The organism is Streptosporangium sp. NPDC002607, assembly GCF_053592655.1.
On sequence record NZ_JBSFWD010000019.1, the window covers coordinates 1 to 56644 of the forward strand.

The 56644-nt window shown below is 69.7% G+C and carries 53 protein-coding genes (1 of these 53 cut by a window edge); 7 read left to right on the top strand and 46 right to left on the bottom strand.

What is annotated here, in order from left to right:
- Nucleotides 1-695: 695 nt before the first annotated feature.
- The 10 genes from tyrS to argC form a co-directional block, all read right to left on the bottom strand.
- Nucleotides 696-1964, bottom strand: a complete 1269-nt coding sequence (tyrS, locus tag ACWD3H_RS21860) for a tyrosine--tRNA ligase (protein WP_355553715.1) — start codon at nt 1962-1964, stop codon at nt 696-698.
- Nucleotides 1965-2102: 138 nt separating this feature from the next.
- Nucleotides 2103-2753: a DNA-3-methyladenine glycosylase gene (locus ACWD3H_RS21865; protein WP_355553712.1), complete on the bottom strand. Its 651-nt coding sequence runs from the start codon at nt 2751-2753 to the stop codon at nt 2103-2105.
- The gene (gene argH, locus ACWD3H_RS21870) at nt 2753-4171 is read right to left on the bottom strand and encodes an argininosuccinate lyase (RefSeq protein ID WP_350927345.1); all 1419 of its coding nucleotides are present in this window, start codon (nt 4169-4171) and stop codon (nt 2753-2755) included. Before argH ends, ACWD3H_RS21865 begins: the two co-directional genes overlap by 1 nt.
- Before the next feature lie 41 nt (nt 4172-4212).
- The gene (locus ACWD3H_RS21875; protein WP_350956937.1) at nt 4213-5412 is read right to left on the bottom strand and encodes an argininosuccinate synthase; all 1200 of its coding nucleotides are present in this window, start codon (nt 5410-5412) and stop codon (nt 4213-4215) included.
- Nucleotides 5413-5448: 36 nt separating this feature from the next.
- Nucleotides 5449-5976 (bottom strand): arginine repressor, encoded by a 528-nt coding sequence (locus ACWD3H_RS21880; protein WP_355624911.1) that lies wholly within the window; start codon nt 5974-5976, stop codon nt 5449-5451.
- 8 nt (nt 5977-5984) lie between these two features.
- Entirely contained in the window at nt 5985-6965 is a 981-nt protein-coding gene (gene argF, locus ACWD3H_RS21885; protein ID WP_451956282.1) for an ornithine carbamoyltransferase, read from the bottom strand.
- Nucleotides 6955-8106 carry an acetylornithine transaminase gene (locus ACWD3H_RS21890; RefSeq protein ID WP_451956370.1) on the bottom strand — a complete coding sequence of 384 codons (1152 nt, stop codon included), beginning with the start codon at nt 8104-8106 and terminating at the stop codon, nt 6955-6957. Before ACWD3H_RS21890 ends, argF begins: the two co-directional genes overlap by 11 nt.
- Nucleotides 8107-8162: 56 nt before the next feature.
- Nucleotides 8163-9092: an acetylglutamate kinase gene (gene argB, locus ACWD3H_RS21895; protein ID WP_355553702.1), complete on the bottom strand. Its 930-nt coding sequence runs from the start codon at nt 9090-9092 to the stop codon at nt 8163-8165.
- The gene (gene argJ, locus ACWD3H_RS21900; protein ID WP_451956283.1) at nt 9089-10243 is read right to left on the bottom strand and encodes a bifunctional glutamate N-acetyltransferase/amino-acid acetyltransferase ArgJ; all 1155 of its coding nucleotides are present in this window, start codon (nt 10241-10243) and stop codon (nt 9089-9091) included. Before argJ ends, argB begins: the two co-directional genes overlap by 4 nt.
- Entirely contained in the window at nt 10240-11262 is a 1023-nt protein-coding gene (argC, locus tag ACWD3H_RS21905) for an N-acetyl-gamma-glutamyl-phosphate reductase (protein ID WP_451956284.1), read from the bottom strand. The genes argJ and argC overlap by 4 nt, the downstream gene beginning before the upstream one ends.
- Nucleotides 11263-11533: 271 nt before the next feature.
- Here argC and ACWD3H_RS21910 point away from each other — a divergent pair, with 271 nt between their 5' ends.
- From ACWD3H_RS21910 to ACWD3H_RS21920, 3 genes are all read left to right on the top strand, one after another.
- Entirely contained in the window at nt 11534-13195 is a 1662-nt protein-coding gene (locus tag ACWD3H_RS21910; RefSeq protein ID WP_451956285.1) for a class I adenylate-forming enzyme family protein, read from the top strand.
- Nucleotides 13196-13276: 81 nt separating this feature from the next.
- Nucleotides 13277-14587, top strand: coding sequence for an MFS transporter (locus ACWD3H_RS21915; RefSeq protein ID WP_355553694.1), 1311 nt, complete (start codon nt 13277-13279; stop codon nt 14585-14587).
- Between the two features lie 78 nt (nt 14588-14665).
- Complete coding sequence (locus ACWD3H_RS21920; RefSeq protein ID WP_451956371.1) at nt 14666-15244, top strand: Uma2 family endonuclease; 579 nt, start codon at nt 14666-14668, stop codon at nt 15242-15244.
- 50 nt (nt 15245-15294) lie between these two features.
- Here ACWD3H_RS21920 and ACWD3H_RS21925 read toward each other — a convergent pair whose 3' ends face one another.
- From ACWD3H_RS21925 to ACWD3H_RS22000, 16 genes are all read right to left on the bottom strand, one after another.
- Complete coding sequence (locus tag ACWD3H_RS21925; RefSeq protein WP_355553688.1) at nt 15295-15540, bottom strand: hypothetical protein; 246 nt, start codon at nt 15538-15540, stop codon at nt 15295-15297.
- Between the two features lie 203 nt (nt 15541-15743).
- Nucleotides 15744-18269, bottom strand: coding sequence for a phenylalanine--tRNA ligase subunit beta (pheT, locus tag ACWD3H_RS21930; protein ID WP_451956286.1), 2526 nt, complete (start codon nt 18267-18269; stop codon nt 15744-15746).
- Nucleotides 18269-19318: a phenylalanine--tRNA ligase subunit alpha gene (pheS, locus tag ACWD3H_RS21935; RefSeq protein ID WP_350956993.1), complete on the bottom strand. Its 1050-nt coding sequence runs from the start codon at nt 19316-19318 to the stop codon at nt 18269-18271. The genes pheT and pheS overlap by 1 nt, the downstream gene beginning before the upstream one ends.
- Before the next feature lie 121 nt (nt 19319-19439).
- The gene (locus ACWD3H_RS21940; protein WP_343966367.1) at nt 19440-20522 is read right to left on the bottom strand and encodes a sensor histidine kinase; all 1083 of its coding nucleotides are present in this window, start codon (nt 20520-20522) and stop codon (nt 19440-19442) included.
- Nucleotides 20523-20599: 77 nt separating this feature from the next.
- On the bottom strand, nt 20600-21415 hold the full coding sequence (locus ACWD3H_RS21945) for a TrmH family RNA methyltransferase (protein WP_433378266.1): 816 nt from the start codon (nt 21413-21415) through the stop codon (nt 20600-20602).
- 72 nt (nt 21416-21487) lie between these two features.
- On the bottom strand, nt 21488-21871 hold the full coding sequence (rplT, locus tag ACWD3H_RS21950; RefSeq protein ID WP_012892552.1) for a 50S ribosomal protein L20: 384 nt from the start codon (nt 21869-21871) through the stop codon (nt 21488-21490).
- Between the two features lie 24 nt (nt 21872-21895).
- Nucleotides 21896-22090 (bottom strand): 50S ribosomal protein L35, encoded by a 195-nt coding sequence (gene rpmI, locus ACWD3H_RS21955; protein ID WP_030920046.1) that lies wholly within the window; start codon nt 22088-22090, stop codon nt 21896-21898.
- Between the two features lie 130 nt (nt 22091-22220).
- Nucleotides 22221-22925 (bottom strand): translation initiation factor IF-3, encoded by a 705-nt coding sequence (gene infC, locus ACWD3H_RS21960; RefSeq protein WP_355553676.1) that lies wholly within the window; start codon nt 22923-22925, stop codon nt 22221-22223.
- 260 nt (nt 22926-23185) lie between these two features.
- Entirely contained in the window at nt 23186-24010 is an 825-nt protein-coding gene (locus tag ACWD3H_RS21965) for a shikimate dehydrogenase (protein ID WP_451956372.1), read from the bottom strand.
- Nucleotides 24007-25182: an endolytic transglycosylase MltG gene (mltG, locus tag ACWD3H_RS21970; RefSeq protein WP_451956287.1), complete on the bottom strand. Its 1176-nt coding sequence runs from the start codon at nt 25180-25182 to the stop codon at nt 24007-24009. Before mltG (ACWD3H_RS21970) ends, ACWD3H_RS21965 begins: the two co-directional genes overlap by 4 nt.
- A gap of 163 nt (nt 25183-25345) precedes the next feature.
- On the bottom strand, nt 25346-26386 hold the full coding sequence (mltG, locus tag ACWD3H_RS21975) for an endolytic transglycosylase MltG (protein WP_451956288.1): 1041 nt from the start codon (nt 26384-26386) through the stop codon (nt 25346-25348).
- A complete protein-coding gene (gene ruvX, locus ACWD3H_RS21980) occupies nt 26383-26856 on the bottom strand; it encodes a Holliday junction resolvase RuvX (protein WP_355553719.1) in 474 nt (157 codons plus the stop codon). The genes mltG (ACWD3H_RS21975) and ruvX overlap by 4 nt, the downstream gene beginning before the upstream one ends.
- Nucleotides 26857-26908: 52 nt before the next feature.
- Entirely contained in the window at nt 26909-29581 is a 2673-nt protein-coding gene (gene alaS / locus ACWD3H_RS21985; protein ID WP_451956289.1) for an alanine--tRNA ligase, read from the bottom strand.
- Between the two features lies 1 nt (nt 29582).
- Nucleotides 29583-29837 carry a hypothetical protein gene (locus tag ACWD3H_RS21990; protein ID WP_451956290.1) on the bottom strand — a complete coding sequence of 85 codons (255 nt, stop codon included), beginning with the start codon at nt 29835-29837 and terminating at the stop codon, nt 29583-29585.
- A complete protein-coding gene (locus ACWD3H_RS21995; RefSeq protein ID WP_030920026.1) occupies nt 29834-30226 on the bottom strand; it encodes a DUF948 domain-containing protein in 393 nt (130 codons plus the stop codon). Before ACWD3H_RS21995 ends, ACWD3H_RS21990 begins: the two co-directional genes overlap by 4 nt.
- 185 nt (nt 30227-30411) lie before the next feature.
- Complete coding sequence (locus ACWD3H_RS22000) at nt 30412-30720, bottom strand: hypothetical protein (protein WP_451956291.1); 309 nt, start codon at nt 30718-30720, stop codon at nt 30412-30414.
- 74 nt (nt 30721-30794) lie between these two features.
- Here ACWD3H_RS22000 and ACWD3H_RS22005 point away from each other — a divergent pair, with 74 nt between their 5' ends.
- Nucleotides 30795-31856 (top strand): RNA-guided endonuclease InsQ/TnpB family protein, encoded by a 1062-nt coding sequence (locus ACWD3H_RS22005; protein ID WP_451956292.1) that lies wholly within the window; start codon nt 30795-30797, stop codon nt 31854-31856.
- Nucleotides 31857-32150: 294 nt separating this feature from the next.
- Here the strand turns inward: ACWD3H_RS22005 and ACWD3H_RS22010 are convergent, their stop codons facing one another.
- The gene (locus ACWD3H_RS22010; protein WP_451956293.1) at nt 32151-33464 is read right to left on the bottom strand and encodes a replication-associated recombination protein A; all 1314 of its coding nucleotides are present in this window, start codon (nt 33462-33464) and stop codon (nt 32151-32153) included.
- A gap of 31 nt (nt 33465-33495) precedes the next feature.
- Nucleotides 33496-33957, bottom strand: coding sequence for a hypothetical protein (locus tag ACWD3H_RS22015; protein WP_350927296.1), 462 nt, complete (start codon nt 33955-33957; stop codon nt 33496-33498).
- A 201-nt stretch (nt 33958-34158) separates the two neighbouring features.
- Between ACWD3H_RS22015 and ACWD3H_RS22020 the strand changes: the two genes are divergently transcribed.
- Nucleotides 34159-35046: a peptidylprolyl isomerase gene (locus tag ACWD3H_RS22020; RefSeq protein ID WP_451956294.1), complete on the top strand. Its 888-nt coding sequence runs from the start codon at nt 34159-34161 to the stop codon at nt 35044-35046.
- 317 nt (nt 35047-35363) lie between these two features.
- Here the strand turns inward: ACWD3H_RS22020 and aspS are convergent, their stop codons facing one another.
- The 3 genes from aspS to ACWD3H_RS22035 are packed head-to-tail and all read right to left on the bottom strand — an operon-like array spanning nt 35364 to nt 39094.
- Nucleotides 35364-37100 (bottom strand): aspartate--tRNA ligase, encoded by a 1737-nt coding sequence (aspS, locus tag ACWD3H_RS22025; RefSeq protein WP_451956295.1) that lies wholly within the window; start codon nt 37098-37100, stop codon nt 35364-35366.
- Nucleotides 37097-38362 carry a histidine--tRNA ligase gene (gene hisS, locus ACWD3H_RS22030; protein ID WP_355553646.1) on the bottom strand — a complete coding sequence of 422 codons (1266 nt, stop codon included), beginning with the start codon at nt 38360-38362 and terminating at the stop codon, nt 37097-37099. Before hisS ends, aspS begins: the two co-directional genes overlap by 4 nt.
- 3 nt (nt 38363-38365) lie before the next feature.
- Nucleotides 38366-39094 carry an MBL fold metallo-hydrolase gene (locus tag ACWD3H_RS22035; protein ID WP_350927288.1) on the bottom strand — a complete coding sequence of 243 codons (729 nt, stop codon included), beginning with the start codon at nt 39092-39094 and terminating at the stop codon, nt 38366-38368.
- Nucleotides 39095-39241: 147 nt separating this feature from the next.
- Here ACWD3H_RS22035 and ACWD3H_RS22040 point away from each other — a divergent pair, with 147 nt between their 5' ends.
- Together ACWD3H_RS22040 and ACWD3H_RS22045 are read left to right on the top strand one after the other, a co-directional pair.
- The gene (locus ACWD3H_RS22040; RefSeq protein ID WP_451956296.1) at nt 39242-40108 is read left to right on the top strand and encodes a peptidylprolyl isomerase; all 867 of its coding nucleotides are present in this window, start codon (nt 39242-39244) and stop codon (nt 40106-40108) included.
- Between the two features lie 38 nt (nt 40109-40146).
- A complete protein-coding gene (locus ACWD3H_RS22045; RefSeq protein ID WP_355553637.1) occupies nt 40147-41397 on the top strand; it encodes a DUF349 domain-containing protein in 1251 nt (416 codons plus the stop codon).
- Between the two features lie 145 nt (nt 41398-41542).
- Here the strand turns inward: ACWD3H_RS22045 and ACWD3H_RS22050 are convergent, their stop codons facing one another.
- The 15 genes from ACWD3H_RS22050 to ACWD3H_RS22120 form a co-directional block, all read right to left on the bottom strand.
- A complete protein-coding gene (locus tag ACWD3H_RS22050; RefSeq protein ID WP_350927282.1) occupies nt 41543-43738 on the bottom strand; it encodes a RelA/SpoT family protein in 2196 nt (731 codons plus the stop codon).
- 236 nt (nt 43739-43974) lie between these two features.
- On the bottom strand, nt 43975-44493 hold the full coding sequence (locus ACWD3H_RS22055; RefSeq protein ID WP_355553633.1) for an adenine phosphoribosyltransferase: 519 nt from the start codon (nt 44491-44493) through the stop codon (nt 43975-43977).
- 78 nt (nt 44494-44571) lie between these two features.
- Complete coding sequence (gene secF, locus ACWD3H_RS22060; protein WP_451956297.1) at nt 44572-45645, bottom strand: protein translocase subunit SecF; 1074 nt, start codon at nt 45643-45645, stop codon at nt 44572-44574.
- Nucleotides 45645-47393: a protein translocase subunit SecD gene (gene secD / locus ACWD3H_RS22065; RefSeq protein ID WP_451956298.1), complete on the bottom strand. Its 1749-nt coding sequence runs from the start codon at nt 47391-47393 to the stop codon at nt 45645-45647. The genes secF and secD overlap by 1 nt, the downstream gene beginning before the upstream one ends.
- Before the next feature lie 79 nt (nt 47394-47472).
- Entirely contained in the window at nt 47473-47835 is a 363-nt protein-coding gene (gene yajC / locus ACWD3H_RS22070; RefSeq protein ID WP_355623283.1) for a preprotein translocase subunit YajC, read from the bottom strand.
- 226 nt (nt 47836-48061) lie between these two features.
- A complete protein-coding gene (gene ruvB / locus ACWD3H_RS22075; RefSeq protein WP_355553621.1) occupies nt 48062-49120 on the bottom strand; it encodes a Holliday junction branch migration DNA helicase RuvB in 1059 nt (352 codons plus the stop codon).
- Between the two features lie 73 nt (nt 49121-49193).
- Nucleotides 49194-49814 carry a Holliday junction branch migration protein RuvA gene (gene ruvA, locus ACWD3H_RS22080; protein ID WP_355553618.1) on the bottom strand — a complete coding sequence of 207 codons (621 nt, stop codon included), beginning with the start codon at nt 49812-49814 and terminating at the stop codon, nt 49194-49196.
- Complete coding sequence (gene ruvC / locus ACWD3H_RS22085; RefSeq protein ID WP_350927351.1) at nt 49811-50398, bottom strand: crossover junction endodeoxyribonuclease RuvC; 588 nt, start codon at nt 50396-50398, stop codon at nt 49811-49813. Before ruvC ends, ruvA begins: the two co-directional genes overlap by 4 nt.
- Nucleotides 50399-50587: 189 nt before the next feature.
- Nucleotides 50588-51340, bottom strand: a complete 753-nt coding sequence (locus ACWD3H_RS22090) for a YebC/PmpR family DNA-binding transcriptional regulator (protein WP_326638806.1) — start codon at nt 51338-51340, stop codon at nt 50588-50590.
- 3 nt (nt 51341-51343) lie between these two features.
- Nucleotides 51344-51934, bottom strand: a complete 591-nt coding sequence (gene pdxT / locus ACWD3H_RS22095) for a pyridoxal 5'-phosphate synthase glutaminase subunit PdxT (RefSeq protein ID WP_350927268.1) — start codon at nt 51932-51934, stop codon at nt 51344-51346.
- 169 nt (nt 51935-52103) lie between these two features.
- On the bottom strand, nt 52104-53018 hold the full coding sequence (pdxS, locus tag ACWD3H_RS22100; RefSeq protein ID WP_355553613.1) for a pyridoxal 5'-phosphate synthase lyase subunit PdxS: 915 nt from the start codon (nt 53016-53018) through the stop codon (nt 52104-52106).
- Nucleotides 53019-53166: 148 nt separating this feature from the next.
- The gene (locus tag ACWD3H_RS22105; RefSeq protein WP_451956299.1) at nt 53167-54177 is read right to left on the bottom strand and encodes a DUF3048 domain-containing protein; all 1011 of its coding nucleotides are present in this window, start codon (nt 54175-54177) and stop codon (nt 53167-53169) included.
- A 97-nt stretch (nt 54178-54274) separates the two neighbouring features.
- Entirely contained in the window at nt 54275-54814 is a 540-nt protein-coding gene (locus tag ACWD3H_RS22110; RefSeq protein WP_355553607.1) for a LemA family protein, read from the bottom strand.
- Nucleotides 54811-55998, bottom strand: coding sequence for a glycosyltransferase family 4 protein (locus ACWD3H_RS22115; RefSeq protein ID WP_451956300.1), 1188 nt, complete (start codon nt 55996-55998; stop codon nt 54811-54813). Before ACWD3H_RS22115 ends, ACWD3H_RS22110 begins: the two co-directional genes overlap by 4 nt.
- Nucleotides 55995-56644, bottom strand: the 3' portion of a protein-coding gene (locus tag ACWD3H_RS22120; RefSeq protein ID WP_451956301.1) for a phosphatidylinositol mannoside acyltransferase. The gene runs 265 nt beyond the window's last position; the window shows 650 of its 915 coding nt (coding positions 266-915); its start codon lies beyond the right edge, outside the window; the stop codon is at nt 55995-55997. The genes ACWD3H_RS22115 and ACWD3H_RS22120 overlap by 4 nt, the downstream gene beginning before the upstream one ends.

Sequence of the window (56644 nt, forward strand, 5' to 3'; positions counted from 1 at the left end):
CTCTCCAAACAATGTCTGAACAGTTGCTCCCGGCTGAAAGCACCCATCTCACTGATGGATGTTCAACCAAAGGAATCCGTCCCCCACCCCGATGAGATGAAAGGGCAGGTTGGACAGGGTTGTGCTTCATGCACTGGCTTTTAACACACTGTTGAGTTCTCAAGAAACGGACGCGTACACCGTCGCCCCGACCACTACTTGATCGGAGAGCCAGGGGCGCTCTACTTCCTACTTAAATCCTACCGCTTGTCAAGACTGTGTCAAATTGCTAGCTCTCAGCCATTTGTCACAAACCCTGCAGACTTACTAGGATTTTCTTTGCTCCGCTTCCGGAGCAACCCGCTGAACCTACCGTGTCATCCAGGCCACAGCGAAGCAACCGGTTTTCCGGTGATCTACGCGGAGTCCGAACTCTCAAGTTCGTTCAGTGGAGTGTCCCTGAGGCCCGTCCGCCAGCTCAGGCGTCCGGCTCGCTCCCGGGGCATTGAAAAGATTATGCCCCTCCCGGAACATCGTCAAATCAGCCACGCTTGGTAAAACCGCAGGTCAGAGGGGTTCCTTAAGGAAACCGGGCGCGTTCGCTACCGGAATGTTACGCGGTGAGACGGCGAACGCCCCAGCCGAAGCCGGGGCGTCCATCCCTCGTAATCATCGCCTTTACCTGGCAGAAGAGCAGGCCGGCAGCGCGGGCGGGGTCAGGCCTCGACGATCTCGACGCCACCGACCGAACGCTTGCCACGACGGAGCACCAGGAAGCGTCCGTGGAGCAGGTCATCGGCCGACGGCACGTACGCCTCGTCGGTGACCTTGGTGTTGTTGAGGTAGGCGCCGCCCTCCTTGACGGTGCGACGCGCCTCGGACTTCGACTTGACCAGGCCACTCTCGGCGAGCAGGTCGACAAAGGACGCTCCCAGCGCGGGAACCTCGGCACGCGGCACCTCGGCGAGAGCCTCCCCGAGCGTGCGCGCGGGCAACTCCTCCAGGGACCCCTGACCGAACAGGGCCGCCGAGGCGGCGATCACCGCGGCGCACTCGTCGGCACCGTGCAGCAGCGTGGTGAACTCCTCCGCGAGTGCTCGCTGGGCCTCGCGCGCGGCGGGCCGCGCGGCGGCGGCCTTCTCCAGCTCCTCGATCTCCTCACGGGATCTGAAGCTGTAGATCTTGAGGAACTTCACCACGTCCCGGTCATCCGAGTTCAGCCAGAACTGGTAGAAGGCGTACGGCGAGGTCATCTCAGGGTTGAGCCAGACCGCGCCGCCGGCGGTCTTGCCGAACTTGGTCCCGTCCGCCTTGGTGATCAACGGCACGGTGAGGGCGTGCACATGGCCACCCGTCACCCGGCGGATGAGGTCGGTTCCCGCGGTGATGTTGCCCCACTGGTCGCTGCCGCCGATCTGGAGCGTGCAGCCGTAGCGCCGGTTCAGCTCCAGGTAGTCGTTGGCCTGCAGGATCTGGTAGCTGAACTCGGTGTAGCTGAGCCCCTCTCCCCCCAGCCGGGCGGAGACCGACTCGCGGGCGAGCATCCGGTTGACCGGGAAGTGCTTGCCGACGTCACGCAGGAAGTCGATCGCCGACATGCCCTCGGTCCAGTCGAGGTTGCTGACCAGGATCCCGCCCGTCTCCTCCGAGAAGTCGAGGAACTTCTCCAGCTGGACACGGATCCGCGCCACCCATTCGGCCACGACCTCGGACGAGTTCAGCGAGCGCTCGGTGCTCCGACCGCTGGGGTCGCCGATCAGGCCGGTCGCGCCGCCCACCAGGCCGACGACCCGGTGACCCGCCCGCTGCAGGCGGGTGAGGGTCAGCAACGGGACCAGGTTGCCGACGTGCAGCGAGGGCGCGGTCGGGTCGAAGCCGCAATAGACCGTGATCGGACCCTCGGCCATCGCCCCGCGCAGGGTGTCGATGTCGGTGGACTGCGCGATCAGGCCGCGCCAGGCGAGGTCATCCAGAATGTCGGTCACGATCCTTGCTTTCCAATGCTCGAAGGGACATTTAGCGCTCTCGTACACCCTGCCCGATCGCGGCACCGTCGCGCCACTCGAAACCCTCCTCGAGCGCGAGCCGACCAGCGGGGAAGCGAGGAGGAGCGCACGGGTGGCCTACCGGCGGCGCGGCACGTGCGGACGATGGGGCGAGACGGTGGGGTCGCCGTCGATCCAGAAACGCCAGGGCGTCTCCTTTCCCGACGAGACCCCGGTGCGCGGCCCCGACCGGACGGATGCGGCCACGGCGGGTTCGCCATCGATCACGGAGAGCGATCCCGGGACGCAGACATCGAGTCCGTTGTGCTCCAGGGTGAAACCGAGCGCCACGGCCAGACGCGCCGGTCCTCTGGCCAGATCGACTTCCCGGACGGCACGGGCGCTTCCCGCTCTCCGGCGGGCCATGGCGGTCCCGATACCGGAGATCACCTCTCCGGCCCTGAGCAGTATCCCGGACCCCGTCCCCTCGGGAAGGCAGGTGAGGTTGGCGCAGAAATGCATGCCGTATGTGAAGTAGACGTACAGGTGGCCCGGTGGGCCGAACATCACCGCGTTGCGCGGCGTCCGGCCCCGGTAGGTGTGCGACGCGGGATCCTCACCCGGCAGGCCGTACGCCTCGACCTCGGTGAGACGCAGCGCGACCGGCCCGTGCACGAGTACTCGTCCCAGCAGATCCGGAGCGATCTCGTGGGCGGGCCGGTCGAAGAAGTCGCGCGCCAGCGGCGCGGGCGCGGCGAGCGAGTGCCCGCCGTGCTCTTCAGCGGACATCAGTTCCCGATCGCCCAGGCCGCCTGGGCGTCGACGATCTCGCGGAGCGCGACGAGCTGGTCGCGGACCCGGTCCGGCGCCGTACCGCCGTGCGCCTTGCGGGCGGCCAGCGCGCCCGGCACCGAGAGGACCTCGCGGGAGTCAGGCGTGAAGTGCGGCGAGACCTTGGCCAGTTCGTCGTCGGTGAGCTCGCCGAAGTCCTTGTCGTTGACCTGGCACCAGACGACCAGGTGCCCGACCGCCTCATGGGCCTCGCGGAAGGCGACGCCCCGGCGGACCAGCAGCTCGGCCAGGTCGGTGGCCAGCGCGAACCCGTCCGGGGCCGAGGCCTCCAGCTTGGCGGTGTTGACGCGCATGGTCGCGACGAGCCCGGCCATGGCGGGAAGGACGAGCAGCAGGCTGTCGACGGAGTCGAACACCGGCTCCTTGTCCTCCTGCAGGTCCCGGTTGTAGGTCAGCGGCAGGCCCTTGAGCGTCGTCAGCAGCGACATCAGGTTGCCGATGAGGCGGCCGCTCTTGCCCCGGGCGAGCTCGGCCACGTCGGGGTTCTTCTTCTGCGGCATGATCGACGAGCCGGTGGAGTAGGCGTCGTCCATCTCGATCCAGCGGAACTCCTGCGAGGCCCACAGGACGATCTCCTCGCCCAGCCGGGACAGGTGCACGCCGATCATCGCCGCGTCGAACAGGAACTCGGCGGCGAAGTCGCGGTCGGCGACCGCGTCCATCGAGTTGGGCGCGGCGGAGTCGAAGCCCAGTTCCCTGGCCACGGCCTGCGGGTCGAGCGGCAGGGAGGACCCGGCCAGCGCCCCGGAGCCGAGCGGGGAGACGGCCGCGCGCCGGTCCCAGTCGCGCAGCCGCTCGATGTCGCGGGCGAAGGCGTGCACGTGCGCCAGGAGCTGGTGGCCGAACGAGACCGGCTGGGCGTGCTGCAGGTGGGTCATGCCGGGGGCCGCCGTCTCGGCGTGCTCCTCGGCCTGGCTCATCAGCGCGGTCTCCAGCTCCACCAGCCGGGACACGATGTGCCTGACGTGATCGCGGAGGTAGAGCCGCAGATCGGTGGCAACCTGGTCGTTGCGGCTGCGGCCGGCTCTGAGCTTGCCACCGAGCGTGCCGAGGCGTTCCAGCAGGCCGCGCTCCAGCGCGGTGTGGACGTCCTCGTCGGCGACGGTCGGCCGGAACTCGCCCTCCTTGCAGGCTCGCTCCAGGTCGTCCAGGGCACCGAGCATGCGTGCCAGTTCGTCGTCGGTCAGCAGGTTCGCACGGTGCAGCACCCGGGCGTGCGCGCGCGAGGCCAGCAGATCGTACGGCACCAGCCGCCAGTCGAAGTGCACGCTCACAGAGAGCCTGGTCAGCGCGTCGGCCGGACCTCCTTCGAACCGGCCGCCCCACAGCCGCATCGGCTTGCCACCATCAGTCACCGTTGTTCTCCCTCCCCATTCAATCCGCGACCTTAGCCCACTCAGCCCAGCCGGGCGTCCCGGGCGGAGGCAATCTTGGAGGGAAGGCTCCACAGCTCGACGAAGCCCTTGGCGAGAGACTGGTCGAAGGTGTCGCCGGTGTCGTAGGTGGCGAGGTTGAAGTCGTACAGCGACGCCTCCGATCGCCGGCCCGTGACCGTGGCCCGGCCGCCGTGCAGGGTCATCCGGATCTCGCCGGTGACGTGCTCCTGGGCCTCGGCGATGAAGACGTCCAGGGCCTTCTTGAGGGGGGAGAACCAGAGGCCGTCGTAGACGAGCTCGCCCCAGCGCTGGTCCACCGACCGCTTGAACCTGGCCAGGTCGCGCTCGACCGTGACGTTCTCCAGCTCCATGTGCGCGGTGATCAGAGCGATGGCGCCCGGCGCCTCGTAGACCTCGCGGGACTTGATACCGACGAGCCGGTCCTCGACCATGTCGAGGCGGCCGACGCCCTGGGCGCCCGCGCGCTGGTTCAGCTCGGCGATGACCTGGAACGGGGTCAGGTGCCGCCCGTCCAGCGCCACCGGGACGCCCTTGACGAAGCTGATGATGACCTCGTCGGCCTCGCGCGGCTGGGCGGGGTCGGCGGTGTAGGAGTAGACGTCCTCGATGGGGCCGTTCCAGATGTCCTCAAGGAAGCCCGTCTCGACGGCCCGGCCCCAGATGTTCTGGTCGATCGAGTAGGGGTTCTTCTTGGTGGTCTCGATCGGCAGGTTCTTCTCCTCGGCGTAGGCGATCGCCTTGTCCCGGGTCCACGCGTAGTCGCGGGCCGGGGCGATGACCTTGAGCTCGGGGAAGAGCGCGGCCAGGCCGGCCTCGAACCGGACCTGGTCGTTGCCCTTGCCGGTGCAGCCGTGCGAGACGTGGGTGCCGCCGAACTCCTTGGCCGCGGCGGCCAGGTGCTTGACGATCAGCGGCCGCGACAGGGCGGAGACCAGCGGGTAGCGGTCCATGTAGAGGGCGTTGGCCTGCAGGGCGGGCACGCAGAAGTCGGCGGCGAACTCCTCGCGGGCGTCCACGACGACGGACTCCACGGCGCCGCAGTCGATGGCCCGCTTGCGGATGATCTCCATGTCCTCGCCGCCCTGGCCGACGTCGACGGCGACCGCGATCACCTCGGCGCCGGTCTTCTCGGCGAGGAAGGGGATGGCCACGGAGGTGTCGAGGCCGCCGGAGAAGGCGAGTACGACCCGGTCAGTCATAATTGATCTCTCCAAGTTATTCGTTCGTCACAAGTCTCAGATGGTGCCGGGATCGCCCGCCTGAGCGGGCTGAATACGTCGGTCGGCGTGCCTGAGCAGCCCCTCGGCGACCGCTGCCCCGCCCGCCGGGTCACGGCTGATGACGAGGATCGTGTCGTCTCCGGCGACCGTGCCGAGGATGGACTCCCAGTCGGCGTGGTCGATGGCGGAGGCGAGGAACTGGGCGGCGCCCGGTGGCGTGCGGACGATGATCAGGTTGGCGGAGGCCTCGGCCGAGACGAGGAGTTCCTCGGCGAGCCGGCTGAGCCGGGCGGCCGGGGACTCGCCGGTGCCGAGCCTGGCCAGCCTTATCCGGCCGCCGCCCTCACCGGGCAGGGCGTAGACCAGGGAGCCGTCCTCGGCGCGCAGCTTGAGCGCGCCGAGCTCGTCCAGGTCCCGGGAGAGGGTGGCCTGGGTGACCTCGACCCCGCTCTCCAGCAGGAGCTTGGCCAGCTCCGGCTGGGATCTGACGGGCTGCCGCTGCAGCAGGTCGGCGATCCTGGCCTGACGGGCGACCTTGGTCATCGGGATCGTCACGCGACCACCCCGCCCCCGGGCGCGTCCGGACCGCTCACCGAGATCAGCCAGTGCAGCAGGGCCTTCTGGGCGTGCAGCCGGTTCTCGGCCTGGTCCCATACCAGGCTCCGCGGGCCGTCGAGGACCTCGGCGGAGATCTCCAGCTCGCGGTAGGCGGGCAGGCAGTGCAGGACGATGGCGCCGGGCGCCGCCCGGTCCACCAGCGCGGCGTTGACCTGGTAGGGCATGAGGTCGGCGACCCGCTGCTCCTTGCCGTCCTGCCCCATGGAGACCCAGGTGTCGGTGGCGAGGACATCCGCGCCCGCGGCGGCCTGGGCCGGGTCGGTGAGCACGGTGACCGATCCTCCGGTCTCCTCGGCGACCTTGGCGGCCCGCCGGAGGATCTTCGGATCCGGCAGGTACCCGGCGGGGGCGGCGACCCGCACGTGCATGCCGGCGACGGCGCCGCCGAGCAGGTAGGAGTGGGCCATGTTGTTGGCGCCGTCCCCGAAGTAGGCCAGGGTGAGTCCGGCGGTCCTGCCGAAGTGCTCCCTGACGGTCTGCAGGTCCGCGAGGATCTGGCAGGGGTGGAACTCGTCGGTGAGGGCGTTGACCACCGGCACCGAGGAGGCCGAGGCCATGGCCTCGACCCTGTCCTGGCCCGAGGTACGCCACACGATGGCGCTCACCTGACGCTCCAGGACCCGGGCGGTGTCCTCGATCGACTCACCCCGGCCCATCTGGGAGGAGCCTGCGTCGACGATCAGGGGAAGGCCGCCGAGCTCGCCGATGCCGACGGCGAAGGAGACCCGGGTGCGGGTGGACGGCTTGTCGAAGAGGACGGCGACGGTCTGCGGGCCCTCGAAGGGGCGGTAGCCGTAACGGTCCTTCTTCATGGCCTCGGCCAGGTCGAGCACCTGGGCCTGCTCGGCGGACGAGAGGTCGTCGTCCTTCAGGAAGTGCCTGACGGGCGCCTGCGCGGAGAGGTTACTGGGCATCGGCGGCCTCGTCGAGGATCGCTGGGAGCGCGGCCACGAAGGCGGCGACCTGAGCGGAGGTGATCACCAGCGGGGGTGCGAGCCGCACCGCGTGGGGCTGGAGGGCGTTGACCAGGAAACCGGCTCGCCGCGCGGCGGTCTGGAAGTGGGCGGAGCGGTCGTCGGTCAGCAGAACGGCCAGCCACAGGCCCCTGCCCCGGACACCGGCGAGCAGCGGGTGGTCGATCGCGGCGATGCCGTCGGCGAGTTCGGCCCCGACGGTACGCACGTGCTCCAGCAGGCCGTCGGTGTCGATCGTGTCGAGCACGGCGAGCGCCGCGGCGGTCGAGACGGGGTTGCCGCCGAAGGTGGACCCGTGGTCGCCCTGGGCGAAAACCGCGGCCGCCGCGCCGAAGCCGACGCAGGCGCCGATCGGCATGCCTCCGCCGAGGCCCTTGGCCAGGGTGAGCACGTCGGGCAGGATGCCTTCGTGCTGGTGGGCGAACCAGTGCCCGGTGCGGCCGATCGCCGACTGGATCTCGTCCGCGACCAGCAGCGCGCCTGTGGCGTCGCAGATCTCCCTGGCCGCCGTGAAGTAGCCCTCGGGCGGGGGCACGACCCCCGCCTCCCCCTGGGTGGGTTCGAGGAAGACCGCGGCGCACTCGCCGGTCACCGCGCTCTTGAGCGCGTCGGCGTCACCGTACGGCACGAAACGAACATCAATCGGGAAGGGCCCGAACTGGTCACGGATGGAGGGTTTGCCGGTCAGGGCGAGCGCGCCGAGGGTCCGGCCGTGGAAGGCGTTCTCGGCGGCCACGAAGTAGGTGCGGCCGTTCGACTTGCCGTACTTGATGGCGAGCTTCAGCGCGGCCTCGTTGGCCTCGGTGCCGGAGTTGGTGAAGAACACCTTGGCGGGGGCACCGAGCAGGCTGAGCAGGCGCTCGGCGAGCAGTACCTCGGGCTCGTGCAGGAAGAGGTTGCTGGTGTGGGCGAGGGTGGCGACCTGCCTGGAGACGGCCTCCACCAGCGCCGGGTGGGCGTGGCCGAGCGAGCTGACCGCGATGCCGCCGATCAGGTCGAGGTACTCGCGGCCGTCGACGTCCCAGACCCTCGTGCCCTCGCCTCGGGCCAGTGCCACCGGGGGCACCCCGTAGTTGGCCATGAAGGCGGCCTCGAAGCGCGTGCTGAGCGCCTCTGTGGCGGGACTTTCCTGCGGGCTCACGTGTCGTTCCCCTTCAGCTGGGCGGTGGCCGTCGCCGCGGGGGCGTCCGGCAGCACCATGGTTCCTATGCCCTTGTCCGTGAAGATCTCCAGCAGCACCGAGTGGGGCACCCTGCCGTCGAGTACGTGGGCCTGCGGCACGCCCCCCTGGACGGCGGTCAGGCACGCCTCCATCTTGGGGATCATGCCGCTGGACAGGGTCGGCAGGAGCTTCTCCAGCTCGGTGGCGGACAGCTCGTCGATGACCTCGTTGTCAACGGCATCGGGGCTCCAGTCACGGTACAGGCCCTCGACATCGGTCAGGACGATCAGCTTGGACGCCTGGAGCGCCACGGCGAGCGCGGCGGCGGCGGTGTCGGCGTTGACGTTGTAGACGGTGCCGTCCTCACTGCGCGCGACCGATGAGATCACCGGGATCCGCCCGTCCTCCAGCAGCGCCCGCACGGCTCCGGCCTCGACGTTGACGATGTCGCCGACCTGGCCGATGTCGACGCTGGCGCCGTCGACGACGGCGTGCTTGCGCACGGCGGTGAACAGGTGGGCGTCCTCGCCGGACATGCCGATGGCGAACGGCCCGTGCCTGTTGATCAGACCGACCACGTCGCGGTTGACCTGGCCGACGAGGACCATCCTGACGACCCGCATGGCCTCGGGGGTGGTGACCCTGAGCCCGGCGGTGAAGGTGGACTCGATGCCGAGCAGGTCGAGGTGGGCGTTGATCTGCGGGCCTCCCCCGTGCACGATCACCGGTCTGAGCCCGGCGTAGCGCAGGAAGACGACATCGGCGGCGAACTTCTCGCGCAGGTGCTCCTCGGTCATCGCGTTGCCGCCGTACTTGATGACGACGGTCGCACCGTGGAAGCTGGCGAGCCAGGGCAGCGCCTCGATCAGCGTGGTGGCCTTCGCCAGGGCCTCGGCCCGCCTCATGAGGAGTACGCCGAGTTCTCGTGGACGTAATCGGCGGTGAGGTCGGTGGTGTGGATCGTCGCCGAGTGCGGGCCCGCCGACAGGTCGATGGTGATCGTCACATCGCGCGGGGTGAGGTCGACCTTGGAGCGGTCGTCGCCCGCGGCACCGCCCCGGCAGATCCAGATGCCGTTGATGGCCACGTTGAGCCGGTCGGCCTCGAAGACGGCGTCGGTGGTGCCGACGGCCGACAGCACCCGGCCCCAGTTGGGGTCCTCTCCGTGGATGGCGCACTTGAGGAGATTCGACCGGGAGACGGTACGACCGACGGTGACCGCGTCCTCCTCTGAGACGGCGCCGACGACCTCGATGGCGATCGCCTTGGAGGCGCCCTCTGCGTCCAGCAGCAGCTGGCGGGCGAGGTCGGCGCAGACCGCGAGGAGGACCTGCTCGAACTCGGCGAGGTCGGGAGTGATACCGGAGGCGCCGCTGGCCAGCAGCAGCACCGTGTCGTTGGTGGACATGCAACCGTCGGCGTCGAGCCGGTCGAAGGTGACCCGCGTCACCTTGCGGAGCACCTCGTCGAGCTGCTCGGCGGGCAGGTCGGCGTCGGTGGTGATCACCGAGAGCATGGTGGCGAGGCCCGGGGCGAGCATGCCCGCGCCCTTGGCCATGCCGCCGACCATGTAGCCGCCGGCGCCCTTCCTGAAGGAGATCTTCGAGACGGTGTCGGTGGTGCGGATGGCGTCGGCGGCGGCCAGCCCGCCGTCCCTGGCGAGCTGTGAGACCGCGAGATCGACCCCCGCCAGCAGCGGTTCCATCGGCAGGCGCTCACCGATCAGGCCGGTGGAGCAGACCGCGATCTCGCCGGCCGAGTCTCCCAGTGCCTCGGCGACCTTCTCCGCGGTGGCATGGGTGTCCTGGAAACCCAGCGGCCCGGTGCAGGCGTTGGCGCCGCCGGAGTTGAGGACCACCGCGTGGACCCGGCCCCCGGACAACACCTGCGCGGACCACAGGACGGGCGCGGCCTTCACCCGGTTGGCCGTGAAGACTCCCGCCGCGGCGCGAGAGGGGCCGTCGTTGACGATCAGTGCCAGGTCGCGGGCGGCACCGGACTTGATTCCGGCGGCGACACCCGCCGCCCGGAAGCCGAGGGGGGCGGTCACGCTCATGGGGCGACTCCATTGAGAGGAAGGCCTAGCTCTTCCGGCAGGCCGAGGGCGAGGTTGGCACTCTGGATGGCCCCGCCCGCCGTTCCCTTGGTCAGGTTGTCGATGGCGACGACGGCGACGACGCGGCCCGCACGCTCGTCCAGGACGACCTGGAGGGCGGCGGTGTTGGCTCCGAGAGTCATCGAGGTCGCGGGCCACTGGCCCTCGGGGAGCAGCCGCAGGAACGGCTCGTCCTTGGTGGCGACCTCGTACGCCTCGCGCAGGACCGCCGGGGTGAGGCCCGCTCTGGCGGGCGCGCTGCAGGTGGCGAGGATGCCGCGGCTCATCGGCGCCAGCACGGGGGTGAAGGAGACGGTGACCGGCTCACCCGCCAACGGGGAGAGGTTCTGCTCCATCTCCGGGGTGTGCCGGTGGACGCCGCCGACGCCGTACGCGCTGGCCGAGCCCATCACCTCGCTGCCCAGGAGGTTCGGCTTGGGCGCCCGGCCCGCTCCGCTGGTGCCGCTGGCGGCTACCACCACCACGTCGGGCCCGACGAGGCCGGCGGCGAAGGCGGGGAACATCGCCAGGGTGACCGCCGTCGGGTAGCACCCGGGCACGGCGATCCTGGAGGCCGCGCGCAGCTCCTCGCGCCGGCCCGGCAGCTCGGGCAGCCCGTACGGCCAGGTGCCGGCGTGGGTTCCGCCGTAGAAGTGCTCCCAGGCGGCGGGGTCGGTGAGCCGGAAGTCGGCGCCGCAGTCGACGACGAGGGTGCCGTCTCCGAGTTGCTCGGCGACGGCGGCCGACTGGCCGTGCGGCAGGGCGAGGAAGACGAGGTCGTGGCCGCCGAGGGTCTCGGGGGTGCTCTCCAGCAGGATCCGGCCGGCCAGCGGGGCCAGGTGCGGCTGGTGGGCGCCGAGCGCCGTACCGGCGCTTGAGGCCGCGGTCAGCGCGCCGATCTCGATGCCGGGGTGGGACAGCAGCAGGCGCAGGAGCTCACCCCCGGCGTAGCCGCTGGCACCCGCGATCGCCGCTCTCATCGGCCCCCCTGATCTCTGCATGTTCATACACACTCACTCATGCTCTTGCTAGAGAGATTATGCATCTCCGGGGATTGTCATGCAAGCCGGTTATGCGGGGGTTACCGGCTTACGGAATGCCCCAGAGCAGCGGAAAAGTCGCAAAAATCATGCTTTTCGGCTCTCGATTGCGGGGACGAGGCAATCAGTTGCGTGTCGGCATTGTTGCGCATACCTACCGGTCAGTATCGTGGCGACCTCCGGTCCTTCCACCCTTCGGGAGTGCGAACGCATGACTGTCACCCATGACCAGGTCCAGGCCCAGCTCACCGGTCCCGGACAGCTTTTCGAGATGGACGAGGTCCCCGGCCACGGCGGGACCGTCAAAACCTGGAAGCACGCCCCCCGCGACTTCCGGGCGCTCCTCGAGACGAGCCGGTTTCACGGCGACAAGATCTTCCTGACGTACGAAGACGAGCACATCACCTACGAGGAGCACTTCAGGCGGGCGGCCACGCTCGCACGGCGTCTGGTGGACGAGTACGGCGTGGCCAAGGGCGACCGGGTCGCCATCGCCATGCGCAACTACCCCGAATGGGTGATCGCCTTCTCGGCCGCGCTGGCCATCGGGGCGATAGCCGTTCCACTCAACGCCTGGTGGACCCCGCAGGAACTGGAGTACGGCCTGTCGGACTCCGGCGCCAAGGTGCTGATCGCCGACGGCGAACGGGCGGCCGGGCTCACCGGCCTGCCCCCGGCACTGATCGTGACCCGCGGCGAGGTGCCCGAGGGCGCCCGCGCGTTCGAGGAGGTGATGGGCGAGGTGGCGGCGGACGTGACGCTGCCGCCGGTCGACCTCTCCCCCGAGGATCCGGCAACGATCTTCTACACCTCCGGCACCACGGGCCGCCCCAAGGGCGCGCTCGGCAGCCATCGCAACGTCGGGCAGTCGCCCATGACCGTCGCCTACGGCATGTACCGCAGCATGGTCAGGGCTGGCGGGGACCCGGGCGAGACGGCGGGGCAGCGCCGTGTCACCCTGCTCACCGTTCCGCTCTTCCACGTCACCGGCTGCTTCGCGGTGATGACCACCACCATGTTCAGCGGGAGCGGCCTGGTGCTGATGTACAAGTGGGACGCGGGCCGCGCGCTGAAACTGATCGAGCGCGAGAAGATCACAGGGCTCACCGGCGTGCCCACCAACGTATGGCAGCTCCTGTCCCACCCCGACCTGGACAAGCACGACATCTCCAGCCTCAACGCCCTCGGGTACGGCGGTGCCCCCGCCCCGCCGAAACTGCTGGAGCGCATCACCGAGCAACTGCCCAGCCGCGCCCCCTCCAACGGGTACGGCATGACCGAGACCACCGCGCTCGCCATCAGCAACGCCGGCACCGACTATCTGGCCAAACCCGACAGCATCGGCCTGCCGATGGCGGTGGTCGAGGTGAAGATCGCCGATCCGCTCGGCGACGAGCTGCCGGTCGGCGCGGTCGGCGAGCTCTGCCTGCGCGGACCGAACGTCATCCTGGGCTACTGGAACCGTCCCGAGGCCACCGCCGAGACCTTCGTCGGCGGCTGGCTGCACACCGGTGACCTGGCCAGGGTGGACTCCGAGGGGTTCGTGTTCATCGTGGACCGGGCCAAGGACATGGTCATCCGCGGCGGCGAGAACGTCTACTGCGCCGAGGTCGAGGCCGCCCTGTTCGAGCACCCGGCGGTCGACGACGCCGCGGTGATCGGCATCCCCCATGAGGAACTGGGCGAGGAGGTCGGCGCGGTGGTGCGGCTGTCGTCCCCGGCGACCGCCGAGGAGTTGCAGGCCTTCCTGCGCGAGCGGATCGCCCCCTTCAAGGTCCCGGTCAGGTTCTGGGTGCGTGACACGGAACTTCCCCGCAACCCCGGTGGCAAGATCCTCAAAACCCACCTGCGCAGGGAGGTCCTGGGCTCCTGACGCCCGCCGCGCTCGACCCGGCGGTGACCTGCCGGAAAATGAGTTGCCCTCCGCGCAGGTCACCGCCGAAACTACCTGTTCGTGCCAGAAAACGCTGACCGGTCCATCAGAACCCTGCTCCGCCGCCTGACGATGGACCTCAGCCCGCTCCGCGACTCCCGTGACTTCCGGTTGCTCTTCGGCTCCGGCGTCGTCACGATGTTCGGCACCTTCCTGACCCTGGTCGCGGTCCCGCTGCAGATGAAGGAGCTGACCGGCTCCTACCTGGCGGTCGGCCTGGTCAGCGTGGCCGAGTTCGTCCCGATGGTGGTGTGCGGGCTCTGGGGCGGGGCGATCGCCGACGCGCTGGACCGGCGCAAGATCATCCTTTACACCGAGGTGGGGCTCTGCCTCACGGTCCTGATCCTGACCGTCAACGCGCTGCTGCCCAAGCCGCAGGTCTGGGTGCTGTACGTGGTCGGCGCACTCTCGGCCGGGCTGGGCAGCCTGCAACGGCCCAGCCTGGAGTCGCTGCTGCCCCGCGTGGTCAGGCACGACCAGCTGACCGCGGCCGCCGCGCTCAGCGCTTTCCGGTGGAACCTGGGCGCCATCGTCGCCCCGGGCCTCAGCGGCCTGATCGCGGCCTGGTTCGGCGTCGCCGTCGCGTACGGCGTCAACGTGGTGACCTTCCTGCTCTCCCTGGTCCTGCTGCAGATGGTGCGGGCCCAGCCGCAGCGGGAGAACGCCCCCGCGGCCTCGATCAGGTCACTGGTCGACGGGGTCCGCTACGCCGTGGGCCGCCCCGACCTGATGGGCACCTACCTGGTCGACGTCGCCGCGATGATCTTCGCCTTCTCCACCGCGCTGTACCCGTTCCTGGCCGACGAGCTGGGCGTCCCCGAGGCCCTGGGGCTCTTCTTCTCCGCCTCGGCCGTCGGCTCGCTGATCGCCTCGGTCACCTCCGGCTGGACCAGGCACGTGCACCGCCACGGCCTCGGCGTGATCGTCGCGGCGGCCGTGTGGGGCGTGGCGGTGGCGCTGGCGGCGCTCATGCCCAGCGTCTGGGGCATCTTCGCCTTCCTCGCCGTGGCCGGGGCCGCCGACATGATCAGCGGCGTCTTCCGCTCGACCATCTGGAACCAGACCATCCCCGACGAGTTCCGCGGCCGCCTGGCGGGCATCGAGCTGCTCTCCTACACCAGCGGCCCGATGCTGGGCAACGCCAGGGCCGGCCTGATGGCCCAGCTCGGCGGGACCCGCTTCTCCCTGGGCGCGGGCGGTCTGCTGTGCGTCGGCGCGGTGGCCGCGATGGCCGCACTGCTGCCGAGGTTCCGCGACTACGACGCCCGCACCGACGAGCACGCTCTCAGGGAGCGCGCCCGCCGCGAGGAGGTCACTCCCGTCCAGGGCTAAGCCACCCGCAACCACCCTCACAGAATGGAATCCTGTTGCTACTGTGAGGTCATGACGGTCGACGTACGGAGCCCCGAGATGACGGAGTCCTCGCTGCCCGACTGGGTGTTCCCCCCGCCGGGGGGATTCACCGCCGAGGATCTCGATCGCATTCCGCAATTGCCTGCACACACAGAGTTAATCGATGGAAGCCTGGTCTTCGTGAGTCCTCAGGCTTCTTTTCACATGCGAGCGGTGGATCTGCTGGTCGACGCCCTCCGTCACGCCGCGCCCGCCGATCTTCGCGCGCGCCGGGAGATGAGCGTCGTGCTGGGCAGGCAGCAGCGGCCCGAACCGAACGTGAGCGTCATCCACGCCTCCGCCGAGCACAGCCCGGAACAGACCTTCTACCGGGCGGAGGACGTCGTGCTGGCCGTGGAGGTCATCTCGCCGGACTCCGAGCGGCGCGACCGCGACCGCAAACCGACGCTGTACGCCGAGGCGGGCATCGCACACTTCTGGCTGGTCGAGAACCAGTCGGGAAGGCCGGCGGTCTACGTCTACGAACTCGACCCAGTCGCCCGGTCCTACGTTCTCACCGGCATCCACCACGACCGGCTCAAGATCTCGGCCCCCTTCGACATCGACATCGACCTGACCGAGATCGACAAACTCTGAGTCCTCCGGTCGGAGCCCACGCCCCTCGTGACGCGGCACCCGGCCGACCATCACCCGGTCTCGCGCCAGCCGTCGCAATCCTCGAGCAGGGTGTCCAGGCGGGCCAGGCCCTCCGGCGTGAGGGTCTCGGCGGGGTCCTCGACCACCACGAGCCACTGGGCGTCCTCGGCGTCGTCCTCACCCGCGAGGGTCTCCCTGACCACGGCAGGCACGCCGATCATCGGAAACTCCTCGGCCACGATCTCGGCGACCTCCTCGGCGGCGTCGCGCTCGGCGAACACCAGCAGATGCCTCATCGTCCCCTCCCGGGGGAAGCCTCTCCGCCACGCCGAACGAGCAGGCCACCCGGATCGACCGGCGGGTACCTCATCGTCCCTCCCGAGGGAAGATCCGCCCGTGGCCGGGCCACGGGGCGGAATGAAGGTTCCGGACCGGCGGGAATCCCGGTCCGGAGCGATGAAAGGGGCTCGGGATGTGTCCCGAGCCCCTCAGCCGCCGGTCAGACGCCGCGCAACCGTGCCCCGGTGCGCTCGGCGGCCAGGGCCACGGCCGCGTCACGGGCCGCGGTGGTCTCCTCCACCGTGAGCGTCCTGTCGGCCGCCCGGAAGCGCAGGGAGTAGGCGAGAGACTTCCTGCCCTCGCCCACCTGGGCACCGGCGTAGACGTCGAACAGCCGGATCGACTCCAGCAGCTCGCCCGCGCCCTCGCGCAGCGCCGCCTCCACCGGGGCCACCGGGATCGCCGCGTCGACGATGAGCGCGACGTCCTGGCTCGCGACCGGGTAGCCGGAGATCGCCGGCGCCTGCGGCCGGCCGACCGGCGACTGCTCCAGCCGGGTCAGCTCCAGCTCCATCGCGCAGGTGCGCGGGGGCAGGCCGTACGCCTCGACCACGCGCGGATGCAGCTCGCCGGCGTGACCGACGAGCACGTCACCGGCGTACAGCGCGGCGCAGCGGCCCGGGTGCCAGGGCTCGTGCCGGTCCGCGCGGACGTCGAGGGTGACGCCGGCCTCGGCGGCCACCACCCGGGCCGCCTCGACGGCGTCCGCCCAGTCGGCTCCCCTGCCCTTGCCCCACCAGCCGGACGGCTCGAACTCCCCGGCCAGCACGACCCCGACCCGCAGCGGCTGGGCCGGCAGCGCGGACTCGATCGAGGCCAGCTCCTCCGGGCTCGGCCTGCGGTCGACGCCCAGCACGGGGGCGACGGCGGGCGCGTCCGGCGAGGGCCGGTAGACCAGGCCCGTCTCGAACAGCGCCACATCGCCGAAACCCCGGCCCACGTTGCGGACCAGCGTCTTGAGCAGGCCGGGCAGCAGGGTGGTCCGCATCAGCGGCTCGTCCTCGCTGAGCGGATTGGCCAGCCGTACGGCCAGGCGACGCGCGTCGGCGGCGGGCAGTTGCAGGTTGTCGAAGTCGCGCTCCCCGCTGAACGGGTAGGAGAGGATCTCGACGTAGCCGGCGGCGGCCAGTGAGCGGCCGACCCGGCGGCGCAGGCGCTGGCTCTCGGTGAGACCGGCACCCGCGGGGGCGGCGGGCAGGATCGAGGGCAGGTTCTCGTAGCCCTCCAGCCGGATGACCTCCTCGGCGAGGTCGTTCGGGTCGGTCAGGTCAGGCCGCCACGAGGGTGGGGTGACCACCAGCATGTCGTCGCCGGTGACCGCGAGCTTCGCGGCGATCCCGTCGGCGGCGGTGCCGGTCTCGGTGGCGGAGCTCTCGACCGCGCAGCCGACCTGTTCCAGGCGGCGGATCACCGTCTCCCGGTCGTAGACGGTGCCCGCGACCCTGCCGGGGTAGCCGCTCGGGATGGCGACACGGGCCGGCTCGACCTCCACCTCGGCGTGGGTGACGCCCGGCTGGATCGTGCCGCCGCCCAGCTCGGCCAGAAGCTGAGCGGCACGCCAGGAGGCGTACAGCGGAAGCTCCCGGTCGACGCCCCGCTCGAAGCGCTTGGATGCCTCGCTGACCAGGTTGTGCCGGCGCGACATGCGCGCGATGCCACTGGCGGAGAAGTGGGCGGCCTCGATCACGATGTCGGTGGAGGCGTCGGAGATCTCGGTGTGCAGGCCGCCCATGGTGCCGGCCATCGAGATCACGCCCGACCCGTCGGTGATCAGGATGTCGTCCGGGTGGAGCTTGCGGACCACGTGGTCGAGTGTCTCCAGCGTCTCGCCGGGCTCGGCCCTGCGCACCACGATCTCACCGGTCAGCCTGGCGGCGTCGAAGGCGTGCAGCGGCTGGCCGAGCTCCAGCATGACGTAGTTGGTGACGTCGACGGCCAGCGAGACCGGGCGCATACCGGCGCGGGTGAGCCGTGCGCGCATCCACAGCGGGCTGCTCGCCGACGGGTCGAACCCGTGGATCTCGCGGAGCACGAAGCGGTCACAGGCCGACGGGTCGGCGATCGAGGCCGGGTAGGCGGGACCTGACGCGACGGGCGGGGAGACGTCCGCCGGGTCGATGAACGCCGAGTCGAAGGCTGCGGCGGCCTCGCGGGCCACACCCCGGATGGAGAGCGCGTAGCCGATGTCCGGGGTGATCTCAAGCTCGATCACGTCGTCGCGCAGGCCGAGCAGCTCGACCACGTCGGCGCCGATCGGAGTGTCCCCGGGCAGCACGAGGATGCCCGGGGAGGACTCGGCCACCCCGAGCTCCGCCTCCGAGCAGATCATGCCGTCCGACAGGCGTCCGTAGGTCTTACGGGAGGCGATCTCGAACCCGCCGGGCAGCACGGCGCCGGGCAGCGCGACCGGGACACGGTCGCCGGCCTCGAAGTTGGTCGCACCGCAGACGATCTCGCGAGGCGCGGCCTCCCCCACCTCGACCTGGCAGTGGCGGATGGGCTTCTTGAAACCCTCCAGGGTCTCGATGGAGAGCACCTCGCCCACCACGACGTTCTTGATGTCGTGGCCGTAGGAGATGACGGACTCCAGTTTGAGCCCGGCCGCGGTGAGCTTCTCGGCGATCTCGTGCGCCGTGACGGCGGGGAGATCGACGTACTCCCGCAGCCATGAAAGCGAGACCTTCATCAGACCTCCATTCCGAAGGGGAGCGTGAAGCGGACGTCTCCCTCGACCATGTCGCGCATGTCCTCGGCGTTGTGGCGGAACATCAGGGTGCGTTCGACGCCCATGCCGAAGGCGAAGCCGCTGTAGCGGGCGGGGTCGACGCCGCAGGCGATGAGCACCCGCGGGTTGACCATGCCGCAGCCGCCCCACTCGATCCAGCCCTCCGACTTACAGGTGCGGCAGGACGGGTTTCCCGGCACCGCGGAGGCACCGCGGCAGACGAAGCACTTCAGGTCCATCTCGGCCGAGGGCTCGGTGAACGGGAAGTAGTTGGGCCGGAACCGGGTGGTGATGCCCTCACCGAACATGACCTCAGCGAACCGGTCGAGGGTGCCCTTGAGATGGGCCATGGTCAGGCCCTCGTCGATCGCCAGCCCCTCGACCTGGTGGAAGACCGGGGTGTGGGTGGCGTCAAGCTCGTCGGTGCGGAACACCTTGCCCGGCGAGATCACGTAGATCGGAAGCTCCCTGCTGAGCAGCGCCCGGATCTGGACGGGAGAGGTCTGGGTGCGCAGCACCTTGCCCGAGTCGACGGACTCCACGAAGAAGGTGTCGTGCTCCGAGCGCGCCGGGTGGTCGGCGGAGATGTTCAACGCGTCGAAGTTGAACCACTCCCCCTCCAGCTCGGGGCCCTCCGCCACCTCGTAGCCCATCGCGACGAAGGCGTCGGCTATGCGCTCCTGGAGGGTGGTCAGCGGATGCCTGGCGCCCCGGGAGGCGCGGCCAGAGGGCAGCGTGACGTCGACGGTCTCCTCGACGAGGACCCGCTCGTCGCGCTCGGCCTCCAACTGCGCCTGCCGTTCGGCGAGAGCGTCGGCGACGGCTTTGCGGGCGCCGCCGATACGCTTGCCCGCCTCGGCGCGGGCCGCCGGGGGCAGGGCGCCGATCTCGCGGTTGGCCAGGGCGATCGGTGAGCGGTCACCGGCGTGCGCGAGGCGCACCTGCTTGAGTTCTTCGAGGTCGCGCGCCGCCTTGACGGCGTCGATCGCGTCGGCCTGCATGCGCGCCATCTCATCGGCGTGCAGCGGGGTCACCTCGACCGGGTCGTAGTTTGACAAGAGAGAGCTCCGAATCCAGGGCTTGAGCGGCCACGAGTCTAGTCGGGTAAGCCCACCGGGCTGGCATTCACGCTCAGGCGAAGTCAGGGGTGCCGGTGGGCACCATAAATCGAAACTCGGCGCCGCCCTCGGGTCCGCGCTGTACGGAGATGGTGCCACCGTGAGCCTCGATCAGCCCCTTGACGATGAACAGGCCGAGCCCGGTGCCGCCGCGGCGGCGGGCGTTGCCCCGCCAGAACTGCCGGAAGACGCGCGTGACCAGCTCGGGCGGGATGCCCTCTCCCTGGTCACGGACGGACACGGTCACTCCCCATTCGCTCGGTTCGACGACTATTGTCACCGTACCGCGCCCGTGCCGCACCGCGTTTTCCACCAGGTTGGCAAGCACCTGATCGATCTTGTCCTGGTCGAGCCAGGTCTCGGGCAGCTCACCGCGCACCTGGAGCAGGAAGCGGTCGTCCGGCTCACCCGCCGCCACCCGCCCCGCGATGACCTTGGAGATCCTGGCCGGGATGTCGACCACCTGGCGATGGATCTCCAGCCGCCCCGACTCGATACGCGAGACGTCGAGCAGCTCGGTGATCAGCCTGGTCACCCGGTCGGCGTCGGCGTTGACCGTCTCCAGCATGACCAGCTTCTGGTCGTCGGTGAAACGGGTCCACTTGGCCAGCAGGGTCGCGGTGAACCCCTTGACACTGGTCAGCGGGGAGCGCAGCTCGTGGGCGACCGTGGAGACCAGGTCGGCGCGGCTGCGCTCCAGGCGGGCACGGGCTCCGGTGTCACGCAGCGTGATGACCACCCGGACCACCTCGCCGCCCCGCCGGGGCTCTCGCACCAGCCGGGCGGCCACCAGCATCTCCTGGCCACCGAGGGTGCGCAGCGGCAGCTCGGGCTGGCGGGTGCGGGTGCGCAACCCGCCGTAGGTGTCGAGCCACTTCCACCAGTCGCGCCCGTCGTGGTCGTGGAAGGAGAACACGTCGCGCAGGTGCCGCCCCGCGGCCTGCTCGCGGGTGACCCCGGTCAACCGGGCCGCGGCCCGGTTGACGGTCAGCACGTGGCCGTCTCCATCGGTCACCACGAGGCCGTCGGGAAGCTCGTCGACGTCGATCACAGAAGCGGGATCGGTGCTCCGCTCGCCGGTGTGTTCGCCGTGCACGACCCCGCCTCCTCGACGCTACATGGCCGACAATAGCGGGTTTCCCGCGTCGTACGGCAGCCTCGAGGCGGGGGGCGTCACCTGGCGCCGGGACCGGTGCGCTGAGACCGGGCAGATGCGTACAGACAGACCGCGGCGGCGGTCGCGAGGTTCAGGCTCTCGGCCCGCCCGTAAATCGGAACCCGGACGACGTCGTCGGCCAATCCCAAAATCTCCTCGGGAAGCCCCCAGGCCTCGTTGCCGAAGATCCAGGCCGTCGGGCCGGACAGGTCCATGTCGTCCAGGGTCTGCTTGCCCGCGCCGTCGGCGGCGAGCACCCGCAGCCCGGAACCCTTCAGGTGCTCCACGACCCGGGTCACATGGACACCCGTGGTGACCGGGAGATGGAACAGGCTGCCCGCGCTGGCCCGCACGCACTTGCCGTTGTAGGGATCGACCGAGGCGTCGGTGAAGACCACCGAGTCGGCACCCGCGGCGTCGGCGGTGCGCAGCACCGTGCCCGCGTTGCCCGGGTCGCGAACGTGGGCGAGCACGGCCACCAGCCTGGCGTCGGAGGTGACGGAGTCGTTCAGGGGCACGTGCACGAAGCGGCACACGGCCAGCAGTCCCTGGGGGGTGACGGTCTGGGCCAGCTCGGCCATGACCTCGCCACTGGCCCGGAAGAGGGGCACCCCCGCGGCGGTGGCGGCGGCGATGACGTCGGCGTGGCGCAGCTCGGCCTCGGCGGTGGCGAACAGCTCCACCACGACGCCGTCCAGCGCCAGCGCCTCACGGACCGCCTGTGGCCCCTCTGCCAGGAAGGAGCGGTCGCGGTCCCTGAAGGCCCGCTTGGTCAGCCTCCGCGCGGCCTTGACCCGCGGTGACTTGATATTGGTCAGCTCAGACCCGGCCATGCCCGTCCCCCAAGAATGCGAATGCGGCCCGCAGCGTCATCGCTGCGGACCGCATGGTCGTCAGTGTCTCGCTCAGCCGGCGACCGGCGCGTTCACGTCGGCCGGGAGCGCCTTCTTGGCGGCCTCGACCAGCGTCGCGAACGTGGCGGCGTCGTTGACCGCGAGGTCAGCGAGGATCTTGCGGTCGACCTCGATGGAGGCGAGCCGCAGGCCCTGGATGAGCCTGTTGTAGGTGATGCCGTTCTGGCGGGCAGCGGCGTTGATGCGCTGGATCCAGAGACGGCGGAAGGTGCCCTTGCGGTCCTTGCGGTCGCGGTAGGCGTACGTCATCGAGTGGAGCATCTGCTCCTTGGCCTTGCGGTACAGCCTGGAACGCTGACCCCGATAGCCCTTCGCCCGCTCGAGAACGACCTTGCGCTTCTTCTTGGCGTTGATCGCCCGCTTCACGCGTGCCATGTGTATCTATCTCCCCGGGGGCGGTTACTTAGCGAGCAGCTTCTTGATCTTCTTGGAGTCGGCGTCGGAGAGCACGACCTCGGGCTTGAGACGACGCGTCAAGGTGGACGGCTTGTGCTCGTTGTAGTGCGCACGGTTGGCGCGGCGGCGCACAAGCTTGCCGGAACCCGTGAGCCTGAACCGCTTCTTCGCACCGCTGTGCGTCTTCATCTTCGGCATCTCAGCCGTCTCTCCCTCGATCGTGCCGATGTCCCGGGCCGGTAACCCAAGTCAAGGGCATGCCTGACTACGAGACCGGACCCGGTCTCGACGTGATATCGCGACTACCTGACGATCCAGGCTATGCGAGTTACTCCTGCGGGGCCGCCACCGCTCCGTTGACGGACACCTCGTCGTTGACGTGCGTCTCGTCGCCGGCCGGCGACCTGTCCCCCGAGGGGTTCTCGTCATGCCGCGCCTTGGCCGCCGCCTTCTCGGCCTTGGCCTCAGCCTTCTTCTTGTGCGGGCCGATCACCATGATCATGTTTCGGCCGTCCTGCTTGGGCTGGGACTCGACGAAGCCGAGCTCCGTCACGTCCTCCGCCAGTCGCTGCAGGAGCCGGAAGCCCAGCTCGGGCCGGGACTGCTCCCGACCACGGAACATGATGGTGACCTTGACCTTGTCGCCGGCCTTGAGGAACCGCACCACGTGACCCTTCTTGGTCTCGTAGTCGTGCGGGTCGATCTTCGGCCGGAGCTTGATCTCCTTGATGATGGTGTACGCCTGGTTACGGCGCGCCTCGCGTGCCTTCATCGCGGACTCGTACTTGAATTTGCCGTAGTCCATGAGCTTGCACACTGGCGGGCGAGCCGTTGCCGCGACCTCGACCAGGTCGAGGTCGGCTTCTTGAGCCAGCTTCAAAGCATCGCCGATGGAGACGATGCCCACCTGTTCGCCGTTCGGGCCCACGAGGCGGACCTCGGGCACGCGAATGCGGTCATTGATGCGGGGCTCGGCGCTGATGGGGCCTCCTAGGTTGCGATCCGCGACCTTTCTTACGAAAGGTCGCAACATGCTCGATCGTGCCGGGAAGTCGCAGAACACGCACCCGGTAAAGGCGCGTCGAACGCAAGATGCCCCGCACGTCACGCATGCGGGGCCACATGAACTCGAAGGCTTTATGCCGTTAAGCTCGCCGGAAACCTACCCGGTGTGATCCTGACCTGTCAGCCTTGCGGCCGACGAGGTGGGAGGATGACCTCCGCTTGCGCGTCCAGCAGGAACGCCGGACCGATCGATTAGTCACTCTATCACAACGACACACTCACCCAGAATCATTCCGTTGGAGCGGCACGCCTGACGATCTCGCTCTTCCCCGCCTCGCGCATCGCCTCCACCGGCACGTCCGCGCGGCCGGTCATCATCTCGACCTGCCGGACCGCCTGGTGCAGGAGCATCGGGAAACCCCCGACGACAGTCCCGCCCCGCTCGGCCACCGCCGCCGCCGTCCGGGTGGGCCAGGGTGCGTAGACCACGTCGAAGAGCGCCGGCACGTCCGCCAGCGACTCGGTGAAGCCGTCGGCCGCGCCGGAGGGCAGGGTCGAGACGACCAGGTCGACCCCCAGCGCGGTGTCGAGCTTGTCGAAGGTCTGCACCGTCAGGCTCATGTCCAGCCGCTCGGCCGTCTCGACGGTCTCCGCCGCCCTGGACAGGTCACGGACCACGAGGGTCACCTCGCCCAGACCCAGCTCGCGCAGGGCGGCCAGCGCGGAGGAGGCCGTCGCGCCCCCACCGAGGACGGTCGCGGAGGCGGGCGGGGCCACGCCCGCCTCCGCGAGCGCCCGGACGATGCCGTACACGTCGGTGTTGTGCCCGTGCCGGGCGCCGTCGCGCAGGATCACCGTGTTGGCCCCGCCCACCTGGAGTGCGAGCTCCGAGACGGTGTCGAGCAGCGGCAGCACGGCCCGCTTGAGCGGCATGGTGAGCGAGAGCCCCGCCCAGTCGGCGTCCAGCCCGTCGAGGAGGCCGGGGAGCCCGGCCTCCTCGCACTCGATCGCCTCGTACCGCCAGTCGTGCAGGCCCATGCCCTCGTAGGCGGCGCGGTGCAGGTACGGGGAGAGCGAGTGGGCGATCGGTGACCCCAGGACCGCCGCTCTCAGCATCCGTTCCCCTTGTTTCTCTCGTACTCGGCCTTGAGCGCGAGGAAGTCCGTCTCCGTCGAGGCGAACTTGGTGATCTGCCGCGCCGGGCAGGTGGTCACGAACCAGACCCAGTCCCCCTTGGTGGGGTTGAGCGCCGCCTGGATGGCGTCGTCTCCCGGGTTGGCGATCGGTCCGGGAGGCAGGCCCTCGAACCTGTAGGTGTTGTAGGGCGAGGAACTCTCAAGATCCTTGTGGGAGGACTCGATGCCGTACTTGTTCAGCCCGTACATCACCGTGCTGTCCATCTCCAGCTTGCGGCGGGGATTGCCGTCGAGCCGGTTGTAGATGACCCGGGCCACCTTGCCCATGTCCTCTTTGGTACCGGACTCGGCCTGGACGATGCTGGCGATCGTCATGATCTCGTGCGGAGTGTGCCCGAGTTCCTTGGCCTTACCCTGCAGGTCGTCCTTCTCCGCCGTCTGGGTGAAGCGGTCGACCAGCGCGACCAGGATGTCGGAGGGCGTCATCTTGGGCCTGATGTCGTAGGTGGCCGGGAAGGCGTAGCCCTCCAGTCTGCCCCTGGCGTAGGACGGCAGGCCGAGCTTCCGGCTGTTCTTGGCCGCCTGCTGGAACTCCCTGAGCGGCTTGCCGGTCTTCTCGGCGAGTTGCTTGAGGGTGTCGCTCAGGCGCAGCCCCTCCTTGAGGGTGACCCTCTCCAGCAGCCGCTTTTCCGGATCGAGAAGCTTGACGGCCTCCGCGGCCGCCATCTGCTTGCGCATGCTGTATTCGCCAGGCTGCAGGGAGGAGCTCTTGCCCGCCTGGGCGACGGCGTTGACGAAGGCTTTGACGCTCTTCACCACGCCCTGCTCCTCCAGGGTCTGGGCGACGTCGGAGGCGTTCTGGCCGTCCTTGATCTCCACGACGACCTCGCCGGACCCAGGTCCGGTGTAGTCGTCCGGGGTCATCACGTCGCGGACCCAGGTGTAGCCGTAGAAGCCGGCGGCACCGATGCCGCCGAACAGCACGATGACCGCGAGCATGGGGGCGAGGAAGCCGCCCCGGTTACGGCGGCGCTTCCTACGCCGGCCGCGTCGGCCACCGGAGTCGCGTCCTGAGGACGCGCGAGATCTTCGGCCCGGCCGACCTTCGTCGTCGGAGCCGACCAGGAAGTCCATATCGAGATCGTTCATAGAGACGCTGGCCAATCTCCCGCTAGGGACGGCCTGGCGTCAAGCGGGTGTGCCAAACCGAAGGAAAGCACCCGGCCAGACCTCCCGGTGTCCCGGGAGTGGTCGTCTGGTTCGCGGGTACGGGGCGCCGCATGCGGCGGAACGGGGGGTGTTCCGCCGGGCATCAACGCTTCCCGAGGTATCTGTTCAGCTCTTCCCGGTATCTCACAAACTCACTCTCTTTGTCAGTGAATTTCGTGATTCTATGCTCCGGATCTGTGGTTACGAACCAGAACCAATCACCTTGATCTGGCCGAAGTGCCGCGATCAACGCCTTCTCCCCGGGGTTCGCGATGGGTCCGGGGGGCAGGCCAGGTCTGCGATAGGTGTTGTACGGAGACCTCACCTCGGTGTCCTTCTCGGACACCTCCAGGGTCCTGCGCCTCTGCGCGTACAGCACCGTGGTGTCCAGTTGAAGTGGCGTTCCTGCCCTGATCCGGTTGTAGATCACTCTAGCGATCTTCGGATAGTCCGGGTCCCGCCCACCCTCCGCCTGGACGATGCTCGCCATCGTGACAGCCTCCAGGGGGGTCAACCGCTTCCTGGCGGCCCGCTCCTTGAGGTCGAGTTGCTCGGCGACCTGTTTGTAACGTTCCACCATCGCGACCAGCACGTCCTGAGCGGTCGTGCCGGGCTCGATCTCGTAGGTGGCGGGGAACAGGAAGCCCTCGGCGTTCCTGGCGTACCGTGGCAGGCCCAGCGCCCGCACGTCGTCCGCGGCTCTGGCCAGGTCGGCCCGGCGCATGCCGGTGCCCTCGGCGAGCCGGTCGAGCAGTTCGGGCAGGCGGAGCCCCTCGGGGACGGTGACCCTGAGCACCATCCGCGACTCGGGCGTCACCAGCATGCCGAGTGCCGAGCGGGCGTCCATGCCCCTGCGGAGCCTGAAGTGGCCGGGGTGCAGGCTGCCCGTCCTGGCCTGCTCCTCCGACGCCCTGACGAACGCCCTGGCACTTGCCACCACTCCGGCGTCGGCCAGCGCCAGCCCGATCGCACCGGCACTCGCCCCCTCGGAGATCTCGACGACGACCGTGCCGGACCCCGGCCCCTCGAAGTCGGCGGGCATGAGATAGGGGCGGACCACGACGAGCCCGGCCGCCGTCCCGGCGGCGGTGGCGAGCACCGTCGCCCCGGCCACCAACAGCCATATCGGCCGCGGACGGCTCACCGAACGGTCCCGCCGCCCGGTGGCGCGACAGGGCTGCCGGGAGGCCTGCCGGTGGCGCGTTCGGCGTCCAGCGCCGCCTGGAGCAGCACGACGGCGGCAGCCTGGTCCACCACACCGCGCTGGTTCTTCGCCTTCACCCCGCTGGCCCGCAGTCCCTGCTGGGCGGTGACGGTGGTCAACCGCTCGTCGAACATCCGCACCGGGACGGGCGCCAGCCGGAGTGCGATCCGGTTCGCGAAGTCACGGGCGACGGCCGCCGCCTGCCCCTCGCGCCCGGAGAGCGAGGTCGGCAGGCCGACCACCACCTCGACGACCTCGTACTCGGCCGCGATCTCCGCGAGCCGGTCGAGGTCGCCCTTGCCACGCCGGACGGTCTCCACCGGCGTGGCAAGCAACCCCGAGGGATCGCTTCTGGCCACGCCGATACGGACCGAGCCGGCATCGACGCCCAGCCGAATGCCGTTTCTCATCATCTCTGTCTCCACCCTCGTACCGGCCACGGCTCGAGAGTGTCGTTCCCCATCAGGTGAGCGTCTGCGTGATCGCCTGCTCGACGGCCGCGAGCGCCTCGTCGATCGCCTCGGGGCGCACACCGCCTCCCTGAGCGACGTCATCCTTACCGCCACCGCCACCTCCGAGTGCCTTCGCGGCGACGCCGACCAGACGGCCGGCCTTCAGGCCGCGATCGCGTCCCACCTCGTTGACCGCGGCCACGACGACCGGCCGGTCATTGGGGACACCGGCGACGACGACGACCGCAGCGCGGTCGCTCGGGAACCGGCCGCGCACGTCGAGTGCGAGTTTACGCAGATCATCAGGAGATGTTCCATCAGGCGCACGGTGCGTCACAACGGAGACTCCATGCAGATCACGGGCGTTTCCCGCCATCTCCCCCGCACCGGCGAGCGCCTGGGCCGAGCGCAACGTGGCCAGTTCCTTCTCCGCGGAGCGCAACCGGGTGACGATGCCCTCGACGCGTTCGGGGAGCTCTTCCCTGCGCGCCTTGAGCTGCTCCGACAACTGGGCGACGAGCACGCTCTCCCTGGCCAGGAAGCGGAACGCGTCGAGGCCGACCAGGGCCTCCACCCGGCGCACACCCGCACCGATCGAGGCCTCACCCAGCACCTTGACCAGGCCCAGCTGCCCGGAGCTGGCGACGTGGGTGCCACCGCAGAGCTCACGGGAGTACTCACCGACCTCGACGATGCGGACGGTGTCGCCGTACTTCTCACCGAACAGGGCCAGCGCGCCCATCGCGCGGGCCTCGGCCTGGGAGGTGTGGAAGGCGTTGACCCGCAGGTCGTTGATCAGGACCGCGTTGACCTCATCCTCGACGTCGCGCAACACGCTGGGCGGCACGGCGCCCGCGGCGGTGAAGTCGAAGCGGAAGCGGCCCGGCGAGTTCTCGGAACCGGCCTGCGCCGCGGTCTCGCCCAGCGCGTTGCGGAAGCCCCGGTGCACCAGGTGGGTGGCGGTGTGGCTGCGGGAGATGGCCCGGCGCCGCTCGACGTCGATCTCGGCCTGGGCCGTCTCGCCCACCCGGATCTCCCCGGTACGGACCTTGCCCCGGTGCACGACGAGGCCGGCGACCGGGGACTGCACGTCCACGATCTCCACCTCGGCCCCGCCGGTGCGGATGAGGCCCTGGTCGGAGAGCTGGCCGCCGCCCTCGGCGTAGAACGGGGTGCGGCTCAGCACGACCTCGACCGCCGTACCCGCGCCCGCCGCGGCGACGGAGGCGCCGTCGACGAGGAGGCCGGCGACCTCGGCCTCGGCCGTCACGTGGTCGTAGCCGAGGAACTCGACCTTGCCGGCCTTCTCCAGGATCTGGCCGAAGACCGAGATGTCGGCGTTGCCGGTCTTCTTGGAGGCGGCGTCGGCCTTGGCCCGGTCGCGCTGCTCCTTCATCAGCCGGCGGAAGCCCTCCTCGTCGACCTGCAGCCCCTGCTCGGAGGCCATCTCCAGGGTCAGGTCGATCGGGAACCCGTAGGTGTCGTGGAGCTGGAAGGCCTGGTCGGCCGCGAGCGTGCCCCGCCCCTTGCGCTTGGTCTCCTCGGCCGCCACGTCGAAGATCGCGGTGCCGGTGCGGAGGGTACCGAGGAAGGACCCCTCCTCCGCGTCGATGACGCCGTGGATCTGCGGGGCGTCGGCCCTGAGCTCCGCGTACTGCTGGCCCATGACATCGACGGTCACCGCGGTGAGCTCGTGCATGTAGCGCTCCTCACCCGCGCCGAGCAGGCGCAGGTTACGGATGGCACGGCGCAGGATGCGGCGAAGCACGTATCCCCGGCCCTCGTTGGAGGGCAGCACCCCGTCGGCCACGAGCATCACGCCGGTCCTGACGTGGTCGGCGACGACCCGCAGCGAGACGTCGGCGCGCTCGTCGCGGCCGTAACGCGTCTTGGTGAGCTCCGCGGCCCGGTCAAGGATCTTGTACGTGGTGTCGATCTCGTAGATGTTGTCGACGCCCTGCAGAATCGCCGCCATGCGCTCCAGGCCCATGCCCGTGTCGACGCTCTTGGCCGGCAGCTCGCCGACGATGTCGAAGTCCACCTTGCTGCGGACCGCACCGAGCTGGAACTGCATGAAGACGTTGTTCCACACCTCGAGGTAGCGGTTCTCGTCGACGATCGGGCCGCCCTCGCGCCCGTACTCGGCACCGCGGTCGTAGTAGATCTCGCTGCACGGCCCGCCGGGACCCGGCACGCCCATGTGCCAGTAGTTGTCCGCCAGGTCACGGCGCTGGATGCGCTCCAGCGGCACTCCGGCCTTCCTGTGCCAGATGTCGGCGGCCTCGTCGTCGTCGAGGTAGACGGTGACCCAGAGGCGGTCCTCGGGGAAGCCGAACCCGCCCTCGGACTCGGGCTTGGTCAGCAGCTCCCAGGCGAACGGGATCGCCTGCTCCTTGAAGTAGTCGCCGAAGGAGAAGTTTCCGAGCATCTGGAAGAAGCTGGCGTGCCTGGTCGTCTTGCCGACCTCGTCGATGTCGAGGGTCCTGACGACCTTCTGCGCGCTGGTGGCCCGCTTGTAGGGCGGCTTCTGCTGGCCCAGGAAGTAGGGCTTGAAGGGCACCATGCCCGCGTTGACCAGAAGCAGCGTCGGGTCCTCGGCGATGAGGCTGGCCGAGGGCACAACGGTGTGCCCACGCTCCTCGAAGAAGCGCAGGAAGCGGCGGGCGATCTCTGCCGACTCCATGTCAGCGGCCATCCTTTACGTTGGAGTGATTGGGGTTTTCCACAGTGTCGAGCCCGAACCTGGATCGCAACTCGGTTTCCCGTTCGGCCGCCCCCCGCAGGGCGTCCTCCGCGAGATCCCGCGCCTGCTCCAGGACCCCGCCCGCGTTCCGAACGGCCCGGCGGGCCAGGTGGTTCGGGTGCAGTGCCTGAAGCTTACGCATGACCCACAGCGCGCCGAACGCGCCCAGGCCCATGTAGAACAGCCTGCGGATCATCTCCGCCGCCTTTCCAGCGCCTGCGCGGCGGGCCTGGCGCGCCTGCGGGCACCCACGGCCCGGCGGACACCGTGGGTGAGGGCCGCGACCTTGATCAGCGGCCCGGTGACCAGGTTCTGGGTGACGTCGCTGACCTTGGCCACGTGCCCGCTGACCTGCTTGACGTCCCTGGTGATCGCCTCGATGGCGACCAGCTGACGGTTGGTCTCGCCGACGGCGGCCGACACGTCCTCCAGCAGCGGCACGACGCGGTCGCCCAGCTGGGAGACCATCTTGGTGGTCTCGGTGAGCAGGCGGGCCAGCCTGACCATGACGACGGCCATGAAACAGACCAGGATCGCCCAGGCCATCGCGACGATCAGCCCCGCGACCTCTCCTGCGGTAAGCATGTGCGGACCCGTCCCCTCATAGGTGACCCCGGCCATGGTCGGGTGGATTGGCAAAACCCTATCGTGCCCGATATCACTCATCCTCACTTACCGCGCGCGACCGGACCACGCCTTCGGGGCCGGTCGGGCCTTTCGGGGAAGGCCCGCCTCCGAAGGACCCGGGTGCTCTTCGGACCGCACGGGGTTCACGGTGCCTCCGCGCCCACGCCCGGCCCGCCCTCCGTACCGTACGGGGAGCGCACGGTCCGCGGGCCGTACCCGAAGGCGTCCGCGCACAGCTGCGCGAACCGGTCGACCCCGGGGAGCATGAGGGCCCAGCCGGCCGGCGCCCAGCCGAGGTGGATATGGGTGAGGACGTACGCCATCGCGGCCACGCCCTGGAAAACCCGCCCGTCCGCGCGCTCGTAGCTGATCCGGCGCGGCCCCGAGGGGTGCTCCTCGGCGGCCAGCACCCGCAGCCCCGCGGGCCGCCTGCGGACGATCCATCTCCCCACTGCCGAGCACGCGACGCAGCCGCCTGACACGTACACCGAGGCCGACGGCATGACGGGCCGCAGGCGCGGCACCCATGGACGGACGGCCCGCCGGTAGGCCGCCCACTCCTCAACAGGGGCGGGCGCTGCTGGCGACGATGCGCGCGTGCAACGCCGCCGCCACTAGGGCAGCCGAGATCGCTTTTGCCCACCGCACCGCGAACAAGCTCGTACTGCAGAAGCTCGTCTACGCCGACCTGCGCCAGGAGTTCGGGCTGTCGGCGCAAATGGCCGCCCGCTCCATCGCCAAGGCCTGCCAGGCCTACAAGCGCGACAAGACCATCAAGCCGGTCTTCCGCCGGCTGGGGGCGGTCGCCTACGACCCGCGCATCCTCACCTGGAAAGGCCCAGATTCGATCAGTCTCCTCACCTTGAGCGGCCGGGTCGTCGTGCCCGTTCTCTACCGGGGGCGGTGGCTGAACAGTGCAGGAGCGACCCTGCGGGGTCAGGCGGATCTCGTCTATCGCGACGGCGTGTTCTTCCTCTCCGTGGTCGTCGAGGTGCCCGCTCCACCCTCGGGGGAGGAGCCGAGGGAGTGGCTGGGGGTTGATCTGGGCATCGTCAACCTCGCCACCGACTCCACGGGTGAGTCCTACAGCGGCAAGGGGGTACGGGCGGTGCGGCGGCGTAACGCCCGCCTCCAGGCCAAGGGCACGAAATCCGCCAAGCGGCTGCTGAAGAGGCGCCGCCGTAAGGAGTCGCGGTTCGCCCGCGACGTCAACCACGTCATCTCCAAACAACTGGTCGGCAAGGCCAAAGACACCCGCGCCGGGATCGCCCTGGAAGACCTTCAAGGCATTCGGGACCGGGTCACGGTTCGTAAGGCTCAGCGTGCCGACCTGAACTCCTGGGGTTTTCATCAACTGCGCACGTTCGTGGCGTACAAGACCGCCCTGGCCGGGGTGGTCGTACGGCTGGTGGACCTGCGCAACACCTCCCGCACCTGCCCGGGGTGCGGCCACCTCGACAGGCGGAACCGTCCTACCCGGGATGGGTTCCGGTGTGTTTCGTGCGGGCTCGCTGGCCCGGCGGACTACTTCGCGGCGATCAACATCGGTCGCCGGGCAGTGCGTCACGCTGCCGACGACGCGGCCTGAACCGTCGAATCCATCGACGGCAAGGAGCTGCAAGCTCGGCCCCCTCGGGGCCGAGAAGCTGACCCATCTCGACGCCGACCGCTCGCGCACCGAGGCCCTGTTCAACCTGGCCGGACGGGTCGCCCCACGCGCCAGGCTGCTGACCATGCGCTTCCCGCGCCGGCGCGCCCCGCTCGCGGAGCGGGGCCGCCCGGCCGGGTGAGCCCTCGAGCCGGAGCCGGGCAGGGGGAGCGGGACGACCCGCGAGATCGTACGTGGCGGCGCGCCGGGGAGCCGGGCGAGCGGTACGGCAGGTCACTCTCCGCGCAGGAAGGTGCGGATCCTGGACCAGCGGTCGGCGAAGCCCGCCTCGGCGCCGTGCCGGGTGGGCCGGTAGTAGCGCCGGTCCCTGAGCTCCTCGGGCGCGTACTCCTGACGGACCAGGCCGTGCTCGAAGTCGTGGGGGTACTTGTAGCCCTTGCCGTGGCCGAGCTTCTTGGCTCCCGGGTAGTGGGCGTCACGCAGATGGTCGGGGACATGGCCGATGTTGCCGCGCCGCACGTCCTCGGAGGCCGCGCCGATGGCATTGATCACCGCGTTGGACTTGGGGGCCAGCGCGCAGTGGACGACCGCCTGGGCCAGGTTGAGCCGCCCCTCCGGCAGGCCGATGAACTCCACCGCCTGGGCCGCGGCCACCGCGACCTGCAGGCAGGTGGGATCGGCCATGCCGACGTCCTCGGAGGCGAAGATGACGATCCTGCGGGCGATGAACCGGGGGTCCTCGCCCGCCTCGACCATCCGGGCGAGGTAGTGCAGCGCGGCGTCGGCGTCGGAGCCCCGCATGCTCTTGATGAAACCGCTGATCACGTCGTAGTGCTGGTCGCCTTGACGGTCGTAGCGCACAGCCGCCTTGTCCACCGCCCGCTCCACCACCTCGACGGTGACCTCGCCGTCGGCGGAGATCAGCGCGGCGGCCTCCAGGTAGGTGAGCGACCTGCGGGCGTCGCCGCCGGCCAGCCGCACCAGATGCTCGGCGGCCTCGGGCGCCAGGCGCACCCTTCCCTCCAGGCCACGCGGGTCGGCGACGGCGCGCTCCAGCACCACCCGGATGTCGTCTTCCGACAGCGACTCCAGGGTCAGCAGCAGCGAGCGCGACAGCAGGGGCGAGATGACGGAGAAGAAGGGGTTCTCCGTGGTGGCGCCGATGAAGGTGACCCAGCGGTTCTCCACGGCGGGCAGCAGGGCGTCCTGCTGCGCCTTGTTGAAACGGTGCACCTCGTCGACGAACAGGACGGTCTGGCGACCGGACATGCCCAGCTCTCGCCGGGCCTGCTCGATGGCCGCGCGGACCTCCTTGACACCCGCCGACACCGCGGAGACCTCCACGAAGCGGCGTTTGGTGACGCCCGCCACCACGTAGGCGAGGGTGGTCTTGCCGGTGCCCGGCGGGCCCCAGAGGAAGAGCGACATCGGCGCCTCGGCCTCGACGAGGCGGCGCAGCGGCGTACCGGAGCCCAGCAGGTGCCGCTGGCCGATCACCTCGTCCAGGCTCCTGGGGCGCATCCGCACCGCCAGGGGCTCCTGGCCGCGATGGGCCTCCTCCGCCGCCGAATCGAACAGGCTGTCCACTCCTGAGACAGTACCGCTGCCCGGCTACGCCTCAGTTCGCCCAGACGGTGACGGCCCCGCTGTGCCCGGCCCGCACCACGTAGTAGAGCGCGACGGCGGCCAGGACCACGGTCAGCGCCGAGACGGCCAGCCCCGCCCGACGGCCGAACCGGTCACCGCGCGAGACGTGGACGAGAGCCAGCGACATCACCCCGAGGGCGAGGGTGACGAGCAGCAGGGGGATGCTGAAGCTCGCGTGCTCGGCTATGCGTTCACCGACCTGCCCGCCCGCGGAGGCGAAACGGCCCTCCTCCAGCGACTCCCCGCTCTCCCGTGCCACGAAGACGCTCACCGGCACTATCGGGGCGAGCCCGACCACCGCCCAGGTGAGCACGGGCCGGGTGCGGGGCAGCAGCGCGTACACGGCGGCGAGCACCGCCAGGAGCGGGGTCAGGACCACGGCGGCGTGGACGACCAGGGGGTGGAGGGGCAGGCCGAGGATCTCGTCGAACATGGAGCGCTCCGGTGGTGCGTGGCTCGTCATCAGCAAGTACGGATCCCACCATGAACGGGTTATGGAGAGTGTGAAGAGATCCCGGTCTTTCCCCTCTGTCCCCATCCGGCGAATTCCGCCACTTACGTGCAGCACACCTTAGGGCCGGTACGCTTTCCGCCAGTCCGTAGTCATGTAACAGTAATCCTGGAGGACATAGCGGTGAGCGCCGAGGACCGCCAGAGCCAGTTGGCTCGGGAGCACAAGGAGCGGCAGGCGAAACGTGCTGAGCAGAAGAGCACGTCGAAGCGGAACGCCGTCATCGGAGCGGTCATCGCGGTGGTCGTCGTCGCGGGAGGCCTGTTCGCCGGGGTGAGGCTCCTCGGTGGTGACGGCAAGGAGGTCCAGGCCGCCGCGACGCCCGATGCGAGCAGCACACCGTCCGAGGACGCCGTCGCGACGCCCGAGCCGAGCATCACGGCCCCCCCGGCCCCCGTGACCTGTTCCTACCGCAAGGACACCAGCGGCAGCCCGATGAAGAACGTGGGCAGGCCGCCGACCAAGCCCAACCTGAAGTTGAAGACCATGACGATCACCACCAACCACGGTGACATCGTGATCGACCTGGCGACCGCGCAGGCCCCCTGCACGGTCAACTCCTTCGCCTTCCTGGCCAGGAAGCACTTCTTCGACAACACCAAGTGCCACCGCCTGGCCACCCCGGAGAACTCCGGCCTGGGCCTGCTGCAGTGCGGTGACCCGCAGGCCAAGGCCGACGGCAAGAACCCCACCGACGGTCAGGGCAGCTCGGGCTACGTCTACGACAGCGAGAACCTCGGCGGGATCCCGTACACCAGGGGCACGGTCGCGGTGGCCCAGGCGATCGACGCCGTCAACCAGAACGGCAGCCAGTTCTGGATCTCGCTGGCCGACGAGACCGACCAGGTGGAGAAGGCCTACACCCCCTTCGGCGTCGTCTCCCAGGGCCTGGAGATCCTCGAAAAGATCTACAAGGGCGGCTGGATCACCAACCCCGACGACATCACCGGCGACGGCGGCTCCAACGCTCCCAAGATCCCGGTGATCATCAAGACCGTACGGCTCTCCTAGCCGGATCCGCGACGGCCCGCCGCCCGCGAGGCGCCCCGGTGGTCATCCGACCGCCGGGGCGTCTCGCGGTATCACCCCCGTACGACTCGGGGCGAGGCCGCCCGCCCGGGAGCCGGGACGCCGGCGCGGACGCCGGAGCGGCCGGGTAAGGGACGTGGGGCCGGTGCCGTCCGGGAAGCCCGGCACCCTCCGCCCGGCCGCGCAGGATGCCCGACAGGCCCGCGGAGAGCACCATCGGGGCCACCTGCCCCAGACACACCGAGGGCCCCCGGAGCGTCGTCCGGGGGCCCTCGGTCACTTCTGGTGCGGACCTCGGATCAGGCGTCGGCCTTGGGCCTGCTGTCGACGCCGGCCTCCTTGCGCTGCTCCGCCGTGATCGGGGTGGGCGCGCCGGTCAGCGGGTCGAAGCCCGAGGCCGTCTTCGGGAAGGCGATGACGTCGCGGATGGAGTCACCTCTCGCCAGGAGCATGCAGATCCGGTCCCAGCCGTAGGCGATGCCGCCGTGCGGCGGCGGGCCGTACTTGAACGCCTCCAGCAGGAAGCCGAACTTGTTCTCCGCCTCCTCCTTGGAGATGCCGAGCACGTCGAAGACGCGCTGCTGCATCTCGGCACGGTGGATCCGGATCGAGCCGCCACCGATCTCCATACCGTTGCAGACCATGTCGTAGGCGTAGGCCAGGGCCTCGCCGGGGTGGTCCTGGAAGTTGTCCGCCCACTCAGGCTTGGGACCGGTGAAGGGGTGGTGCACCGCGGTCCAGCCGCCCTCGCCGTCCTCCTCGAACATGGGGGCGTCGACGATCCACAGGAAGTTCCACACCGACTCGTCGATCAGGTCGCAGCGACGGCCGATCTCCAGCCGGGCCGCGCCGAGCAGGTCACGGGAGGCGGAGGCCGCACCGGCCGCGAAGAAGATCGCGTCACCGGGCTCGGCACCCACCTTGGCGGCCAGGCCGGCCGCCTCGGTCTCCGACAGGTTCTTGGCGACGGGCCCGCCGAGCGTGCCGTCCTCCCCGACGAGCACGTAGGCCAGGCCCTTGGCGCCGCGCGACCTGGCCCACTCCTGCCAGCCGTCCAGCTCCTTGCGGGTCTGCGAGGCACCGCCCGGCATGACCACCGCGCCCACGTACGGCGCCTGGAACACGCGGAAGGTGGTGTCGGCGAAGAACTCCGTCATCTCGACGAGCTCCTGGCCGAAGCGCAGGTCGGGCTTGTCGGAGCCGTAGCGGGCCATGGCGTCGCGGTAGGTCATCCGGGGCAGCGGCACCGGCAGGTCGTAGCCGACCGTCTCCTTCCAGATGCGCCCGATCAGCACCTCGCCCAGGGCGATGATGTCGTCCTGGTCCACGAAGGACATCTCGACGTCGATCTGGGTGAACTCCGGCTGCCGGTCGGCGCGCAGGTCCTCGTCGCGGTAGCACTTGGCGAGCTGGTAGTAGCGCTCAAGCCCGGCGACCTGGAGAAGCTGCTTGAACAGCTGGGGCGACTGGGGCAGGGCGTACCAGTTGCCCGGCTGGAGCCGGACCGGGACGAGGAAGTCGCGGGCGCCCTCGGGGGTCGAACGGGTCAGCGTCGGGGTCTCGACGTAGACGAACCCGTGCTCGTTCATCACCTCGTGGGCGAGGTAGGTGGCCTTGGAACGGGTGCGCATGGCGTGCGCGACCTGATGGCGGCGGATGTCGAGGTAGCGATACTTGAGCCTGGCCTCCTCTGAAATGCCGGCCGCGCCTTCAATGGGGAACGGCAGCGGGGCGGACTCGCTGAGCACCTCGACCTCGGAGGCGACGACCTCGATCGCACCGGTCGGCAGGTCGGGGTTCTCGTTGCCCTCGGGGCGGACCCGCACCTGCCCGACGACCTTGACGCAGTATTCGGCGCGCAGGCCGTGGGCGTCGTCCTCCTCGCGGAAGACCACCTGGGCGGAGCCGGAGGCGTCACGCAGGTCGATGAAGACCACGCCGCCGTGGTCGCGGCGTCGCCCCACCCATCCGGCGAGCGTCACCTGCTGCCCGGCGTGCTCCTCGCGCAGTGATCCCGCTTCGTGCGTGCGGATCATTTGTCCAGTCTCTCCTTCAACGTCGTGACGATCTCAGCGAGTGGTACGGCGGTCTGCTCTCCGCTGACCAGGTCCTTGACCTGCGCGGTCCCCGCGGCGATATCACGCTCGCCGAGGATCACCGCGTGGCTCGCCCCCGAGCGGTCGGCGCCCTTCATGGCGCCCTTGACACCCTTGCCGCCGAACGACATGTCGGCGGCCAGGCCCGCCCGGCGCAACTCGGTGACAAGAAGGAACATCCGGCGGCGCGCCTCCTCACCCAGCGGCACACCGTACACCTGTACGCGCGCCTGTTCGCCGTCGCCCGCGAACAGGCCCTCGGCCTCCATGGCCAGGACCGTACGGTCGACGCCGAGCGCCCAGCCGACGCTGGGCAGGGCGGGACCGCCGAGCATCTCGCTCAGCCCGTCGTAGCGGCCCCCGCCGCCGACCGCGGACTGGGAGCCGAGCCCGTCGTGGACGAACTCGAACGTGGTCCGCGTGTAGTAGTCGAGGCCGCGGACCAGCCGGGGGTCGTCGGTGTAGGCCACGCCGGAGGCGGTCAGCAGCGAGCGGACCTCCTCGTGATAGGCCTTGCACGCCCCGCACAGGTGGTCGACGACCAGCGGCGCGCCGGCCAGCCGCTCCTGCACCTCGGGGCGCTTGTCGTCGAGCACGCGCAGCGGGTTGATCTCGATCCGCTGCCGGGTGGGCTCGTCGAGGTCGAGGCCGCGCAGGAAGTCCTGGAGCGCGGCCCGGTAGACGGGGCGGCACTCCCTGTCACCCAGCGTGTTGATCAGCAGCCGGACCCCGGTGAGCCCCAGCGCGGCGTAGCCGTCGACGGCCAGCAGGATCAGCTCGGCGTCGAGCGCCGGGTCCTCGGAGCCCAGCGCCTCGGCGCCGACCTGCCAGAAGTGGCGGTAGCGGCCCTTCTGCGCCCGCTCGTAGCGGAACTGGCTGCCCGAGTACCAGAGCTTCACCGGAAGCTGCCCGTTGTGCAGGCCGTGCTGGAGGACCGCGCGCACCACCGAGGCGGTGCCCTCCGGGCGCAGCGTGATGGAGCGCCCGCCCTTGTCCTCGAAGGTGTACATCTCCTTGGAGACGATGTCCGTCGACTCACCGACGCCGCGCACGAACAGCGCGGTGTCCTCGAAGACCGGCGTCTCGATGTAGCCGTAACCCGCCCGGCGGGCGGGGGCGGTCAGCGCCTCGCGTACGGCGAGCGCCCGCTCCGAACGCGGTGGGAGCCAGTCGAAGGTGCCCTTGGGCGCCTGCAAAGTCATTGTCTAAAGTCCCCTGCCGGGGCCGCGGTCGTGCCCGAGACCTGCGGGGCCTGCGCCCGCGGCCTGCTCCGCCTCCGCGAGATACGGATTGGTGGCACGCTCTTGGCCGATCGTGGTCTGTGGTCCGTGGCCGGGCAGCACCACCGTGTCCGCCGGCAGCGGCAGGCACTTGGCCGCCAGGCTGCGCAGGATGGTCGGGTAGTCGCCGCCTGGAAGATCTGTGCGGCCGATGGAGCCGGCGAAGAGCAGATCGCCCGAGAACAGCACGTCGGGGATCTCCTCGGTGCTGGGCAACCTGAAGGTCACCGACCCCCTGGTATGGCCGGGGGCGTGGTCGACGGTGAGCTCCAGGCCCGCCAGCCGCAACACCTCGCCGTCCGCGAGCTCGCGCACGTCGTCCGGCTCGGTGAAGGTCAGTCCCCCGAACAGTTGCTGTTTCGCGGACAGCGACATCCCCTTGCCGGGATCGGACAGCAGCGCGCGGTCTTCGGGATGGATCCACGCGGGGACGTCACGCGCGCCGCAGACCGGGGCGACCGACCACATGTGGTCGAGGTGCCCGTGGGTGACCAGCACCGCGACCGGTTTGAGCCTGTGCTCGCGCAGCAGGTCATCGAGGTCGCCGACGGCGTTCTGGCCGGGATCGACGACCACGCACTCCTCGCCCGCGGCGGGAGCGACGACGTAACAGTTGGTCTGGAAGGACCCTGCGGGAAAGCCGGCGATGAGCATCTGCCTCAGCTGATCTCGTCAAGAATGCGGATGGGAATGTAACCGAAGGGTACCGGTGCGGGTCGGCGGGCTGCGAACCATTACCCATTGGCCGATACGATTCGCCCACCTCATTAAGTACGACTCGGCACTCGGGAGGGCGAAGCGGTGAGCGGCAGGGAGCGCCAGAAGCAGTTGGCGCGCGAGCACTACGAGCGGCAGACGAAGCGGCGCATCGAACGTGAGGCCAAGGTCGCCAGGGCCAAGCGCATCGCACTCATCGGCACCAGTGTGGTCGGTGTGCTGGCCGTGGCGGGTGTGATCGTCGCGACCAACGTGTTCGGGGGTTCCGACACGACGGCGACCGCCGATCCGGCACCCTCGGGGAACCCCTCGGAGACGGCCTCCGCGGACGCCGGCGCGCAGCCGACGGCCTTCGACGCGGCCAGCGGCACCTGCGGCTACGTCGCCTCGGAAGGCGGCACGACCAAGGACGTGGGCCTGCCTCCGGCGAAGGTCGACAAGACTCCCACGACGATGACCCTGAAGACCAACCAGGGCGACATCGTCATCGAGGTGTCGGCCGACAAGACACCGTGCACCGTCAACTCCTTCGCCTTCCTGGCGCAGAAGAAGTACTTTGACGGCTCCAAGTGTCACCGGCTGGGCTCCGACCAGTTCCCGATGCTGCAGTGCGGCGACCCGCTGGCCAAGGCCGACGGCAAGAACCCCACCGACGGTCAGGGCGGCCCGGGCTACCGCTTCGTCAACGAGAACCTGGAGGGCGCCAAGTACACGCGCGGCGTCGTGGCCATGGCCAACAGCGGTCCCGACACCAACGGCAGCCAGTTCTTCCTCGTGTACGGCGACGCCCCACTGACGCCGGACTACACACCCTTCGGTACGGTCACCAAGGGCCTGGAGATCCTCGACAAGGTGAACAAGGCGGGCGTCATCACTCCGGGACCTGACGGCACCGGGGCACCGAAGGAAACCCTCGAAATCAAAGACGTGACAATGTCCAGCAAGAGCTGACGTAATACATACAAGGGGCGGTAAGTCCCGAAAGGCTGATGAAAGTGCGGGAGGACACGGTGAGCACCGACCCGTGGGGCCGGGTAGACGACGACGGCACCGTCTACGTACGTACGGCTGAGGGAGAACGGGCCGTCGGGTCCTGGCAGGCCGGCGAACCGGAAGAGGCACTCGCCTACTTCCATCGCAAGTTCGACGAGCTGGCCGGGCAGGTCACCCTGCTCGAACAGCGGGTCCGCGGCACCGATCTGCCGCCCGCCCAGGCGGAGGCGACCATCGTCAAGCTCCGTGAGGCGATCACCGACGCGCACGCGGTCGGTGACCTCGACGCGCTGCTGAACCGCCTCAACACCCTCACGGAGCTGGTCGCCCAGCGCCGGGAGGAGGTCAAGGCCGCTCGCGACGTGGCCAGGGCCGAGGCCAAGGGCGTCAAGGAGCGGATCGTCGCCGAGGCCGAGCGCATCGCCGACGACACCACCCACTGGAAGACCGGTGGCGAGCGGCTGCGCCAGCTGATCGAGGAGTGGAAGGCCGCCGAGCGCATCGACCGGGTGACCGAGGCGGCGCTGTGGAAGCGCCTGTCGGCGGCCCGCACGGCCTTCGCCAAGCGGCGCAAGGCCTATTTCGCGGGGCTGGACGAGCAGCGCGAGGGCGTGCGCTCCACCAAGGAGCGCATCGTGGCCGAGGCCGAGGCGCTGGCCTCGTCCACCGACTGGGGTTCCACCGCGTCGGCCTACCGCGAGCTGATGCAGGAGTGGAAGTCCGCAGGCCGGGCCTCCCGGGAGGTCGAGGACGAGCTCTGGGGCCGTTTCAAGGGCGCCCAGGACCAGTTCTTCCAGGCGCGTTCGGCCGTCTTCGCCGAGCGCGACGCCTCGCTGGCGGCCAACGCCGAGGTCAAGGAGCAACTCCTGACCGAGGCCGAGAAGATCCTCCCGGTCACCGACGCCCGTGCGGCCAGGAGCGCCCTGCGCGGCATCCTGGAGCGCTGGGAGGCCGCGGGCCCGGTCCCGCGCGAGCAGCGCGACCGGCTGGAGGGTGGCCTGCGCAAGATCGACGACGCGGTCCGCAAGGCCGAGGAGGCGGAGTGGAAGCGCTCCAACCCCGAGGCACGCGCCCGCGCCCAGAACACGGTCGACCAGCTGCGCAAGTCGATCGCGCAGTTGGAGGGCCGCCTGGCCAAGGCCAGGGACGCGGGCAGGGACAAGGACGTCAAGGACACCGAGGAGGCCCTGGCCGCCCGCCGTTCCTGGCTGGAGGAGGCCGAGCGCACGCTCGCCGAGTTCTCCTGACCCCTTTCGCGAGCGGCTGACGCGATCTGAAGGACCGTCAGGGCCGCGGAGGGCTTCCCGACCGGGGAGCGTCCTCCGCGGCCCTGACGTTCGCGACGGGGCGTCGGCGCCTCCCCTGCTCGGAGAATCCGAGGGCGCCCGACGCTCAGGAACCGGCGCCGCTGACCCGGTAGACGTCGTAGACGCCCTGGATGTTGCGGACGGCCTTCAGGACGTGACCCAGATGCTTGGGGTCGCCCATCTCGAAGGTGAACTTGCTGATCGCCACCCTGTCCCTGGACGTCGTCACCGACGCCGACAGGATGTTGACGTGCTGGTCGGAGAGCGTGCGGGTCACGTCGGAGAGCAGGCGCGGCCGGTCGAGCGCCTCGACCTGCAGCGCGACCAGGAACACCGAGTCGTCCGCGGCGGACCAGGCGACCTCGACCAGGCGGTCGGGCTCGGACTTGAGCTGATCCATGTTGGGACAGTTGGTACGGTGCACCGACACGCCATGCCCGCGGGTGACGAACCCGACGATCTCATCGCCGGGCACGGGAGTGCAGCATCGCGACAGGCGGACCCAGACGTCGGAGTCGCCCGCGACGACCACTCCGGCACCGCCACTGCCCCGGGGACGGCCGCGCAGCTTGGTCGGCACGGAGGCCTCGGCGATGTCCTCTTCCGCACCGTCCACTCCTCCGATGGACGTCACGAGCTTCTGCACGACCGCCTGCGCGGCGATGTGGCCCTCTCCCACGGCCGCGTAGAGCGCGGAGACGTCCGGGTAGCGCAGATCCCTGGCGAGGGCCAGGAGGGACTCTCCGGACATCAGGCGCTGCAGCGGCAGGCCCTGCTTGCGCATGGCGCGGCCGATCGCCTCCTTGCCCGCCTCGATCGCGGTCTCGCGGCGCTCCTTGGAGAACCACTGCCGGATCTTGTTACGGGCCCGTCCCGACTTGACGAACTTCAGCCAGTCACGCGAGGGGCCCGCGTCGGGCGACTTGGAGGTGAAGATCTCCACCGTGTCGCCGTTGCCCAGCCGCGACTCCAGGGGCACCAGGCGGCCGTTGACCCTGGCTCCGATGCAACGGTGCCCCACCTCGGTGTGCACGGCGTAGGCGAAGTCGACGGGCGTCGCGTTCTCGGGCAGGGCGATGACCTGACCCCGGGGCGTGAAGACATAGACCTCCGAGACCGACAGGTCGAACCTGAGCGACTCCAGGAACTCCCCCGGGTCGGCGGTCTCCTTCTGCCAGTCGAGGAGCTGGCGCAGCCACGCCATGTCGCTGGCGGGCTTCAGCTTCGCCCCCGGAGGACCGGAGGTGGTCATGTCCTCCTTGTACTTCCAGTGCGCCGCCACGCCGTACTCGGCCCTGTGGTGCATCCCGTGGGTGCGGATCTGCAGCTCCACCGGCTTGCCCTCCGGGCCGATGACCGTGGTGTGCAGCGACTGGTACATGTTGAACTTGGGCATCGCGATGTAGTCCTTGAACCGGCCGGGCACCGGGTTCCATCGCGCGTGAATCGTTCCGAGTGCCGCGTAGCAGTCGCGGACCGTGTCGACCAGCACCCGGATGCCGACCAGGTCGTAGATGTCGTCGAAGGCGACGTCCCTGGCGATCATCTTCTGGTAGACGGAGTAGTAGTGCTTGGGGCGGCCCTTGACGGCCGCGCGGATCTTGGCGTCGCGCAGGTCGCCGGAGACCTTCTCGATGACCTCCTGCAGGAACAGGTCCCTGCGCGGAGCCCGTTCCGAGACCATCCGGGCGATCTCGTCGTAGCGCTTGGGGTAGAGCATGGCGAACGCGAGGTCCTCCAGCTCCCACTTGATGGTGTTCATGCCCAGCCGGTGGGCGAGCGGCGCGAAGATCTCCAGCGTCTCGCGGGACTTCTGGTGCCGCTTGTGCTCGGGCAGGTAGCGCATGGTGCGCATGTTGTGCAGCCGGTCGGCGAGCTTGATCACCAGCACCCGGATGTCCCGGGACATCGCCACGACCATCTTGCGTACGGTCTCGGCCTCGGCCGCGGCGCCGAACTTGACCTTGTCGAGCTTGGTGACGCCGTCGACCAGCAGTGCGATGTTGTCGCCGAAGTCCGAGCGCAGCTCGTCCAGGCCGTAGGCGGTGTCCTCGACGGTGTCGTGCAGCAGCGCGGCGCACAGCGTCTCGTCGTCGGTGCCGAGCTCGGCCAGGATCGTCGCCACCGCCAGCGGGTGGGTGATGTACGGGTCACCGCTTTTGCGCTTCTGGTCGCGGTGGTGATAGGCCGCCACGTCGTAGGCGCGCTCGATGAGCCGCAGGTCCGCCTTCGGATGGGTAGCGCGGACCGTGCGGAACAGCGGCTCCAGAACCGGATTCATGCCGCCACCCCATTGCCCCCCAAAACGTGCGAGCCTTCGCCTTACCGCCGGCTTCTCCTCGACGGCTCCGGACATGGCGGAACCGGCGTCGCCTGCTGGGACGGCCATCTCGGGACCGCCACCGTTGGCGGTCGTGTCGGGGACGACCACATCACGGGGCACTCAGACTCCTCACGTTCGAGTCCAGATCCCTCAGTGTATCCAGACGGGGTTGTGTGCTTTTGTCCGCGGGTCGATCAAACGACGACGAGGGAGTGCAACTCGACGTCCGTCAGGCGCTCGCGACCCTTGAGGAAGGCCAGCTCCATGAGCACGGCGAGGCCGACGACCTCGGCACCCGCCTCGCGGACCAGCTCCACCGCCGCGCGCGCCGTCCCTCCCGTGGCGAGCACGTCGTCGACGATGAGGACGCGCTCTCCGGGGGTGAAGGCGTCCCGGTGAACCTCGATGATGGCGGAGCCGTACTCCAGATCGTAGGACGCCTCAAGCGTCTCAGAGGGCAGTTTGCCTTTCTTCCGTACCGGGACGAAGCCCGCGCCCGCCTGGCAGGCGACCGGGGCGGCCAGGATGAACCCCCGCGCCTCGATTCCAACGATCTTGTCCACCTCGTACAGTCCGGCGAGCGCCTTGGTCACCGCGCCGAACGCCACCGGGTCGGCGAGCAGCGGGGTGATGTCCTTGAACATCACCCCGGGCTGCGGGTAGTCGGGCACGTCGCGGATGCGATCGAGGATCAGCCTGCTCAGCTCGGTCATGGTCGGCACTCCTTGGGGAGGGGAAGGAAAACGCCTCCGCCCCCTGGGCAGGGAGCGGAGGCGCGAACTGCTCGGAGCTTACTTCTTCTTGCGTTTGTCGCCACCGGCCGCGGCCCCGTTGGCCACGGTGGTGGCCCCGTTGGCGGCCCCGTTGGACGCTCCGGCGGTGACCGGCTGGCGCGTCGTCCTGCCCCCGGAGCCACCCCCGTGGGCGGCGAGCCTGCGGGCGATCGCCTGGTAGCGCGGCTCGCGCTCCTTCAGCGTGACCAGCAGTGGCGTCGCGACGCACAGCGAGGAGTAGGTTCCGACGATCATGCCGACGAACAGGGCCAGCGACAGGTCCTTCAGGGTACCGGCGCCGAACAGCGTGGTGCCGATGAAGAGGATCGCCGCGACCGGCAGGATCGCCACCAGGGTGGTGTTCAGCGACCGGATCAGCGTGTGGTTCAGCGCGTTGTTGGCGGCCTCGGTGTAGGTCATCTTGGAGGTCGTGCCGAGCTTGGCGGTGACCTCCTTGATCATGTCGAAGACGACGACGGCGTCGTACAGCGAGTATCCGAGGATCGTCAGGAAGCCCAGCAGGGTCGCCGGGGTGACCTCGAAGCCGGACCAGGCGTAGACACCGGCGGTGATCACCAGGTCGTGCAGCAGTGCCACGACGGCCGACAGCGCCATCTTCCACTCGAAGGCCATCGTCAGGTACAGGATGATCGCCAGCATGAAGACGATCAGTCCGATGATGGCCTTGTTGGCCACCTGGCCGCCCCAGGAGGCACCGATCACCTGCAGGTTGACCTCGTTCTGCGGCAGCTTGAACTCGCCCGCCACCGCCTTCTGGACCGCGGTGACCTGCTCGGCCGGGAGGCTCTCCGTGGTGACCCGCCAGCCGTTCTGGGTCGTCTGCGCGATGACCTGGTGCACACCGGCCTCGGTGAACGTGCCGCGCACCTGCTCGATGTTGACGGAGGCCGGGGCCTTGAAGGAGAAGACGGACCCGCCCTTGAACTCCACGCCCAGGTTGAGGCCGTTGAAGACCAGACCGGCGATGGAGATCACCAGCAGGATTACGGAGAGGCTGTACCAGAGCTTCCTGCGGCCGACGAAGTCGACGTTGACCTCGCCCCGGTACAGCCGGCGCGCGATGCCGGACATCAGGCCTCCTGCGGAGCGGACTTGGGAGCGGTGACGGTCTCGCTCATGCGTTCGGCGTCGAGGCCGGAGAGCTTGTGACCCCTGGCGAAGAACTTCAGCCTCGCCAGCATCGCGACGAACGGCTTGGTGAACATGAAGACCACCGCGATGTCGATGAGCGTGGTCAGGCCCATCGCGAAGGCGAACCCGGCCACACCGCCGACCGCCAGGAAGTACAGCACCACGGCGGCGATGAACATGACGGCGTCCGCGATGAGGATCGTCCGCCGGGCCCGGACCCAGGCGACCTCGATCGCCGTACGCAGCGAGCGGCGGCCTTCCTTCATCTCGTCACGGATGCGCTCGAAGTAGACGATGAACGAGTCGGCGGTGATACCGATCGAGACGATCAGGCCGATGATGTGCGGCAGCGAGAGGCGGAAGCCGGCGAACGCGCCGAGCAGCACCACCGACTGGTAGGTCACAACCGACGCCACCAGGAGGCTCAGCACCGAGACGACGCCCAGGCCCCGGTAGTAGAGCATCGAGTAGATCACGACCAGCAGCAGGCCGATCGCGCCCGCGATGAGGCCGCCGCGCAGCTGGTCGGCGCCCAGGGTGGAGGAGACCTCGTCGATGGAGCTCTTCTCGAACTTCAGCGGGAGCGCGCCGTACTTGAGCTGGTTGGCCAGCTCGTCGGCGCTCACCTGGGTGAAGTTGCCGGAGATCTGCGCACGGCCGCCGGTGATCGGCTCCTGGATGACCGGCGCGGAGATGACCATGCCGTCGAGGACCATGGCGATCTGGTTGCGGGGAGCCTGCGAGTTGAAGGCGGTGGTGGTGACCTTCGACCACTGGTCGGGGCCCTGGCCCTTGAAGGAGAGCTGGACGAGCCACTCGCCGGTGGTCTGGTCGACGCCTGAGGACGCGCTGTCGATCGAGGTGCCGGTCACGGCCGCCTTGTCGAGAATGAACTTGGTGCTGCCGTCGGTGCTGCAGCCCACGTACTGCTTGTCCGGCGCGTCCTGTGCCCCTCGGTTCGTCTGCTTGGCGCAGTCGAGCGTCTGGAACTCCTTGAGGGCCGCCGGGTCGATCCCGGTGGGGTCGACGCCCGCCATGGGGTCCTCGGCCGCCATCGGCGGGGCCGTCGGCGCGGCGGTGCCGTCACCCGGCTTGGAAGACTGGTCGCCGGGTTGAGCAGGCTCCGTAGAGGACTCGGAGCTTGCTCCTGGGCTTGGTTTGAGCAGTCCCGACGACAGGGCGCGCCCGGCGGGCGAGGTGCTCGTGTCGGGGGCGGCTGTCGCGGCCGGCTTCGGCACCGCGGACTCGGTGGGCTTGGGCGCCCTGGTTCCCTTGCCCCCGGAGGTGGTGGGCGAGGGGGACGGCGTCGGCGGCTGGGTGGCCAGCTCCCCGGGGGGCGGAGGCGATCCGGCCCCGATCGCCAGCACCTGGCGGAACCGCAGTTCCGCAGTGGTGCCGACCAGCTTGACGACTTCCTCCTGGCCAACTCCGGGGACGGAGATGACGATGTTGTCACCGGACTTGGCGACCTCGGCGTCGGAGATGCCGCTGCCGTTCACCCGCTCGCGGATGATGTTCACCGCCAGATCGAGACTCTCCTGGGAGGGAGCGCTTCCGTTCGGGGTGATGGGCTGCAGCGTCACTGTCGTGCCGCCGGCGAGGTCGAGGCCATATTCCGGGGTGTACGCCTTGTTGAGGAGCATCACCCCTCCCATGGCGAGAATGATCGCCAGAAGCACCAGGAGCATGCGCCCCGGTCTGCTCTGGCCGCTGGTCGGTCGGGCCACTGGTCGACTTTCGGTTATAGGGGATTGGTGGTGAACCTACTCACAGTTTCTTGCTCGCCGAGTCGCGCTCTTCGCTCTGCTGCTCGGCGGTCTCCGCGACGTCGTGGTCGACGGCCTTGACATCCTCCTCCACATCGTCGACGGGAACCAGGACGCGGCCGATCGCCGCCTTCACCCAGCGAGTCTCCACACCGGGGGCGATCTCCAGGATCACGTCGTCGGCGTCGATGGCCACCACGGTCCCGAAAAGACCCGTCGTGGTCATGACACCGGTGCCCGGCGCGAGGCTGTTCTGCATCTTGACCTGCTCCTGCTGCCGCTTGCGCTGCGGTCGGATCAGCAGGAAGTAGAAGACCACGACCATGAGAGCGATCATGATCAGGCTTGAATAGTTGCCGCCCACAGGGCCGCTCCCTCTCTTGAGAATGACCGGCGTGAAACCGGACGTCATATACGACCACGCCGCTCAGCACGTCAGCCTACACAGCCAGCCAAGGCTCGGAGTTTAGGCGAGTTGTTAGAAGCGCGGCAACGAAGTCACGATCCGGCACGCAGGGAAGTTCCCATTTCGATACAGTTGTCATCCATCTGTGATCAAGCTTGTACGTCTCCCCTACCGATGCACAACGCTAGATTTGCTCAGCATCATCCCCAAGATCGATGAGGAGCGAGGCGCCGAAGGCGTCCGGCGGGGGCACCAGCCCCAGATGGGTCCAGGCCGCGGCGGTCGCGACCCGGCCACGGGGGGTGCGGGCCAGCAGACCCTGCCGCACCAGGAACGGCTCGGCGACCACCTCGACCGTCTCCGGCTCCTCCCCCACCGCGACCGCCAGCGTCGACAGCCCCACCGGGCCGCCGCCGAACTTGCGCAGCAGCGCTCCGAGCACCGCCCGGTCGAGCCTGTCGAGCCCCTCGGCGTCGACCTCGTAGAGGTTGAGCGCGGCGGAGGCGACGTCCCTGGTGACGACGCCCTCCGCGCGCACCTCGGCGAAGTCGCGGACCCTGCGCAGCAGGCGGTTGGCGATGCGGGGCGTACCCCGCGAGCGGCCGGCGATCTCGGTGGCGGCGTCGCCCGGCAGCGTCACGCCCAGCAGGCGCGAGGAGCGGTGCAGCACCTGCTCCAGCTCGGCGACCCCGTAGAAGTCCATGTGCGCGACGAAGCCGAAGCGGTCACGCAGCGGCGCGGGGAGCATGCCGGCCCTGGTGGTGGCCCCGACCAGGGTGAACGGGGCGATCTCCAGCGGGATCGCGGTCGCCCCCGGCCCCTTGCCCACCACGATGTCGACGCGGAAGTCCTCCATCGCGAGGTAGAGCATCTCCTCGGCGGGCCTGGCCATGCGGTGGATCTCGTCGATGAACAGCACTTCGCCCTCCGAGAGGGTCGACAGGATCGCCGCGAGGTCACCGGCCCGCTCGAGCGCGGGCCCCGAGGTGATCCGGAGCGGCACGGAGAGCTCGGTCGCGATGATCATGGAGAGGGTCGTCTTGCCCAGCCCGGGACCGCCGCTCATCAGCACGTGGTCCGGCGGCCGGTTGCGCCGCAGCGCGCTCTGCAGCACCAGGGACAGCTGCTCGCGCACCCGTGCCTGCCCGATGAACTCCTCCAGCCGCTTGGGCCGCAGCGCCGCCTCGATGTTCCTCTCGTCGCCCTCGGCGTCCGGCGACACCAGATCCCGTTCGAAACTCACGCCGCCCCACCTCTGCTCACCGTACGGCGGAGGCGCCCGCGCTCTTCCCGCCGCGTCTTCCCCGTCGGGCCTCTCATCGCGTGCTCAGCGCGCTGAGTGCCGCCTTGAGCAGCGCCGCCACCTGCGGGGGGCGGCCCTCGGCCAGTTCGGCGTCGGCCCGGGGCGCGACGGCGGCGACCGCCTCGTCCGCGTCCCGTACCGAGTAACCCAGGCCGACCAGGCCGGAGTGGACCTGATCGCGCCAGGCGGGCGCGGCGGCGCGGCCGTTGAGCGCGGCGTTGACCGCCTCCTCAGGCGTGCCGAGCTTGCCCTTGAGGTCGACGATGATCCGCTGGGCGCCCTTCGGGCCCACCCCGGGGACCCTGGTCAGCGCCTTGACGTCGGCGGTGGCCACGGCCATCCTGAGCGCGTTGGGGGTGTGCACGGCCAGCATCGCCAGTGCGACCTTGGGGCCGACCCCGCTGGCCGTCTGCAGCATCTCGAAGATCCCGCGCTCGTCGTCGGTGGCGAAGCCGAACAGCGTCAGCGACTCCTCGCGGACCACCAGCGAGGTGGCCAGCCGGGCCTCCTCGCCCGTTCTGAGCGTCGCCAGCGTGCCCGGCGTGCAGTGCACGAGCACTCCCACCCCGCCCACCTCGACGACCGCCCCGTCGGGGGCGATCGCGGTCACCTGTCCTCGTACCGAGGCGATCACTTCGTGGTTCCTCTCGGGTATCCGGCCCTGCCCCGGCCGCGGAAGTAGGCCGCCGCGCTCGTGCCGGGGCCGCTCGCGGCCTTCGCGGCGGCCTCGGCCAGCCTGCTCTGGGCCCCGCCCCGCCACACGTGGCAGATCGCGAGGGCGAGCGCGTCGGCGGCGTCGGCGGGCTTGGGCATGGCGTCCAGCCGCAGCAGCCGGGTCACCATCGTGCCGACCTGCTGCTTGTCGGCCGTACCGCTGCCGGTGATCGCCGCCTTGACCTCGGACGGCGTGTGCAGGGCGACCGGCAGCCCCCTGCGGGAGGCGCACAGGATCGCCACGGCGGAGGCCTGCGCGGTGCCCATCACGGTCCTGAGGTTGTGCTGGGCGAAGACCCGCTCCACGGCCACCGCGTCGGGTTCGAGCTCGTCGAGCCACTGCTCTATGCCGGTCTCGATCGCCACCAGCCGGGCGCCGATCTCGTCGTCGGCGGGGGTGCGGACCACTCCGACCTTGACCAGGCTCAGCGGCGCGCCCGGCCTCCCCTCGACGGCGCCGAGCCCGCATCGGGTAAGCCCGGGATCGACCCCCATGACCCGCAGTTCGGGCAACCGCACCGGCACGCCTCCGCTCGCCGAACACCTGTTCGGTGCCAGACTCTACCGCCTGGGAGCACGTCGCGCACGGCCCTCGCGGGGCCCGCGGGAAGTGTCAGCGGCGGTCGAGCACGTGGGGCACGGTGAAGGCGGTCACCGCCCGGAGTTCCGCGGCGGGGACGCCGAAGCGCGAGATCACGCGTCGAGCTTCTCCATGACCTCGTCGGAGACGTCGAAGTTGGCCCAGACGTTCTGTACGTCGTCACTGTCCTCAAGGGCGTCGATCAGCCTGAAGACCTTGCGGGCGCCGTCCTCGTCGAGCGGGACGTTCATCGTCGGCATGAAGCCGGACTCGGCCGAGTCGTAGTCGATCCCGGCCTCCTGCAGGGCCTTGCGGACCGGGACGAGGTCGGTGGCCTCGGAGACGACCTCGAACTGGTCGCCCAGGTCGTTGACCTCCTCGGCGCCCGCGTCGAGGACCGCGGTCAGCACGTCGTCCTCACCCAGCTCGCCCTTGGGGACGAGCACGACGCCCTTGCGGTTGAACATGTAGGACACCGAGCCCGGGTCGGCCAGCGAGCCACCGTTGCGGGTCAGCGCGACACGGACCTCGGAGGCCGCGCGGTTGCGGTTGTCGGTGAGGCACTCGATCAGCACCGCGACGCCGCCGGGGGCGTAGCCCTCGTACATGATGGTCTGCCAGTCGGCGCCGCCGGCCTCCAGACCGCCGCCGCGCTTGCGGGCGCGCTCGATGTTGTCGATCGGAACCGAGCTCTTGCGCGCCTTGGTGATGGCGTCGTACAGCGTCGGGTTGCCGTCCGGATCGGGGCCGCCCGTCCGTGCCGCGACCTCGATGTTCTTGATGAGCTTGGCGAACAGCTTGCCGCGCTTGGAATCAAGCGCCGCCTTCTTGTGCTTCGTCGTCGCCCATTTGGAGTGGCCGGACATCCCCTAGAGCTCCCTCACCATCTCAGCGAAATATGAATGCACACCAACATCCCCGGTAATCTCCGGGTGGAAGGATGTGGCGAGCAGCGGTCCTTGACGGACCGCGACGATCCTATCTCCAGGTTCGGCCAACGCCAGCACTTCGACCCCCGAACCCACGGATTCCACCCAGGGCGCGCGGATGAAGACCGCCCGCATGGCACCACGGCCGGCGAAGTCGATGTCGGCCTCGAAGGAGTCGACCTGGCGGCCGAAGGCGTTGCGCCGAACGACCATGTCGATGCCGCCGATCGTCTGCTGGCCCTCGACGCCGCCCTCGATCCGGTCCGCCAGCATGATCATGCCGGCGCAGGAGCCATAGGCGGGCATCCCGGCCTTGATCCGCATCCGGAGCGGTTCGAGCAGCTCAAAGGTCTCGGCGAGCTTCCACATCGTGGTGGACTCGCCGCCCGGGATGACGAGGCCGTCGACCGCCTCCAGTTCGTGAGGGCGCCGTACGGCGACCGCTCTGGCACCCACCGCCTCCAGCGAGCGCACGTGCTCGCGCACGTCGCCTTGGAGCGCGAACACGCCGATCGTCGGGACGATGGTCACCGATGGTCCTTCCCCTGGAAAAAAACGTCCCTTTCAGGGTATGGCCACCCCACGGATCACCCCAAACTGGTTCATAACCAGCCCCGGGCCTTCCTGGACGGCCCTTCTAGCGCCGAAGAGGCGGCCTCCCGCAAGGAGGCCGCCTCTCCGCCGGTTTCCCTGAGTTCCGCTACCAGCCGCGCTCGGCCAGCCGGTGCGGGGCCGGGATGTCGTCGACGTTGATGCCGACCATGGCCTCGCCCAGGCCGCGGGAGACCTTCGCGATGACGTCGGGGTCGTCGTGGAAGGTGGTGGCCTTGACGATCGCGGCGGCGCGCTCGGCGGGGTTGCCGGACTTGAAGATGCCCGAGCCGACGAACACGCCCTCGGCGCCGAGCTGCATCATCATCGCGGCGTCGGCCGGGGTGGCGATGCCACCGGCGGTGAACAGCACCACCGGCAGCTTGCCGGTCTTGGCGACCTCGGCGACCAGCTCGTACGGCGCCTGGAGCTCCTTGGCCGCGACATAGAGCTCGTCGGCGGGCAGCGAGGCCAGGCGCTTGATCTCGCCCCTGATCTTGCGCATGTGGGTGGTGGCGTTGGAGACGTCGCCGGTGCCCGCCTCGCCCTTGGAACGGATCATCGCCGCGCCCTCGGTGATGCGACGCAGCGCCTCACCCAGGTTGGTCGCGCCACAGACGAAGGGCACCGTGAACTGCCACTTGTCGATGTGGTTGGCGTAGTCGGCCGGGGTGAGCACCTCGGACTCGTCGACGTAGTCGACGCCAAGCGACTGGAGCACCCGAGCCTCGACGAAGTGGCCGATGCGGGCCTTGGCCATGACCGGGATCGAGACGGCGGCGATGATGCCGTCGATCATGTCGGGGTCGCTCATCCTGGAGACGCCGCCCTGGGCGCGGATGTCTGCGGGTACCCGTTCGAGGGCCATGACGGCCACGGCACCGGCGTCTTCGGCGATCTTGGCCTGCTCGGCGTTGACGACGTCCATGATGACGCCGCCCTTGAGCATCTCTGCCATGCCGCGCTTGACCCGGGCGGTTCCGGTGACGGTGGTATCGCTGACTTCGGGCGTGCTGCTGGACACGGTCTCTACCTCACGACGGCTGCGGATCACGGGCCGCCCGCGCTGGACGGCCACTACGCTTCCATCGTAGGCGCTGGGCAGGATGCCCCCTACACGCCGTCTTGTCGTTCTTAGAAGATCCTCTTGAACATGATGTAGGACTTGCGCGTCAGGGAATGACGGGTTTGGCGGAGGCCAGCGCGATCCAGACCTGACCGGGGGCGAAGTTCATCGGCTCACCCGCCTCCGTGGTGAAGACGGTGCCGTCCTTCTCCGTCTCCCGTGACCAGCGGGCCTTGAACGCCTGCCCGTCGCGGAGCACGATCGCCCTGCCCTTGCCCGTGCTGTGCACCAGCGGCGTGTAGCTCTGGTTCTTGTCGTGAAACTCCGAGCGCTCCGTCTTGGTGTACTGCACGACGATCGTGGGCGCGCCGAGCTGGCCGCCCTCGGCCGCCATGTCCTTCTTGCCGTCCTGCCAGATCAGCCACTTGCCCGCCGCCTGCGACCAGGCGAAGGTGAAACGGGCCGCCGGGTACTTCACGCTGTACGCCTTCCGCGGCACGCCGCCCTCGGGGGCGTCGCCGAAGGTGAATCCGATGTCCTTGGCCCTGCTCGCCTTGGGCGCCTCGGTCAGCAACTGCCTGGTGTTGGCGAACAGGTTGTAGGGGGCGAAGCGTCCTTCCTGGCGGAAGTAGGCGCCCGGCGCCCGGCTGTCGGAGACGTCGAACAGCGGCGCCTCGGCGATGAAGGGGAGCATCTTGGTCTGCGCGCCCGAGTAGGCGAAGGCGGGCCTGCCGAACTGCGGGACGATGTGCAGGTCGGAGATGCGGGCGCTGCGGACCGGGCCGATCTTGGCCGGGATCTTCGAGGAGAAGATCGCCATCAGCCGGGTCAGGCCCGCCTCGACCTGCTCGATGTAGACGATGTCCGCGCTTTTGAGGCCGAGCTGCGGCTTGCCCGCCGAGGTGTTCTCGATCTTCGCCGCGAGCACCGGCCTGCGGGCCGCGCCCGACAGGCCGGTGAAGGGGTGCGTCGGCTCGGGCGTGGGGGTCGGCACCGCGCTCGGCTCACCGGCCACCGGATTGCCCGCCGACGCGGGCTTGTCGGAGGAACAGGCCGCGACCGGCGCGAGAACCGCGACTCCCGCCAGCGTGACGGCGATCATCCGAGAAACCCGCACGATTCATCTCCTCAAGTCAGCCACTTAGCCACTCGGCCACGAACCGCCAAGAGCCTACCGGTGTCCGACTTGTCAGTTACTCCAGTTTATGTGCGGCTTATTCGGCGGCCAGGGCCTTCGGCGGCGCATCGTCGATCTCGAAGAAGCCCGGATACTCGGTGTGCCCGGCCAGCCGCAGCGTGCGGGCCAGCCAGCGGCGTTGCGCCGCGCGGGTCACGCCCACCGCGTTGTTGTAGAACCGGCGGGAGTAGAGGACCTTGGCCACCGCGGCCCCCAGCTCCTCCAGCAGGTCGGAACCTGCCGGAGTGTCGGCCAGCCGGTCACGGAAGCGCTCCTGGTCGACGACGGCTCGCAGGGTGCGCGACAGGTCGCTCTCGGCGTGCTCACGCTCCTCGGGACCCGCCGTACGGGCCTCGTGGGCGGCCGCGGCCAGCACCAGGCTCGTCGCCGGGTCCAGCAGCCGGGAGGCGGCCAGCTCCAGGCTGACGGCGGTCCGCCGCACCAGGGCGGCGTCCAGGGACTCACGGGCCAGCTCCAGCCGGATGTGCAGCCGGTCGAGCCTGCCCGCCCGCCAGGAGATGTAGACGGCGCAGAGCACCACGATCGCGCCCACCACCAGGATCAGCGTGGTCGTCACAGCGTGTCGTTCCCCTCGGCCCAGGCCCTGCTCGCCACCGTGCCCTCGTCGTCCCCTGCGCCCTCGGCGTCCTCCTCGACCCCGGCCGTACTCGCCACCGTCTCGTAGACCCGCAGGACGTCACGGGCGACCGTCGACCAGTCGTACTTCCGCACGGCGGCGCGGGCCTCCTGCGACAGCTTGGCCCGGCGCACGGGGTCGTCGAGCAGCTCGGCGGCCCGGCGGGCGAGCGAGGTGGCGTCGCCCGTCTCGAACAACGCTCCCGCCTGACCGTCGTCGAGCACCTTGCGGAAGGCCGGGATGTCGCTCGCCAGGATCGCCGCGCCGGCCGACATCGCCTCGGTCAGCACGATGCCGAAGCTCTCACCCCCCAGGTTGGGCGCGCAGAAGACGTCGACCGTGTGGTAGGCACGCACCTTGTCCTCCTCGCTGACCATGCCGAGCAGGCCGATCCGGTCGTGGAGGGCGGCCGGGACGCGCTCCAGCACCTCGGCGGCGTCACCCGGCCCGGCCAGGAGCAGGCGCAGCGCCGGCCGCTCGGCGGCCAGCAGGACGAACGCCTCCAGCAGCACCGGCAGGCCCTTGCGCGGCTCGTCCATCCTGCCGAGAAAGCCGATCACCTCGCCCTCGTCCCAGCCGGGCAGCGGCTCGCCCTCGGCGTAGCGGCCGACCGTCACCCCGTTGGGGATGAGCACGGCGTCGCCGCCCATGAACTCGACCAGGGTCTTCCTGGCCGCGTCGGACACGGCGATCCGGCCGGTGATCTTCTCCAGCGCGCTCATCAGCACCGAGGCCGTGACCGAGAAGGACCGGGAGTTACCGTACGAGGCGTGGAAGGTGGCCACGATCGGCCCCCTGGCCACCCAGCAGGCGAGCAGCCCCAGCGAGGGGATGGCCGGTTCGTGCACGTGCAGCACGTCGAAGGCGCCCTCGCGCACCCAGCGGCGCACCCGGTTCGCCGACAGGAACCCGAACGACATCCTGGCCACCGACCCGTTGAAGGGCACCGGAATCGCGCGGCCCGCCGAGGTCACGTACGGGGGCAGCGGGGCGTTGTCCGCGGCGGGGGCGATCACCGAGACGTGGTGGCCTTCCTCCATGAGCGCCTCCGCGAGATCGCGGATGTGCACCTGGACTCCGCCCGGCACGTCCCAGGTGTAGGGGCAGACGATGCCGATCCTCATCCCCTGGGCTCCAGGTCCTCGAGCCAGAGGCGCTGGAGCATATGCCAGTCCTCGGGGTGCTCGGCGATGCCCTTCTCGAAGACGCCCGCGAGGCTCTGCGTGACGACGGCCACCTTCTCCTTCCTGGTGCCCTCGGCCGGGACCGCGACCTCCTCGTGGAACTGCAGGCCCCAGCCGGTCCCCTGGAAGTAGGGGATCGCCGGGATGAGGGCGGCCCCGGTGTGCACGGCCAGCAGGCCGGGGCCGGCGGGCATCCGCGTGGCCGAGCCGAAGAACTGCACCTCGACACCGTTCGCGGTCAGGTCGCGCTCGGCGGGCAGGGCGACCGGGAGCCCGGCGCGCAGGCGCTGCGCCAGGGTGCCGAAGGTGTGACCGTCACCACCGGTGAGCGGCAGCACCTCCATGCCCAGCCCCTCGCGGAAGGCGGTGTAGCGATGGAACAGCGACTCGGGTTTGAGCCGCTCGGCGACCGTGGTGAAGGGATGTCCCGTCCCGGCGAACCAGGCGCCCGCCTGGTCCCAGTTGCCCATGTGCGGCAGGGCGAGGACCACGCCGCGCCCGGCGGCGAGGTTGTCGTAGACGGGCTCCGCCCCGATCACGTGCATCCGGGAGACGAGTTCGGCGACGGGGATCGAGGGCAGCCGGA

What these genes read in the sequence shown, in the direction of transcription:
- ACWD3H_RS21890 (WP_451956370.1), bottom strand. Translation starts at nt 8,106, where the DNA reads ATGGCCAACTACGGGGTGCCCCCGGTGGCACTGGCCCGAGGCGAGGGC.
- ACWD3H_RS21875 (WP_350956937.1), bottom strand. Translation starts at nt 5,412, where the DNA reads ATGACTGACCGGGTCGTACTCGCCTTCTCCGGCGGCCTCGACACCTCC.
- ACWD3H_RS21925 (WP_355553688.1), bottom strand. Translation starts at nt 15,540, where the DNA reads ATGAGGCATCTGCTGGTGTTCGCCGAGCGCGACGCCGCCGAGGAGGTC.
- rpmI (WP_030920046.1), bottom strand. Translation starts at nt 22,090, where the DNA reads ATGCCGAAGATGAAGACGCACAGCGGTGCGAAGAAGCGGTTCAGGCTC.
- ACWD3H_RS22050 (WP_350927282.1), bottom strand. Translation starts at nt 43,738, where the DNA reads ATGAATCCGGTTCTGGAGCCGCTGTTCCGCACGGTCCGCGCTACCCAT.
- secF (WP_451956297.1), bottom strand. Translation starts at nt 45,645, where the DNA reads ATGTCCGGCATCGCGCGCCGGCTGTACCGGGGCGAGGTCAACGTCGAC.
- ACWD3H_RS22005 (WP_451956292.1), top strand. Translation starts at nt 30,795, where the DNA reads ATGGACGGACGGCCCGCCGGTAGGCCGCCCACTCCTCAACAGGGGCGG.
- ACWD3H_RS22045 (WP_355553637.1), top strand. Translation starts at nt 40,147, where the DNA reads ATGAAAGTGCGGGAGGACACGGTGAGCACCGACCCGTGGGGCCGGGTA.
- ACWD3H_RS21995 (WP_030920026.1), bottom strand. Translation starts at nt 30,226, where the DNA reads ATGCTTACCGCAGGAGAGGTCGCGGGGCTGATCGTCGCGATGGCCTGG.
- argC (WP_451956284.1), bottom strand. Translation starts at nt 11,262, where the DNA reads ATGAGAGCGGCGATCGCGGGTGCCAGCGGCTACGCCGGGGGTGAGCTC.
- rplT (WP_012892552.1), bottom strand. Translation starts at nt 21,871, where the DNA reads ATGGCACGCGTGAAGCGGGCGATCAACGCCAAGAAGAAGCGCAAGGTC.
- ACWD3H_RS22115 (WP_451956300.1), bottom strand. Translation starts at nt 55,998, where the DNA reads ATGAGGATCGGCATCGTCTGCCCCTACACCTGGGACGTGCCGGGCGGA.
- ACWD3H_RS21865 (WP_355553712.1), bottom strand. Translation starts at nt 2,753, where the DNA reads ATGTCCGCTGAAGAGCACGGCGGGCACTCGCTCGCCGCGCCCGCGCCG.
- ACWD3H_RS21880 (WP_355624911.1), bottom strand. Translation starts at nt 5,976, where the DNA reads ATGACCAAGGTCGCCCGTCAGGCCAGGATCGCCGACCTGCTGCAGCGG.
- ACWD3H_RS22055 (WP_355553633.1), bottom strand. Translation starts at nt 44,493, where the DNA reads ATGACCGAGCTGAGCAGGCTGATCCTCGATCGCATCCGCGACGTGCCC.
- ACWD3H_RS21920 (WP_451956371.1), top strand. Translation starts at nt 14,666, where the DNA reads ATGACGGAGTCCTCGCTGCCCGACTGGGTGTTCCCCCCGCCGGGGGGA.
- ACWD3H_RS22035 (WP_350927288.1), bottom strand. Translation starts at nt 39,094, where the DNA reads ATGCTCATCGCCGGCTTTCCCGCAGGGTCCTTCCAGACCAACTGTTAC.
- ACWD3H_RS21945 (WP_433378266.1), bottom strand. Translation starts at nt 21,415, where the DNA reads ATGGCCGGGTCTGAGCTGACCAATATCAAGTCACCGCGGGTCAAGGCC.
- mltG (WP_451956287.1), bottom strand. Translation starts at nt 25,182, where the DNA reads ATGAACGATCTCGATATGGACTTCCTGGTCGGCTCCGACGACGAAGGT.
- argJ (WP_451956283.1), bottom strand. Translation starts at nt 10,243, where the DNA reads ATGAGCGTGACCGCCCCCCTCGGCTTCCGGGCGGCGGGTGTCGCCGCC.
- ACWD3H_RS22090 (WP_326638806.1), bottom strand. Translation starts at nt 51,340, where the DNA reads ATGTCCGGCCACTCCAAATGGGCGACGACGAAGCACAAGAAGGCGGCG.
- ruvX (WP_355553719.1), bottom strand. Translation starts at nt 26,856, where the DNA reads ATGAGAAACGGCATTCGGCTGGGCGTCGATGCCGGCTCGGTCCGTATC.
- alaS (WP_451956289.1), bottom strand. Translation starts at nt 29,581, where the DNA reads ATGGAGTCGGCAGAGATCGCCCGCCGCTTCCTGCGCTTCTTCGAGGAG.
- hisS (WP_355553646.1), bottom strand. Translation starts at nt 38,362, where the DNA reads ATGACTTTGCAGGCGCCCAAGGGCACCTTCGACTGGCTCCCACCGCGT.
- aspS (WP_451956295.1), bottom strand. Translation starts at nt 37,100, where the DNA reads ATGATCCGCACGCACGAAGCGGGATCACTGCGCGAGGAGCACGCCGGG.
- ACWD3H_RS22015 (WP_350927296.1), bottom strand. Translation starts at nt 33,957, where the DNA reads ATGTTCGACGAGATCCTCGGCCTGCCCCTCCACCCCCTGGTCGTCCAC.
- ACWD3H_RS21990 (WP_451956290.1), bottom strand. Translation starts at nt 29,837, where the DNA reads ATGATCCGCAGGCTGTTCTACATGGGCCTGGGCGCGTTCGGCGCGCTG.
- argF (WP_451956282.1), bottom strand. Translation starts at nt 6,965, where the DNA reads ATGCCCAGTAACCTCTCCGCGCAGGCGCCCGTCAGGCACTTCCTGAAG.
- infC (WP_355553676.1), bottom strand. Translation starts at nt 22,925, where the DNA reads ATGTTGCGACCTTTCGTAAGAAAGGTCGCGGATCGCAACCTAGGAGGC.
- pheS (WP_350956993.1), bottom strand. Translation starts at nt 19,318, where the DNA reads ATGGCGCGCATGCAGGCCGACGCGATCGACGCCGTCAAGGCGGCGCGC.
- argB (WP_355553702.1), bottom strand. Translation starts at nt 9,092, where the DNA reads ATGAGGCGGGCCGAGGCCCTGGCGAAGGCCACCACGCTGATCGAGGCG.
- secD (WP_451956298.1), bottom strand. Translation starts at nt 47,393, where the DNA reads ATGCTCCTGGTGCTTCTGGCGATCATTCTCGCCATGGGAGGGGTGATG.
- ACWD3H_RS21910 (WP_451956285.1), top strand. Translation starts at nt 11,534, where the DNA reads ATGACTGTCACCCATGACCAGGTCCAGGCCCAGCTCACCGGTCCCGGA.
- pheT (WP_451956286.1), bottom strand. Translation starts at nt 18,269, where the DNA reads ATGAAGGTCTCGCTTTCATGGCTGCGGGAGTACGTCGATCTCCCCGCC.